This is a genomic window from Alkalibacterium sp. s-m-28 (assembly GCF_054658175.1).
Genome location: NZ_BAAGIQ010000002.1, coordinates 1 through 57,671 on the forward strand (window position 1 = coordinate 1; position 57,671 = coordinate 57,671).

General features: G+C 41.2%; 58 protein-coding genes and 1 pseudogene (1 of these 59 running past the window's edge). 16 read left to right on the top strand and 43 right to left on the bottom strand.

The genetic code is table 11. The features are described 5' to 3' along the window. Positions 1-51: 51 nt before the first annotated feature. From ACYQ4S_RS00565 to ACYQ4S_RS00580, 4 genes are all read right to left on the bottom strand, one after another. A complete protein-coding gene (locus ACYQ4S_RS00565; RefSeq protein WP_459768657.1) occupies positions 52-426 on the bottom strand; it encodes a GNAT family N-acetyltransferase in 375 nt (124 codons plus the stop codon). A 59-nt stretch (positions 427-485) separates the two neighbouring features. After that, positions 486-1,499 carry a tryptophan--tRNA ligase gene (gene trpS / locus ACYQ4S_RS00570; RefSeq protein ID WP_459768659.1) on the bottom strand — a complete coding sequence of 338 codons (1,014 nt, stop codon included), beginning with the start codon at positions 1,497-1,499 and terminating at the stop codon, positions 486-488. Between the two features lie 90 nt (positions 1,500-1,589). Beyond that, positions 1,590-3,269, bottom strand: coding sequence for a hypothetical protein (locus tag ACYQ4S_RS00575; protein ID WP_459768661.1), 1,680 nt, complete (start codon positions 3,267-3,269; stop codon positions 1,590-1,592). Further along, positions 3,259-4,047 carry an ABC transporter ATP-binding protein gene (locus ACYQ4S_RS00580; protein ID WP_459768663.1) on the bottom strand — a complete coding sequence of 263 codons (789 nt, stop codon included), beginning with the start codon at positions 4,045-4,047 and terminating at the stop codon, positions 3,259-3,261. Before ACYQ4S_RS00580 ends, ACYQ4S_RS00575 begins: the two co-directional genes overlap by 11 nt. Positions 4,048-4,174: 127 nt before the next feature. Between ACYQ4S_RS00580 and ACYQ4S_RS00585 the strand changes: the two genes are divergently transcribed. Both ACYQ4S_RS00585 and ACYQ4S_RS00590 read left to right on the top strand, forming a co-directional pair. Then, positions 4,175-5,059 (top strand): CPBP family intramembrane glutamic endopeptidase, encoded by an 885-nt coding sequence (locus tag ACYQ4S_RS00585; protein WP_459768665.1) that lies wholly within the window; start codon positions 4,175-4,177, stop codon positions 5,057-5,059. A gap of 130 nt (positions 5,060-5,189) precedes the next feature. Then, complete coding sequence (locus tag ACYQ4S_RS00590) at positions 5,190-6,563, top strand: M20/M25/M40 family metallo-hydrolase (RefSeq protein ID WP_459768667.1); 1,374 nt, start codon at positions 5,190-5,192, stop codon at positions 6,561-6,563. Between the two features lie 144 nt (positions 6,564-6,707). On the opposite strand, the gene ACYQ4S_RS00595 is transcribed toward ACYQ4S_RS00590, so the two are convergent. The 6 genes from ACYQ4S_RS00595 to ACYQ4S_RS00620 form a co-directional block, all read right to left on the bottom strand. After that, positions 6,708-7,349, bottom strand: a complete 642-nt coding sequence (locus ACYQ4S_RS00595) for an HD domain-containing protein (RefSeq protein WP_459768668.1) — start codon at positions 7,347-7,349, stop codon at positions 6,708-6,710. 119 nt (positions 7,350-7,468) lie between these two features. Beyond that, positions 7,469-8,137 (bottom strand): PepSY domain-containing protein, encoded by a 669-nt coding sequence (locus ACYQ4S_RS00600; RefSeq protein WP_459768670.1) that lies wholly within the window; start codon positions 8,135-8,137, stop codon positions 7,469-7,471. A 133-nt stretch (positions 8,138-8,270) separates the two neighbouring features. Continuing rightward, the gene (locus ACYQ4S_RS00605; RefSeq protein ID WP_091480789.1) at positions 8,271-8,528 is read right to left on the bottom strand and encodes a metal-sensitive transcriptional regulator; all 258 of its coding nucleotides are present in this window, start codon (positions 8,526-8,528) and stop codon (positions 8,271-8,273) included. A 1-nt stretch (position 8,529) separates the two neighbouring features. Continuing rightward, complete coding sequence (locus ACYQ4S_RS00610; protein WP_091480792.1) at positions 8,530-8,826, bottom strand: rhodanese-like domain-containing protein; 297 nt, start codon at positions 8,824-8,826, stop codon at positions 8,530-8,532. After that, a complete protein-coding gene (locus tag ACYQ4S_RS00615; RefSeq protein WP_459768672.1) occupies positions 8,819-10,474 on the bottom strand; it encodes an FAD-dependent oxidoreductase in 1,656 nt (551 codons plus the stop codon). The genes ACYQ4S_RS00610 and ACYQ4S_RS00615 overlap by 8 nt, the downstream gene beginning before the upstream one ends. After that, positions 10,475-10,792 carry a rhodanese-like domain-containing protein gene (locus ACYQ4S_RS00620; protein ID WP_459768674.1) on the bottom strand — a complete coding sequence of 106 codons (318 nt, stop codon included), beginning with the start codon at positions 10,790-10,792 and terminating at the stop codon, positions 10,475-10,477. It lies immediately after the preceding gene. Positions 10,793-10,950: 158 nt separating this feature from the next. On the opposite strand from ACYQ4S_RS00620, the gene ACYQ4S_RS00625 reads away from it, so the two are divergent. Beyond that, positions 10,951-11,913: an alpha/beta hydrolase gene (locus ACYQ4S_RS00625; RefSeq protein ID WP_459768676.1), complete on the top strand. Its 963-nt coding sequence runs from the start codon at positions 10,951-10,953 to the stop codon at positions 11,911-11,913. Positions 11,914-12,082: 169 nt separating this feature from the next. On the opposite strand, the gene ACYQ4S_RS00630 is transcribed toward ACYQ4S_RS00625, so the two are convergent. Then, entirely contained in the window at positions 12,083-13,078 is a 996-nt protein-coding gene (locus ACYQ4S_RS00630) for an ion channel (protein WP_459768678.1), read from the bottom strand. A 478-nt stretch (positions 13,079-13,556) separates the two neighbouring features. On the opposite strand from ACYQ4S_RS00630, the gene ACYQ4S_RS00635 reads away from it, so the two are divergent. Continuing rightward, on the top strand, positions 13,557-15,449 hold the full coding sequence (locus tag ACYQ4S_RS00635) for a diguanylate cyclase domain-containing protein (protein WP_459768680.1): 1,893 nt from the start codon (positions 13,557-13,559) through the stop codon (positions 15,447-15,449). A 15-nt stretch (positions 15,450-15,464) separates the two neighbouring features. On the opposite strand, the gene ACYQ4S_RS00640 is transcribed toward ACYQ4S_RS00635, so the two are convergent. The 5 genes from ACYQ4S_RS00640 to ACYQ4S_RS00660 are packed head-to-tail and all read right to left on the bottom strand — an operon-like array spanning position 15,465 to position 21,700. Next, complete coding sequence (locus ACYQ4S_RS00640; protein ID WP_459768681.1) at positions 15,465-18,329, bottom strand: DUF3427 domain-containing protein; 2,865 nt, start codon at positions 18,327-18,329, stop codon at positions 15,465-15,467. Further along, positions 18,329-18,727, bottom strand: a complete 399-nt coding sequence (locus ACYQ4S_RS00645) for a (deoxy)nucleoside triphosphate pyrophosphohydrolase (RefSeq protein WP_459768683.1) — start codon at positions 18,725-18,727, stop codon at positions 18,329-18,331. The genes ACYQ4S_RS00640 and ACYQ4S_RS00645 overlap by 1 nt, the downstream gene beginning before the upstream one ends. A 31-nt stretch (positions 18,728-18,758) precedes the next feature. Further along, positions 18,759-19,424, bottom strand: a complete 666-nt coding sequence (locus ACYQ4S_RS00650) for a DUF6320 domain-containing protein (protein ID WP_459768685.1) — start codon at positions 19,422-19,424, stop codon at positions 18,759-18,761. Continuing rightward, the gene (locus ACYQ4S_RS00655) at positions 19,424-20,773 is read right to left on the bottom strand and encodes an alcohol acetyltransferase (RefSeq protein WP_459768687.1); all 1,350 of its coding nucleotides are present in this window, start codon (positions 20,771-20,773) and stop codon (positions 19,424-19,426) included. The genes ACYQ4S_RS00650 and ACYQ4S_RS00655 overlap by 1 nt, the downstream gene beginning before the upstream one ends. A 15-nt stretch (positions 20,774-20,788) precedes the next feature. Beyond that, complete coding sequence (locus ACYQ4S_RS00660; protein WP_459768688.1) at positions 20,789-21,700, bottom strand: alpha/beta hydrolase; 912 nt, start codon at positions 21,698-21,700, stop codon at positions 20,789-20,791. A gap of 159 nt (positions 21,701-21,859) precedes the next feature. On the opposite strand from ACYQ4S_RS00660, the gene ACYQ4S_RS00665 reads away from it, so the two are divergent. Both ACYQ4S_RS00665 and ACYQ4S_RS00670 read left to right on the top strand, forming a co-directional pair. Next, entirely contained in the window at positions 21,860-22,054 is a 195-nt protein-coding gene (locus tag ACYQ4S_RS00665; RefSeq protein WP_459768690.1) for a hypothetical protein, read from the top strand. Between the two features lie 72 nt (positions 22,055-22,126). Continuing rightward, on the top strand, positions 22,127-22,279 hold the full coding sequence (locus ACYQ4S_RS00670; protein WP_459768692.1) for a hypothetical protein: 153 nt from the start codon (positions 22,127-22,129) through the stop codon (positions 22,277-22,279). A 348-nt stretch (positions 22,280-22,627) separates the two neighbouring features. Here the strand turns inward: ACYQ4S_RS00670 and ACYQ4S_RS00675 are convergent. The 9 genes and pseudogenes from ACYQ4S_RS00675 to ACYQ4S_RS00715 form a co-directional block, all read right to left on the bottom strand. Further along, positions 22,628-23,185 (bottom strand): annotated as a pseudogene (locus tag ACYQ4S_RS00675) (family 4 glycosyl hydrolase); the annotation flags it as partial. Positions 23,186-23,345: 160 nt separating this feature from the next. Then, positions 23,346-24,431 carry a DUF871 domain-containing protein gene (locus ACYQ4S_RS00680; protein WP_459768694.1) on the bottom strand — a complete coding sequence of 362 codons (1,086 nt, stop codon included), beginning with the start codon at positions 24,429-24,431 and terminating at the stop codon, positions 23,346-23,348. 17 nt (positions 24,432-24,448) lie between these two features. Continuing rightward, on the bottom strand, positions 24,449-26,491 hold the full coding sequence (gene anmK, locus ACYQ4S_RS00685; RefSeq protein WP_459768696.1) for an anhydro-N-acetylmuramic acid kinase AnmK: 2,043 nt from the start codon (positions 26,489-26,491) through the stop codon (positions 24,449-24,451). 26 nt (positions 26,492-26,517) lie between these two features. Continuing rightward, complete coding sequence (locus ACYQ4S_RS00690; protein ID WP_459768698.1) at positions 26,518-26,802, bottom strand: hypothetical protein; 285 nt, start codon at positions 26,800-26,802, stop codon at positions 26,518-26,520. 13 nt (positions 26,803-26,815) lie between these two features. Continuing rightward, positions 26,816-27,124, bottom strand: a complete 309-nt coding sequence (locus tag ACYQ4S_RS00695; protein WP_459768699.1) for a PTS lactose/cellobiose transporter subunit IIA — start codon at positions 27,122-27,124, stop codon at positions 26,816-26,818. Between the two features lie 65 nt (positions 27,125-27,189). Beyond that, a complete protein-coding gene (locus tag ACYQ4S_RS00700) occupies positions 27,190-28,554 on the bottom strand; it encodes a PTS sugar transporter subunit IIC (protein WP_459768786.1) in 1,365 nt (454 codons plus the stop codon). A gap of 21 nt (positions 28,555-28,575) precedes the next feature. Beyond that, positions 28,576-28,881, bottom strand: a complete 306-nt coding sequence (locus ACYQ4S_RS00705) for a PTS sugar transporter subunit IIB (RefSeq protein WP_459768701.1) — start codon at positions 28,879-28,881, stop codon at positions 28,576-28,578. Beyond that, positions 28,882-29,802 (bottom strand): N-acetylmuramic acid 6-phosphate etherase, encoded by a 921-nt coding sequence (murQ, locus tag ACYQ4S_RS00710; RefSeq protein WP_459768703.1) that lies wholly within the window; start codon positions 29,800-29,802, stop codon positions 28,882-28,884. Then, a complete protein-coding gene (locus tag ACYQ4S_RS00715) occupies positions 29,795-30,649 on the bottom strand; it encodes a MurR/RpiR family transcriptional regulator (RefSeq protein ID WP_459768705.1) in 855 nt (284 codons plus the stop codon). Before ACYQ4S_RS00715 ends, murQ begins: the two co-directional genes overlap by 8 nt. 333 nt (positions 30,650-30,982) lie before the next feature. Here ACYQ4S_RS00715 and ACYQ4S_RS00720 point away from each other — a divergent pair, with 333 nt between their 5' ends. Both ACYQ4S_RS00720 and ACYQ4S_RS00725 read left to right on the top strand, forming a co-directional pair. Continuing rightward, positions 30,983-32,143, top strand: coding sequence for an MFS transporter (locus ACYQ4S_RS00720; RefSeq protein ID WP_459768707.1), 1,161 nt, complete (start codon positions 30,983-30,985; stop codon positions 32,141-32,143). A 73-nt stretch (positions 32,144-32,216) separates the two neighbouring features. Beyond that, the gene (locus ACYQ4S_RS00725) at positions 32,217-32,609 is read left to right on the top strand and encodes a cupin domain-containing protein (protein WP_459768709.1); all 393 of its coding nucleotides are present in this window, start codon (positions 32,217-32,219) and stop codon (positions 32,607-32,609) included. Positions 32,610-32,898: 289 nt separating this feature from the next. Here the strand turns inward: ACYQ4S_RS00725 and gloB are convergent, their stop codons facing one another. Beyond that, complete coding sequence (gloB, locus tag ACYQ4S_RS00730; protein ID WP_459768710.1) at positions 32,899-33,600, bottom strand: hydroxyacylglutathione hydrolase; 702 nt, start codon at positions 33,598-33,600, stop codon at positions 32,899-32,901. Positions 33,601-33,759: 159 nt separating this feature from the next. Here gloB and ACYQ4S_RS00735 point away from each other — a divergent pair, with 159 nt between their 5' ends. Then, entirely contained in the window at positions 33,760-34,089 is a 330-nt protein-coding gene (locus ACYQ4S_RS00735; protein WP_459768712.1) for a hypothetical protein, read from the top strand. 70 nt (positions 34,090-34,159) lie between these two features. Here ACYQ4S_RS00735 and ACYQ4S_RS00740 read toward each other — a convergent pair whose 3' ends face one another. From ACYQ4S_RS00740 to ACYQ4S_RS00760, 5 genes are all read right to left on the bottom strand, one after another. Next, positions 34,160-34,717, bottom strand: coding sequence for a GNAT family N-acetyltransferase (locus ACYQ4S_RS00740; protein WP_459768714.1), 558 nt, complete (start codon positions 34,715-34,717; stop codon positions 34,160-34,162). A 370-nt stretch (positions 34,718-35,087) separates the two neighbouring features. After that, positions 35,088-35,867 (bottom strand): sulfite exporter TauE/SafE family protein, encoded by a 780-nt coding sequence (locus tag ACYQ4S_RS00745; RefSeq protein WP_459768716.1) that lies wholly within the window; start codon positions 35,865-35,867, stop codon positions 35,088-35,090. 65 nt (positions 35,868-35,932) lie between these two features. Continuing rightward, a complete protein-coding gene (locus ACYQ4S_RS00750; RefSeq protein ID WP_459768718.1) occupies positions 35,933-36,163 on the bottom strand; it encodes a sulfurtransferase TusA family protein in 231 nt (76 codons plus the stop codon). A gap of 45 nt (positions 36,164-36,208) precedes the next feature. Continuing rightward, on the bottom strand, positions 36,209-37,897 hold the full coding sequence (locus ACYQ4S_RS00755) for a rhodanese-like domain-containing protein (RefSeq protein ID WP_459768720.1): 1,689 nt from the start codon (positions 37,895-37,897) through the stop codon (positions 36,209-36,211). 49 nt (positions 37,898-37,946) lie between these two features. Beyond that, positions 37,947-38,426, bottom strand: a complete 480-nt coding sequence (locus ACYQ4S_RS00760; RefSeq protein ID WP_091266931.1) for a DsrE/DsrF/DrsH-like family protein — start codon at positions 38,424-38,426, stop codon at positions 37,947-37,949. 899 nt (positions 38,427-39,325) lie between these two features. On the opposite strand from ACYQ4S_RS00760, the gene fabV reads away from it, so the two are divergent. After that, positions 39,326-40,519: an enoyl-ACP reductase FabV gene (fabV, locus tag ACYQ4S_RS00765; protein WP_459768722.1), complete on the top strand. Its 1,194-nt coding sequence runs from the start codon at positions 39,326-39,328 to the stop codon at positions 40,517-40,519. Positions 40,520-40,670: 151 nt separating this feature from the next. Here fabV and ACYQ4S_RS00770 read toward each other — a convergent pair whose 3' ends face one another. Beyond that, positions 40,671-40,979 carry an MGMT family protein gene (locus ACYQ4S_RS00770; RefSeq protein WP_459768724.1) on the bottom strand — a complete coding sequence of 103 codons (309 nt, stop codon included), beginning with the start codon at positions 40,977-40,979 and terminating at the stop codon, positions 40,671-40,673. A gap of 152 nt (positions 40,980-41,131) precedes the next feature. Continuing rightward, a complete protein-coding gene (locus ACYQ4S_RS00775) occupies positions 41,132-42,706 on the bottom strand; it encodes a DEAD/DEAH box helicase (RefSeq protein ID WP_459768726.1) in 1,575 nt (524 codons plus the stop codon). 242 nt (positions 42,707-42,948) lie between these two features. On the opposite strand from ACYQ4S_RS00775, the gene ACYQ4S_RS00780 reads away from it, so the two are divergent. The 3 genes from ACYQ4S_RS00780 (at position 42,949) to gloA (ending at position 45,449) form a co-directional block, all read left to right on the top strand. Further along, positions 42,949-43,938, top strand: a complete 990-nt coding sequence (locus tag ACYQ4S_RS00780) for a polyprenyl synthetase family protein (protein WP_459768728.1) — start codon at positions 42,949-42,951, stop codon at positions 43,936-43,938. Between the two features lie 14 nt (positions 43,939-43,952). Then, entirely contained in the window at positions 43,953-44,861 is a 909-nt protein-coding gene (locus ACYQ4S_RS00785; RefSeq protein WP_459768730.1) for a UbiA family prenyltransferase, read from the top strand. Positions 44,862-45,068: 207 nt separating this feature from the next. Further along, positions 45,069-45,449, top strand: coding sequence for a lactoylglutathione lyase (gloA, locus tag ACYQ4S_RS00790; RefSeq protein ID WP_091266922.1), 381 nt, complete (start codon positions 45,069-45,071; stop codon positions 45,447-45,449). A 146-nt stretch (positions 45,450-45,595) separates the two neighbouring features. Here the strand turns inward: gloA and ACYQ4S_RS00795 are convergent, their stop codons facing one another. Continuing rightward, positions 45,596-45,943, bottom strand: a complete 348-nt coding sequence (locus ACYQ4S_RS00795; RefSeq protein ID WP_459768731.1) for a DUF2500 domain-containing protein — start codon at positions 45,941-45,943, stop codon at positions 45,596-45,598. Positions 45,944-46,400: 457 nt separating this feature from the next. On the opposite strand from ACYQ4S_RS00795, the gene ACYQ4S_RS00800 reads away from it, so the two are divergent. Beyond that, positions 46,401-46,814 carry a hypothetical protein gene (locus tag ACYQ4S_RS00800; RefSeq protein ID WP_459768733.1) on the top strand — a complete coding sequence of 138 codons (414 nt, stop codon included), beginning with the start codon at positions 46,401-46,403 and terminating at the stop codon, positions 46,812-46,814. Between the two features lie 255 nt (positions 46,815-47,069). Here ACYQ4S_RS00800 and ACYQ4S_RS00805 read toward each other — a convergent pair whose 3' ends face one another. Continuing rightward, the gene (locus tag ACYQ4S_RS00805; protein ID WP_459768735.1) at positions 47,070-47,666 is read right to left on the bottom strand and encodes a nucleotidyltransferase domain-containing protein; all 597 of its coding nucleotides are present in this window, start codon (positions 47,664-47,666) and stop codon (positions 47,070-47,072) included. A gap of 155 nt (positions 47,667-47,821) precedes the next feature. On the opposite strand from ACYQ4S_RS00805, the gene ACYQ4S_RS00810 reads away from it, so the two are divergent. After that, positions 47,822-48,934 (top strand): IS4 family transposase, encoded by a 1,113-nt coding sequence (locus ACYQ4S_RS00810; RefSeq protein WP_459768736.1) that lies wholly within the window; start codon positions 47,822-47,824, stop codon positions 48,932-48,934. Positions 48,935-49,203: 269 nt separating this feature from the next. Here ACYQ4S_RS00810 and ACYQ4S_RS00815 read toward each other — a convergent pair whose 3' ends face one another. The 4 genes from ACYQ4S_RS00815 to ACYQ4S_RS00830 form a co-directional block, all read right to left on the bottom strand. Next, complete coding sequence (locus ACYQ4S_RS00815) at positions 49,204-49,695, bottom strand: N-acetyltransferase family protein (RefSeq protein WP_459768738.1); 492 nt, start codon at positions 49,693-49,695, stop codon at positions 49,204-49,206. A 472-nt stretch (positions 49,696-50,167) separates the two neighbouring features. After that, positions 50,168-51,592 carry a HEPN domain-containing protein gene (locus tag ACYQ4S_RS00820; RefSeq protein ID WP_459768740.1) on the bottom strand — a complete coding sequence of 475 codons (1,425 nt, stop codon included), beginning with the start codon at positions 51,590-51,592 and terminating at the stop codon, positions 50,168-50,170. Between the two features lie 88 nt (positions 51,593-51,680). Next, entirely contained in the window at positions 51,681-52,160 is a 480-nt protein-coding gene (gene rlmH / locus ACYQ4S_RS00825; protein WP_459768742.1) for a 23S rRNA (pseudouridine(1915)-N(3))-methyltransferase RlmH, read from the bottom strand. Positions 52,161-52,172: 12 nt separating this feature from the next. After that, complete coding sequence (locus tag ACYQ4S_RS00830) at positions 52,173-52,607, bottom strand: MarR family winged helix-turn-helix transcriptional regulator (RefSeq protein WP_459768788.1); 435 nt, start codon at positions 52,605-52,607, stop codon at positions 52,173-52,175. 104 nt (positions 52,608-52,711) lie between these two features. On the opposite strand from ACYQ4S_RS00830, the gene ACYQ4S_RS00835 reads away from it, so the two are divergent. After that, entirely contained in the window at positions 52,712-53,143 is a 432-nt protein-coding gene (locus ACYQ4S_RS00835) for an organic hydroperoxide resistance protein (RefSeq protein WP_459768744.1), read from the top strand. Positions 53,144-53,590: 447 nt separating this feature from the next. Here the strand turns inward: ACYQ4S_RS00835 and ACYQ4S_RS00840 are convergent, their stop codons facing one another. From ACYQ4S_RS00840 to ACYQ4S_RS00855, 4 genes are all read right to left on the bottom strand, one after another. Next, positions 53,591-54,787: a S1C family serine protease gene (locus ACYQ4S_RS00840; RefSeq protein WP_459768746.1), complete on the bottom strand. Its 1,197-nt coding sequence runs from the start codon at positions 54,785-54,787 to the stop codon at positions 53,591-53,593. Positions 54,788-55,577: 790 nt separating this feature from the next. Beyond that, the gene (locus ACYQ4S_RS00845) at positions 55,578-56,387 is read right to left on the bottom strand and encodes an MBL fold metallo-hydrolase (RefSeq protein WP_428830591.1); all 810 of its coding nucleotides are present in this window, start codon (positions 56,385-56,387) and stop codon (positions 55,578-55,580) included. Between the two features lie 101 nt (positions 56,388-56,488). Then, positions 56,489-57,346 carry a two-component system regulatory protein YycI gene (locus ACYQ4S_RS00850; RefSeq protein ID WP_459768748.1) on the bottom strand — a complete coding sequence of 286 codons (858 nt, stop codon included), beginning with the start codon at positions 57,344-57,346 and terminating at the stop codon, positions 56,489-56,491. After that, positions 57,336-57,671 carry the 3' portion of a YycH family regulatory protein gene (locus tag ACYQ4S_RS00855; protein ID WP_459768750.1) on the bottom strand. It continues 981 nt past the right edge of the window, so 336 of the gene's 1,317 nt are visible here — the last part of the coding sequence; the start codon falls outside the window, past its right edge — the gene reads right to left on this strand; the stop codon is at positions 57,336-57,338. The genes ACYQ4S_RS00850 and ACYQ4S_RS00855 overlap by 11 nt, the downstream gene beginning before the upstream one ends.

A 57,671-nucleotide genomic window follows, 5' to 3' on the forward strand; every position in this document is an offset into this window, starting at 1 on the left:
GAATGCTTTTCTCTACCATACGTATAGTGTACCTTTAAATCCCCTCTCTTTTCAAATCAAGTGATAGTGATTAACGTTTGAGGTGATAGGCTTTCTAGCGGGTAAAACTTTATACTTTCCTATTCTAAGAAAAAGAGCCAGCGCTTTTCTCCCGATCCCTTTTCCCTGGTAGTCCCTGTCGATCATAAATCGTTCCAGCCACCAGGAGTCGATCGGATAGGCATCATCAGCTGGATAGTAGCTGCACATCAGAAAGCCGACTACCGTTCCATTCTGATAAATGGCGAACGGATACTTTTCTTCCTCGTAACTCGCTTCCAGAAGAGACAAGTCATTCGGCGCGACAAAATCCTGCTGGTGGGGATGGACTTTCAGATCCACTACGGTCATATAATTATGTTTGTCTACAGGTTTCAGTTCAATCATCGGTCATCACTTCTTCAGTAAAATTTGAATTAACCTGCCTGTGGGTCACTTTCAAGTCTTTACTTGAAATAGTTGATGCCCATAGCATCCTTAACTTCATCCAGAGTCTGGGCTGCGACAGCTTTGGCTTTCAGGCTTCCCGCTTTCAGCATATCCAGAATGGCTCCTTTATCTTCAGCAAATGCTTCTCTGCGTTCACGAATCGGTTGAAGCTTGGCCTGAAGCACATCATTCAGGTAACGCTTGATTTTGACATCACCCAATCCGCCGGCGCGGTACTGGTCTTTCAGTTCCTGTACTTTTTCCTTATCGTCATCAAACACATCCAGATACGTGAACACAACATTTCCTTCGACCTGACCCGGATCTTCCACACGAATGTGGTTCGGGTCGGTATACATACTCATGACTTTTTTCTGGATGGTATCTGCACTATCAGACAGGTAGATACCGTTATTCAAAGACTTGCTCATCTTCCCTTTTCCATCAATTCCGACCAGACGGCCCTGACCTTTTGGAGGCAGGATGATATCCGGTTCAACCAGAACATCTTTTCCATAAGTCCGATTGAAGTCGCGTGCCACTTCACGTGTCTGCTCAAGCATAGGCTTCTGATCTTCTCCTACAGGAACGTGAGTCGCTTTGAACGCCGTAATGTCTGCGGCCTGGCTCACCGGATACATGAAGAACCCTGCAGGAATACTTTCGTTGAAGCCTTTTTCCTGAATTTCAGATTTAACGGTCGGGTTACGATGCAGTCGTGCTACGGTGACCAGATTCAAATAATAAAGCGTCAGTTCCGGCAGTTGAGGGATCTGAGACTGAATGAAAATCGTCGTCTTCTCAGGATCCAGTCCCACAGCCAGGTAGTCCAGAGCCACTTCCATAATGCTCTGCTGGACCTTCTCAGGGTTTTTAGCGTTGTCAGTCAGTGCCTGCTGATCCGCCACCATGACAAAGACATTATTCTGTTCATCTTCTTGAAGCAACACTCGGTTCTGTAACGAGCCGACATAGTGACCTAAATGCAGTTTCCCGGTCGGACGATCGCCAGTTAATATAGTACGTTTCATAATTATTATCTCCTTGGATAGCGTAGTCTAATTGATTTTATTGTATCTTACTTACACCTTAAAAAAAAGGTAAAATGCATCGCCTCCTGATCAGGCTTGCTTCTTCTCGTTGAAGCCTCGAGTCATCCACCAGATGGTCAGGCCTGACATGATAATTAGAATAATCCATTCACCGAAAGGAATAAAGAGCTGGCTCAGGATCATTATTAGAGAAAGAATGAAGACAGGCACGAAAAAGATCAGCGTGCCCATGCATCCCAGATTAGCTTCAGACGCTGAATACTTCCTTGAAAAGGGCAGGCTCTTGACGGATCGACGCGCTTCCAGATAAAAGACAACACTCATCAGAAGAAAGCCGTTGATCATCTGAAGCAGATAGCCCCATCCAGAAAACACAAGGACGACTGCAGCAATGATCAGGTAAAGCGGCAGCAGGATTTTTACCAGCATCGCCTTAAGAGCTGCCCGCATGAACGGGGCTCTCGACTGCTGCGGTGTCAGATTGAACACCCAGCTTCCTTTGTAGTTAGTTGAAAACTGGATCGATACAGTCAGAACTGGAATCAGCAGCAAGGTGAAATAAGGCAGATACAGAAAGGATACTGGATTCTGTTCCAGTCCTGCAGTCTGATCACCAGTCAGTGTCGTGAAGACGAACACGATCGGGAAGACCAGTGCACTGGCAATCGACGGATACAGACGGGTCTTGAATTCCCGCTCCGTCTTTGTCAGCTGCCAGGAGAAATGAAAGTAGGCCTTCTCCAGAGGGTCTTTGCATAATCCAGAAGCTGCGATTCTTTCCAGAACCGACCGTTTGTTTATTTTAAGACTTGAAGCATTCATTTTTTGAAGATTGCTTTCGATTTTATCCGTACTCCAGTTATATAAAATAACAAGTAACACGGATCCTACTATAAGCAGGCCGGTATATATGCCGTAGGTCAGTGTCCAGCCTTCCTGAAGCAATCCAAATGGTGCCACGAACCACATTGGGAAAAGAACGGAATGGCCGAGGGTCAGATTCATTTCAACCAGCAGTGTTTCCGGATCGATGATCTGAAAAATCTGGCCGACTAAATAATATCCGATTACCATAAAAATTGATAGCGAGATCTGACTATAAGCAATGATGTTTTTCAAGCGTTCGCCGTCAAACTGCTTGAGAATCGTAGCGTAAACGACAAGGGTCAGGCCCAGACACCAGAGTGAAGCCAGCAGAGAAAGCACAAGGACCAGCAGTCCGGCCATTATGCCATTGAAGTAAAACGTGAATAGAATCACTGGCGCTCCGATGGCCATCGTAAATGAAATAAGATAAATGCCTACATGAGTAGCCTTGGCTGCCCCGAGCGTTTTCCTTGTTACAGGCTTTGTTCCAATGAGTATAGAATCTTTTGTATCCAGCAGAATAGTTGAAAAATTAGCGAGAAGAGTCGAAAACGTCATCAGAAACAGAAAACTGAAATAAGTCGTGTACTGAAACACCCAGTTATCATACGCAAAAAGGAAGAGCAGAAAGACACTGATCAGTGCGTAGACCCACAAACTGGAGAAAAAATGGTTTTTTTCTTCACCCGACCGGCTGTTTGAACTGACAGCCTGCATAGGTGATTCCCGTCTGCCATCCATCGTCATCTTCATAGAAAGAATGTTGCGCATCTGAAGATAATCGACCCCGATTTTTTCATATACTCCTGAGAGAACATCTATGATCCGCAGATAGACAGGTGTCTTCCCGCCTTTTTTCAGACCAAGAATGTCACGCATCATTGGAACCGTCTCCCTTCATTGCAGTGAGGAACTGTTCGGCGAGAGCCGAATGCTGGTCAAAGCCTGTCAGCGTATTGAAAAGCTGCTCCAGAGTGCCATCCGCCTCTTCTTTGAGCTCCTCAAACGGTCCGTCCGCAACGACTTCTCCATCATTCAGAATCATGATGCGGTCACTCAGTTTTTCAACGGTATCCATCACATGGGATGAATAAAAAATCGTCTTGCCTTCTTTTTTCAGCTGCCATAATAATTCCTTTATGATCTGTACACTATTCGCATCTAACCCATTGAGCGGCTCGTCCCAGAAGAGGATATCCGGATTATGAAGCAGGCTGGAAATAATCAGAACTTTCTGACGCATCCCTTTTGAAAAAGAAGCCAGACGCCCATTCAGTGACTCCTTTATTCCTAAAGCATCCATCATCTCTTCTGATTTAGACAGAACGATGTCTTCTTTCATCCCGTAAAGTTCACCGATGAACAGCAGGTATTCTTTAGCCGTCAGTGTTTCGTAAAGTTCCGCATTCTCCGGCACATAACCGATGCGTGATTTGTAAGTAACCGTCTGACTGTCTATCGGCTGCCCGAAGAGTCGAATCTCTCCCCCGTCTCTTTCCAGCACCCCAAGAATAATTTTGACCGTAGTACTCTTTCCAGCTCCGTTCGGCCCTATGTATCCGATAATTTCTCCAGGATGTACTGTAAAATCAACGCCTTTCAGTACCGGTTTTCCGTCAAAAGATTTAGTCAGCTGACTGATTTCTAATATTGGTTCCATAACTGCCTCCATGTGTCATTTAGTGATAGTTTATCACAAAATAATAGATTGACTCCTTTCTATTACCAATCATCTTTAAAATATGCTACTGTTTACTTATTCATTTTACTGAAAGTGAGCTGATGACATGTTTACATATGAAACAACTTTCGAACGCGCTTCTTTATGGGCAATCATCTGGCGGATCGCTCTGGCAACGCTTGGAGTGATCATTCTCGGTGCTATGCTGCTCGTTGCCTTCATGGGCGAACACGTCACGATGATCGGGCTGCTGACGGATGGGCTGATTTACTTCATTCTTTATAAAATCACGATAAGTCAGATGAAAAAACAGTCCTTGTCCGTGGCAGCACTGTCTTCCCCTTATGAAAAGACTATTTCCCCACTGATTCGAGTGGCCGGCTGGACCATTTTGACAGCGGTCGTGGCTTCTTTATTTGTCTACTTTTTCGTTTCTGTTCTGACATTTATTCCCACACTGTTTGACCGTATCGTGCCTTATGTTCTTGAACTGACTGGCTCAGAAGATCTTCCGGTGTTCTACCTTTTCATTGTTGCTGTAATATTTGCACCAGTTGTAGAGGAAATTGTATTCAGAGGGTATCTGCTGAATAAATGGGTCGACAAATACGGGGTGAACAAAGGGATTATTTTCAGTTCTGTCGTCTTCATGGCGATTCACCTGCAGTCGCTGTTCATCCCTCAACTTCTCGTTGGCCTGGTCTGTGGAGTTATCTATGTAAAGTATAACAATCTTATCTATCCAATTATCGCTCACGCTTTATACAATCTGCTGGTAATCCTCCCACTATTTCTGGCTCCATCCGTTTCAATTGCGGATGCGCAGGCTGAATTTTTAATGTTGAGAGAAGGTCTGCCGAGTGAGTATGTCGTCTACTCTGCATTATTTATTCTTTCTCTTATTTTCCTCATATGGTTACTTCGCAGAGAATGGAAATCTCTTAGAAATTCAGACAGCCCTTACGCTCAGAACATTCATTCCATTGAATAGATGATCCATTCCTTTCCGTCTTTCGGGAAGGATTTTTTTATTTTAGCCTTCCTAAAATGAATAAAAGGTGTATACTATTAAAATATAGCAATCTTTCTAATAAAATTCTAATTCAGGGAGCGCTTCATACATGACCGACTGGAAAACTGTTTACCAAGACATCAGACCATCACTCGATAAGAATAAAGATAACCACCTGGACACCCTTTTCACTCTTCTAAGACAGCCAAGTATCAGCACACTTAACTTAGGCGTAAAAGAATGTGCCGATCTTCTGCTCAATATGATGACAGAGAATGGCATTGAAGCTCAACTCATGGATACCGGTGGACACCCTGTGGTTTACGGGGAACTGCTCGATCCTGAGAATACGACCACCATTCTCTTTTACGGGCACTATGATGTCCAGCCTCCTGAGCCACTGGACTTATGGGAGTCCGATCCGTTCGAGCCAACAATCAGGAACGGAAGAATTTACGGCCGAGGCACAGGCGACAACAAAGGTCAGCTGATCGCCCACATCCTCGCCGTGGGTACTTTGCTTAAAGAACACGGCTCGCTCCCGGTCAACGTCAAGTTCCTTTTCGAGGGAGAAGAAGAAAAAGGCAGCGTCAACCTTGCTTCCTTTGCGGAAAAGCATAAGGACCTGCTCAAAGCAGATATTGCCTATACTGCAGACGGTCCAATGGAAGGAGACGGGCAGCCCTCAGTGACTTTGGGTAACCGCGGACTGCTCTATGTTGAAGTGAAAGCACAGGGTGCCAATAGAGATAACCATTCAGGTAATAAAGGGAACATCGCCCCTGATCCCGGCATGGCTCTATTAAATCTGGTCCGGTCCATGGTCACTGAAGAAGGAGACGTTCTAATAGACGGGTTTTATGACGGTGTGCTGACTCCAACCCCAGAAGAAGCAGAACATCTGAAGACACTGGCCTTCTATCCTGAAAAAACAGCGAAAGTCATCGGTCTTGACAGCCTGGATATGACTGGAGAAGAATATTACACAAACTTATGCTTCAAACCAACGTTTACCATCGCAGGATTTGAAACGGGGTATACAGGAGAAGGAACAAAGACGATCATTCCTGGAAAAGCGAAAGTCAAACTGGATATGCGCCTGGCACCCAATCAGGACCCCCAAGCCATCTATGAAGCTATTGAAAAGCATGTGGCCGCCTTTGATTCCCGCTGCCGCTTGTCAGTTGAAAATCTGAGTGCCGTCAAGCCTTCTAAAACACCTTTGTCTCATCCACTCGTACAGAAAGTGATCGAGTCAGTCGAGGTGGCTTATGATACCCCGCCAGTTGTCCTTCCAGCTCTTGGGGGTACCGGTCCTATGTATGTCTTCACTGATATTTTGGGCATTCCGTCTGTCACGGTTCCTTATGCCAATGTCGATGAAGATAATCATGCACCCAATGAAAACTTGGGACTGAAGGAATTTTACTGGGGCATCCAGGCCAGCTGCAGCACCATCCTTCACTTGGGGCTGACAGACTGAATCGTCACAAAAGTTGGGACATTTTAAAAATCTGCATAATAAAACCAGCTGCCTGCTATAGTGACCAAATAAAGTTAGACCTGAAAAATCTAACTTTCTAGAGTCTGCACAGGCAGCTGGTTTTTTTCTGACTAGCTTTTCAATTTACCTTTCCCATTCGTTAAAGAACTGGATCAGGAAGTCTTCCATAAAGGCGTGGCGCTCTTCGGCGATATGCTTTGCCGTCTCGGTGTTCATCAGATCCTTAAGCTTAAGCAGCTTCTCGTAGAAATGGTGAACTGCACTCGATGGCCCTTCTCTGTATTCTTTTTCAGTCATGCTCTCGCGTACAGACAGTTCCGGATTGAAGATGACGTCTCCCTTGCTTCCTGCATACGTAAAGCAGCGGGCAATTCCGATTGCCCCAATTGCATCCAGTCTATCTGCATCCTGAACGATCTGAGCCTCAAGAGTCGTCAGTTTCCGACCATTTCCACCCTTGAAGGAAATAGTCTGGATGATGTCCATGATCCGTTCTGCGTCTGATGAGGATACTCCGGCTCCCTCAAGCCAGTATTCGACTTCTTGAACAGCCTCGTCTTTGCTGCTGACCAGCTTGTCATCAATCAGATCATGCATCAGAGCAGCTAGTTCCACTATATAACTGTTGGCCTGTTCTTTTGCTGCCAGCTTGGAAGCCATCTTCCAGACTCGCTCAATATGATACCAATCATGTCCGGATCCTTCATTGTTCAGTTTCTCTTTTACCATATCTATTGTGTCTGCTACAATCGTCTGCTTGTTCATATGAGAACTCCTCTGCTCTTTTCTTAACTTTAACACACTTGAGGAGATTTGAACATGTGTTCTAAAAAAGCACCTTTCAACTCGTAGTCGAAAGGTGCCTGATCGTTGTACTTATTGAATTAAAGGACATCTCCGGTCTGAGCATCGACTTGCTGGTCGCTGCCGCCTTCAACGTCGATATCATAAATCGTACGGCCGTCTTCTACTTCGAGATCCCATCCTTCTACATAACCGGAACCTGAAGCATCAAGTGCAGCTTCCATCGCTTCCTGTGGTGAGATGATCCCATCCAAGTCAAGTATATCATCTGAATCATCCTCATCGTCCTGTTCCTGCTGAACGATTTCACCAGTTTCAGCATCAATATCCAGTTCATATTCGTACTGGCCGTCCCAGCCTTCGAATTCATACAGGTAACGTCCATCGTCATAATCGAACTGAATCTCACTGATATTGATGTCTTCACTGCCGAACGTTTCATAGAACTGATCGACCGCATCGTCCAGACTTACAGAGAACGTCATCCCTTGGATCCCCTGAGAATCAGTGGCATCGTCAGCTGCACCATCAGTCTCATCATCGGGTGTATTGTCCGCAGCGGTATCATCAGTATCGTCTTCGCCCGTATTATCTGCAGCAGTATCGTCTCCCGCATCCGTGTCACCAGTCTGTTCCGTATCATCTTCCACAGGCGTTGTATCCTGCGTATCGTTATCGTCACAAGCAGCTAATAGTAGAGAAGCTGATAATGACAGCACCCCTAATCTGATTGCTTTACTCGTTGACATAAAAATCCTCTCCTTACTATCATTCTTTCTTACTGCATATGAATGATAACAGGTTTAAGGAATAAATGCAGACAAGACGCTTGTGAAAATAAGATCATTTCAGGCCTCTATTCAGTGTAGAATGGCGCAAAAGTTATTTCTTCACAACCAGCTGAATGGCTTTCTGGATCATTTCTTCCTGTTCTTCTATGTTGGCTGATGGATTTTCCAGGCATTGCTTCAGGTTCTCAGCAACGATCACACCCATAATCCGGTCCACACTGGAGCGAACTGCAGACAATTGTGTGACGACATCACTGCATTCTTTGCCTTCTTCGAGCATTTTCTGCACGCCTCTCAACTGTCCCTCTGTCCGTTTCAACCGATTATAAATACTTTTATCGCATTTCATATTACTCGATGTCTCCTCTCCAGGCAGACATGCCGCCCATGACGTTTACTACATCATACCCCTGATTTCCCAAAAAGTCACACGCCATTGATGAACGTCCGCCTGATAGACAGATGACATGATACTCCTTGTCTTTTTTAAGGGTTTCAAATTCTTGTGCAAGTCCGCTTAAAGGCATGCTGACTGCTCCTGGAATGTGTCCGGCAGCGAATTCATCTGCTTCTCTCACATCAATTATATTTAGATTTTCACGTTTTTGTTTCTGTCCAAACTCATCCATGCTGACTGATCTATACATATTCCAATTCCTCCGGTCTGACTGCCTGATAAAGTGCATATGCACCATCCAGGTTTTTTACTTTAAATCCTGACTGTTTCAATAATCTTTCACCAATATAGCTTCTCTGTCCGCTTCTACAGCTGATGATATACTCCTGCTCTTTGTCCAGCTCATCCATCCGGTCACGAAGGTCATTCAAAGGAATGTTGAGGGCATTCGGGAATCGGCCCGCTTCCAGCTCTGATTCAGTTCGGACATCCAGAAGAACGGCCCCCTTTTCCAGTTCACGGTTCAGCTCATGCCATTGAATCGAGTCACTTAATCCTTCAATAATATTCAAGGCGGCGTATCCAGCCATGTTTACCGGATCTTTTGCCGAACCGAACGGTGGGGCATACGTAAACTCAAGCTCCGGCAGATCAAAAACAGTGAGGCCTCCCTTGATGGCTGTCGCAATGATATCGATACGCTTGTCTACCCCTTTAATGCCGACTGCCTGAGCCCCATACAGTGTACCACTGACTGGATCAAAAATGACTTTTAATGTGATATCGGTGGCTCCTGGATAATATCCGGCATGGTCTTTGCTCAATGTATGCACGGCTGCAACCTCTTTGCCTGCTTGTCTGAGCTGTCGTTCGTTCAAGCCAGTCGAAGCGGCTGTCATGTCGAAAGCACGCACAATAGCTGTTCCAATGCTTCCTTTATTCTCACGACTGATTCCAGCTATATTGTCTGCAACCTGACGTCCCTGACGGTTTGCAGGAGAAGCAAGGGAAATCAGTGCATCTTCCTGGCTGATCTGATTCTTGACAACAATTGCGTCTCCGACTGCATAGATATCTTCTACGCTGGTCTGATAGGTGTCATCAACCAGGATTCCTCCACGAAGGCCCAGCTTTATTCCTGCTTGTTCAGCCAGACTGCTTTCCGGCTTGACCCCCACTGACATAATAGTCAGATCTGTTTTAAATTCTGTTCCATCTTCCAGTACGATGATGCGGCCTTTTTCTTTAAACGCCACCGCGGACTGAGATGTAATCACCTTGACACCTTTATCTTTCAGCTCATTCTGCACGAAGACTGCCATTTCTTCGTCCAGTGGCGGCAGGACATGCGGAGCTTTCTCAATGATCGTCACGTCGATACCCCTGTATTTCAGGTTTTCTGCCATTTCAATGCCTATAAAGCCTGCGCCTACAACGACCGCTTCTTTTGGATCGACCTGATCGATCCGGTTCATGATTTTATCCAGATCAGGCACATTCCTCAACGTATAGACATTTTCAGCTTCGTCCAGCCCCTCAACAGGAGGAATAAATGCTTTTGCTCCAGGTGACAGGATCAGCTTGTCATATGATTCAGTTATCTGTTTTCCATGATGGACTGCCGTTACAGTCTTCTCTTCAGGATTGATCGACAGGACTTCATGCTCCGGCCTGACATCCAGACGGAACCGGTCATAGAGAGTTTCAGGAGTCTGAACCAGGAGCTTGTCTCTTTCTGATATTTCACCAGAGACATAATACGGCAGGCCGCAGTTGGCAAAAGATACATACGGCCCCTTTTCAAAAATAATGATTTCAGCTTCTTCTTTCAACCGGCGTAGACGTGTAGCGGCAGACATTCCTCCAGCTACCCCGCCTACTATAATAAGTTTTTCCATTTACTGTTTTCCTCCTCTGACAGGTCCATTCCATTGGGTCATGCCCCCGCGGATATTCACGACATCATAGCCCTTCTTTTTTAGAATGGATGCCGCTCGCTTGCTTCTCATTCCAGACTGGCAGATGACGTAGACCTTTTCATCCTTATTCCCCTTGTATCCTTCAATTCTGTTCAATGGAACATTTTTTGCTCCAGGTATATGCCCTACATGGTATTCTCCAGGCATTCGTACATCTATAATCTTGGTCTGATTGTTTCTTTCTGCTTTTAGCTGATCAGCACTTATAGCGGCTGACCGGTTGAATAATCCAAACACTCGTGTTCCTCCTTGATTTAAAGTATAATTAATACCCTAGTGGGTATATTATCATTGTTAAATTACCCTGTCAACTCACTTATCGGAAACAGCCTGCAAACTTTTTGACTATGCTGTACAATATAGAGTAAGAGTACTTAGAGGAAGGATGGAATAAAATGAAGAAGTCTTTGAAGTGGGGATTCTTTGGAGCGCTGGGACTGACGGCTACTGCTCTGGCCTATTCAAGTGCATTTTTTTACAAAAAAGCTGTCGGTATAAACCGTAAAGAATTTATTGATGAGTTCAGTATGAGTGAGATTCATGCTGACGACCCCTGGAAAGAAGAAAAAGAATGGTATAACACAGTAGATAAAGAGATACTGACGATCCGGTCTACAGATGAGTTGACTCTCTCTGGACTGTTCATTCCCCAGCAGGAGTTCACGAAACGAATAGCCATCATCGCTCATGGATATAGTGGAAGCAACAAGGACATGGCGCCTTGGGCTAAACTTTATTTTGATTTAGGTTTCAACCTTCTTCTTCCTGATGCCAGAGGGCATGGGGACAGCCAAGGAGATTACATTGGATTTGGCTGGCATGAACGTAAGGACTACATTACCTGGATAGATAAACTGATCAATGAATTTGGCAATGATATCGAAATCGTTCTTTTTGGATTAAGCATGGGAGCGGCGACTGTTATGAATGTGAGCGGGGAGCAGCTACCAGTCAATGTCAAAGCTGTCATTGAAGACTGCGGCTACAGTTCGGTGACCAAAGAGATGGCTCATCAGCTGAAAACACTGTACAAACTGCCTCGATATCCGTTCATTCCGATGACCAGCCTCATCACAAAAGTCAAAGCCGGCTACTGGTTCGGTGAAGCCAGTCCTGAAGAACAGGTAAAAAAATCCTCTATTCCAACGTTATTCATACATGGAGATGAAGATGACTTTGTGCCCACCTATATGGCCTATGAACTCTATCACTCAGCGAAAAGCCCTAAAGAGCTGTATATAGCTGTTGGTGCAAAGCATGGTTATGCATATGTGACGGATAAAGAGATGTACCGTACCCGTATCAAGCATTTCTTGAATACACATATGAACAGCATCAACTATCCACTGGCAATCTGACCCTGTTGAATCATCTGACTATTATCGGAAGACTGCAAAAGCAGTCAGAGCTACCAGCATAAAGACTATATAGATCGAACGATTCTGCTCCACTAATTTTTCTAAAATGCTCCTGCATACAGAACGACCCCCTACAATTTTTATACCGAAGGGGGTCGTTCTGTATTAATTAAGGCTGGGGCCATTCATGATTATCTGCCTTTACAGCTCCCAGAAGCTTCCGGCGACGATGACTGACCTTCTGAATGCGCTCAGAGAACTCCTCTTCTTCAACCAGCGGCAGCTTCAATTCTTTTAAGTCTGTCCAGTCTGGATAAGGGGGTTCATTTTCTGCTTCCTCGATGAAAGCAGATGTCATCGTTTCAAGGTATGTTTCGATGCTGGATCTCGCTTCACAGATCAGCATCATGTTGACCGTTTCTTTATCAGCCAAACCATGATGAACCACTGTCAGTACATCATCCAGGATGGCGATGCCCACCGCCGATGATTCCTGGGGCTTCTGACTGTGATAGTAATGAAGGAGCGGGTAGGCCTGATGCTGCTGGGTCAGTTCCGTGATCTGTGAAGATGCATTCATTAGAAACAGATCAAGCTGGTAAAAACCTTCCCCACTCCAGGCCTTCCGCATGACTTCTGAGCTGTCCATTCCCAGCCCAGTAACCGTCTGGGCCAGTACACGTTTTTTGACGACTGCACTGACAACTGAAATGACATAAGAAGCACCTAAGGTCAGAAAAAGAATGCCTATTCCTGAATTCAAGGCTGTTATGACCTGCCAGAATCCGGGCTGCGGAGAGTAGTCCCCTACCCCGAGAGTAAATAATGTAAACCCTGTGAAATAGAGACGTTCGTACCACATGACCGGCCCTTCAAACGTCGTCTGGACAATAGACTCCGGATCCCCTGAAAAAAACAGAGTAAGACCGATCCAAAGCAGCAGGACCCAGCTGAGAAGGGTTAGAACGAGAATAAGCGGACCGATGATATTAAACAAGCCCTTCTCATTCTTACTTATTCTCCTGGTAATCCTCCACGTCGATCGAGCTATCCTCTTTGACATGGGTCCCGCTCCACCGTCTACCCACAGGGTGGTCCATATCAAATCTGTGATCGTGAACAGAATTAGAGCCACACCTGATACATATAGTAATATACTAGTCATTTCATCACCTCTCCTCGGTCTTTCTCCCATTATAATTGAGCTCAACGGTCATTTACAATGAATAAGAGTCACTAGTCATCTCCACATACCAAAAATATAAATTGATAGGCCGATTTTTAGGTAATAAAAGAGTGAATTTAAAATATAATTGATAATACCCATTTAACCGCATAAAAATTATTAAAAAATCTTTTTTATACATGTGCAAGTGACATTTATTCATACTAACGTTGCTTAATTTTATGTTTTTGTTCAATTTAGTCTACTTAATTCGTATGATTATATGGAATATTTTATATCACTCTCTTTTTTATTCACTTATTGCTATGTTCTACCCTTACAAACATAGTATAATACTTTTAAACAGGATGAATATTCATAATTATCTAATCAAATATCCAGACATTTTCACAGTCCCTTGCTGATTCAGTTGCCTTAATAAACTGATCATGTGCTTTATTACTTAAGGAGAACTACCATGCCTATTCAGAAAAAGAATGTTTACGGATTAATTTTTATATTTGCATTTACGCTTTTCTACTATCTATGGCTTTTCCTTTTTCAAGACAATGCTTACCTACTTACCTGGGGTGGGAATACCCTGTCTCTGATTGGATCAGCAGTCCCATCCATCTGGCTTTATCAGGCCTATAAAACTGCCGAGAAGCCAGACAAGCCATTCTGGTTCCTGATCACTTTAGGAACATTCAGTTATTTCCTGGCTGAATGTTCCTGGATACTTTACGAGAGTGTCCTGAGAATCGAAGTCCCTTACCCAGGAACCCCTGATCTCTTTTATATACTTAATGTGCTGTTCTACCTTAGTGCCTTCGGATTCAAACTATACAAGGAAAAGACAAAACTTGTTCTGACCCGCTACATTTTCGATATTCTTTTCATTATGATTATTTACGCCACCCTCAGCTGGTATTTTTTATTAAACCCGATCATTTTAGTAGGAGATGTTTCTCTTCTAGCCGTAGTTGTATCGCTTGCCTATCCAATCGGGGATCTGGCGCTGGCTTTCTGCCTGCTTATGGTGATTTTCTCAAGTAAACAACTCTTTTCGAATGACTTGATTCTATTTTTCGGTACCGGTCTATTTACTTATATTGTTGCAGATACTGCTTTCGTCTATCTAGTCAGCACTGAAACTTACGACTCCGGATCCTGGACTGATCCACTCTTTATCTTAGGCGTCCTGCTTGTCGGCTTTACCGGACTGCTTCTGAAAAATCCGTCATCGATCCAGCTGAGGAAGAAAGCTGTCATTCGAACGAAACCTATGCTTTTCGCTATCCTCTTTCCTTTCTTCGGACTGACTTCGCTGTATCTGTTTATGATATATACAAGCATCGGGGCTAATGCCATTACTATCGGTGTAGGGGTGTCCATTCTGCTTGTAATAGTCAGGCAGATTCTCCTCCTTTCAGAGAATCGACGCCTACTTCAAAAATATTTAAAGAACGCTGATGAGCTTCAATCCAGTCAGGAACGGTACCAGTCGTTGTTCGAACATCACCCCGACGCCGCCTATTCGTTCACTCTGGACGGAATTGTTCAGAGTGTTAATGAAAAAGGTGCTCAAATTCTAGGTAAAACGAAGGAAGATCTGATTGGCCACTCATTGATTGACACTATATATGTCGATTATCAGGAAACGGTCAAAGAGCATTTTAATAATGCTAAAAAAGGCATCTTCAAAAATTATGAACTCCCTCTCAGCAATACAGACAACGAATTTTATTACCTCGGTGTGACTCATGTACCGATCAAAGTAGATGGAGAAATTATTGGTGTCTACGCTATTGCGAGAGACATTACGGAAAATAAAATTAATCAGGAACAGATCAAGCATATGGCCTTTCATGACCATCTGACTCACCTGGCCAATCGCATCCGTTTCGAAGAAGTTCTTCAGAAAGCTATAGAGGATGACAGGCTTCATGATAAGAAACTTGCGCTTCTCTTTATGGATCTGAATAATTTCAAAGACGTCAATGATGACTATGGTCATGCATTTGGAGATAAGCTGCTGGCTCAGGTAGCCAGACGCATTGCTTCGATGGTCAAGAAGGATGACTGTGCTGCACGACTAGGCGGGGATGAGTTCACTGTACTGATTGATGATCTCGATAGCTATGATGACGCCATGAGATGGGCCAGTCAGCTCCTGAACAAGCTGAACAAACCTTACCTCATTAATGGAGAAGAAATCGTCTGCACGCCGAGTGTCGGCTTTGCCTACTACCCTAAAGATGGTGACTCTGTAGAGAACCTTCTAAATAAGGCTGACGCAGCCATGTACAAGAATAAACGCCATTCCAAAGCAATGTATCTGTTAAACGAAAGATCCCGCACGCTTGACTAGCGTCGGGATCTTTTTTTAGTTTTCATTTAATGTTAAATAGTTAAACAGAGTTCGTTCAATAGGAGTCTTAAACTTGAGCATCATTTCGACCACAGATTTCAGCCTGCCATCCTGTAATGGTTTTTCTACCTGTCTGATGGTATCTTGAACCGGGATCACTTCCCCCAGATAATAAAAATCCGTTCCTTCATCATCAGATTTCTTTACGAATACTCTAAATGTCCATGAATCTGGATCCTGTAATTTTTTGACTTCCGGAGAAGAGAGTGTTCGAGGGGATTTAGTGAACCAGTGCATCGTTTCATTGTCTACAAGCTCGTCTGCATATGACATCTGTGCTCCAGAAAAATCTTCTCCTTTTTCCAGCGTGACGAAAATAACGAATTCACCTTCTGCCGAAGTATAGCCGCCAATGTTCTGATCTACCATCTGTTCTTTCCAGTTTAACAATCGAAGAACGTCTTTCCGCTTATATTTCTGATAGGTAGTAAGTGGTTTATGGTCATTGAATGATTTAGATCTTAAGCTAGCTGTCTCGATTATGTCCATGAACAACTTAAAGAAATATTTATTGGATAATGCCTGCTTAAACCTTTTGTCTAAAGAAACTGTATGGTCACTAACTGTAATAAAAGGTTGATTTTTAAAAAGGATAGCAGCAGATCCTCTATAAAAACTGAGATCGAGTGTCTGAAGGACCGATCGTATGGTTTCATCGTCATGGAGGAGACCTTGAGATCTGAAAAGATTTTTCACATCGCTGAAGGTTACTACGTCGACCAATTCTTTCATCAGTTCACTTAATAGACTCAGCTCATTTCTCCTCATTCCAGGAAGTAGTTCTCTTGATGCGATCAATAGATACAATTGGTCACGCTCAGACAACACGGCTTCATTTTCTTTCATACTTACTAGAAAATTATAATACGTTTTCTTCTTGTTAGCTAGAAGTACTGGATCAAACGTTTGACAAAGCTGGAAGTCCTTTAAATAAGGAACACGGCCAAGACGGTTATACAGCAGTTCGAACCCCTTCCTCAACTCTTTCATCGAGTCCAGTTTCGCTTGATCGATCGATTGAAAGATCTGTTTTTTCGCTATCTCTTCAAAATTGATTGTCGACACACCTGATAGAAACCCTGTATCATACGTATCTTTACGTAGCCCATTTTTATTCCTGGACACATCACCTGACAGAGCCATTGGAATCATGTAGTTATTTTTGTAATTTCCTATAAAATCTATAACTGTTACATAATCCTTCGATGGGTCTTTACGTAGGCCACGCCCCAGCTGCTGGATAAAAATGATGCTCGATTGTGTGTTTCTCAGCATTACTACCTGATTGATTTTAGGTATATCTATCCCTTCATTGAAGATGTCTACAGTAAAAAGATAATTCAACTGACCTTCTTCAAGCCGTCTGACCTCTTGTTCTCTCTTTTCTAATGTGTCTTCACCCGAAAGATAAGCACTTGGAATATCTCTTTCGTTGAACGACCTTGCCAGCCTTTCAGCTTCTTCCTTTCGGCTACAAAAAACCAGCCCCTTAGGCACATTTTTTGAGCAGCCATAGTAATTCAGCTTCTGAATAAGATAATTCACTCGTTCTTCTTCTACAAGCTGGTTAATGGTCGTTGTATCAGATATGAGCTCTCCATCTTTCTCATAATCTGTCACCCCAAAATAGTGAAATGGAGCGAGCATGTCCGCTTCTAAGGCTTCTTGCAGCCTAATTTCGTATGCAATATTGTAATCAAATAGTTCAAAGATATTAAACCCATCTGTACGCTCAGGAGTAGCAGTCATTCCAAGTAAAAATTCCGGATTGAAATATTCAAGTATATGATGATATGACTGAGCACCTGCTTTATGCACTTCATCAATTAAAATATAATCAAAATGATCTTCAGTGAATTGACTAAAAATCGATTCTTTTGACATTGTCTGAACTGTGGCAAATAGATACTTCGCGTCGCTCTCTTTTTTTGATCCCGACAATATACCGTAATCTTCTTTCTTTCCACCTAAAATTTTCTGATAATTCTCTTTGGCTTTGTTTAAAATCTGTTCTCTATGTACTACAAATAAAACTTTATCTGGCCTGGCTTGTAGAACATCAAAGGCAGACAAATAGGTCTTTCCTGTCCCAGTTGCAGACACAATGATGCCTTTTTTCTCACCTCTTCGGCGAAGGTTAGCCAAGTTCCTCAAGGCATCTTTCTGCATGACGTTTGGCGTAATGTACGTATCTTCCTTGTCATCTATTGGGGGAACATATGCATCGGTCCATCTTACTCTTGTTTTATACGAAGCACTGTAGTCTTCGATCCATGTGACCGTCAGCGGGTCTGCCTGATGCCACTCTTCTTCCATATGATCCTGGATGTCCTGAATCATTTGCCCGTTATCACGTGATGTCAGACGAACATTCCACTCATAGTTGACCTTCAGTGCACTCATAGTCAGATTTGAACTTCCAATGATGAAAGAGTGATGGGTACTCTGCTTGAACAAGTAACCTTTAGAGTGAAACCCATCTTTGTTGGACAATCTGACCTCTAGGTTAGGAATAGACAGTAGATCCTTAAATACTTCTGGCTGATTAAAAGCTAAGTAGACTGATGTAAGCAGACGTCCCCTCACTCCCCGTCTGTCCAAATCCGACAACTGTGCTTTGAGTGAAGCCAGTCCATCCTGGGTTACAAAGGCAACGGAAAAAAAGAATGACTCACACGTATCTAATTCATCGTGCAGGGCATTAAGCATATATGCTTTCTTCTGCTGGTCATTTACGATTAGTTTTGGATCATAATGAGAACTCGTCATTCTCTGATCCACAAATGCTTTCTCCAGTGACTGCATCAAACGATCTACCATTAACTTATTCCTCCAGACATCAGTTTTTCGACCGCCGGGATATCAGCTGGAGCCCAGTCTAGCTTATTTAATTCTGACGGAGCAAGCCATCTCACCTGTCGGTGCTCAGTCAGCTTAGGACGCCCCTTCGTCAGCATGCAGAGAAAAGTAGTCAGATGCACACGTCCAAAATCATACTCATATTTAGTCAATTCAAATTGTTTCTCTGATACCTCGACTTCTATCATCAGTTCCTCGTTGAGTTCCCGCAATAGAGCTGCCTGCGGTGTTTCTCCTTTTTCTATTTTGCCACCAGGAAACTCCCACAAATTAGGAAGAGATTTCTCATTTCCCCTTTGTGCACATAATATCTTCCCATTTTCTACTATGATTGCCCCAACTACATATATATCCTTCATATTAACACCCTTACTTCATTCATTTTTCATTTTAAACGTGCATTCGCTTGCTCAACTCATTCTTTATAGCTTTGCCGTGGCGAAGCAGAACAGACCAGAACATGATGAAGCTGAACAGAACAGACAGCCAGCTGGGCAGATCGATGACGACCCAATCCATTTGTATGAAAAGGAAAGGGATGAAGCCTACTAAGGCTGCCAGCTGAAGGTACAGAATATAGTCGCCTGCCTGTAGCCTGACGACTTGTATCACCACAAACATCGCCAGCAGGGCAGAAATACACAGAATCGGTATCACGAAGGTCAGTGACCAGCCGAGCCAGCCGAGGATATAGTCAAAGTACACGCTTAATAGAGAGAAGAGAAAGAGAATGTAGACGATCCCTTTTACGATATTCCGCCGCTTTCTAATCAGGACCAGTACCATCATCCAGGTGACCATCAGTCCGAATAGCACGAACTCAAGTCCGAAAAAGCGGAAGCGCCAGATCGACTGACTGATGAAGTAAATCAAAATGACCAGTAATGACACTAGCGTCAGTGACTGCTTGACTTTTCTCCTCTGGAACCTCAGACCGACTTCCGGAAAGGATGTAGACGGGCTTCTCTTTCCTGATTCAATCAATGGTGTGTCGCATAACGGACAGGCATTCCAATTATCCAGCACATCGACCTGACATTCAGGACACTTTTTCATCACTCAAACTCCTCTCTTGTTACCTTGTTGACATCCAGCTGGATATCAAGCCCTTCGCCGGACAGGTATCTGATAAATCGTTTCTGAATATCCGTTTCGATGAATGGACTGGTGAACAGAATATTGAGTTTATCCTTATAACTGTTTACGCAGAACTGAGGTCTGACGACTGCCGTGTAAAAATTGATATTCTCCACGTATGGTTCAACCATTTCAGGGAGTGATAATTTCCCAAGGTTGGACATCGCTACCGTTATTTTCCGGTTCGTATAGAGGCTGACCCATTTTAGCACCAGGTCCTTGATCGGCCTAAACACGACACGAATGGCCGGATGAAATTCAAAGCCGATGAACCGTTTCAGACGTTTTTCAATAGCTTCAGGTTTGATTTCCTTCTTCAGCTGCTTATCGATCTCCTGACAGATGTCTTCGATATTATATGGCTGATTCTTTTTAAAGGTATACGCCATCAAAGTCGTACTGAAAAAATTTCTGACTGAAAAAGACGGATAGAATTGTCTCAAATTGACCGGTATCGAAACAGTGACGGTGTCCTCTTCTTTTTTCTCATCAATCGATTCGTAGACGGATATCATAAAGATAGCCGTCAGATATAAGGTCAGTGATACCTTGTGCTTCTTAGACATAGCCAGTACATCTTTGACCTGTGTGGTTATCTCAATAATTCGTGGACGGTGATCGGGTGTGATTGTGCCTTTAACTCTGTGTACATTTGAATAGTCAGTCTGTTCTTCATACGGCTGAAGACTTTTCTCGATGTTGTCCGCTTCCTTATACGCTTCTTCAAACGGTTCCCGAGTAGGTACGTTCTCACGCTTCTTCTTTTTCTTTCTGAAGTAGCGGTTGAAACTGTCTTCCAGATCCTGTTTCTGTCGAGGCGTACGCTCAGAGTCTTTCCCAAAGGCTTCCGGATGTCTTAAGCGGGTGTATTCTGTTATCAGGTCTTCAAAAAACCACATCGCTCCCGTTCCATCAGTCAGTGCATGAAAGACTTCGATATGGATACGGTTTTCATTATAAATCACCCTGAACAGCAGTTCTTTCCGGTCATAATGATAAATGGCCGTACAGGGCGGCATGGTTTCAGGCTGGACATACGGAATCTTTTCAGTGTGTTCCAGATAGTACCAGAAAATCCCCCGTCTCATGACGTTCTGAAAGAGCGGGTAACCTTCATAAACTTTGATCAGTGCTTTCTGAAGGGAGGCCGGATCAACTTTTTCAGACATTTGTGCCGTAAAACGAAAGACTTTAGTATCCACATCCGTACGTGCAGCTAAAAAGATATTCGAGGCATTGTCCAGTCTGACCCAATTTTTCTTTTCCATGCCTCTGCCTCCTCCTTATGATTGATTTAAAAATGAATCGATTGCTGCAAAGGTCTCTTCGACCGGTTCAGTGAATTTAGGATAAGTGATGAACCCGTGTACACTGTTATTGACCCGATGAATTTTAGCGGTGTTGCCTGCTTCTTCCAGGGCTCTGGCGTATGCCTCCCCTTCGTCCCTAAGCGGATCGAATTCTGCGGTTATGACCAGCGTATCAGGCTGATTCGACAGATCCTCAGCCATCAGTGGTGAAATCGTCTGGCTCTTGCGTATATCTTCGTCAGGTGCATATAGTTCCATATACTCCTGAATTTTCTTGATGGTCAGGCCATAATCGTAGCCATTGGTCCGAATCGATTCGAACGGCGATGCTTCGGTGTGATCCCAGTACGTCACTGGATAAATGAGGATTTGCCTTGAAGGCAGACGCTTCTTTTTATCTCTCAACAACAGTGAGACGGCAGCTGCTAAGTTGGCTCCTGCAGAGTCTCCCATTAGGATCCAGTCCGGTTCGTTCTCATCCAGCTTCGTCATCAGCACTTCAGCCACTCTCAGACAGTCATCCAGTCCTGCCGGATACGGGTGTTCCGGTGCGAGCCTGTAATCGACTGAGTAGATGATCCGCCCCATGCTGTCCGCCAGATTCACACATGGACGTGTGTATGTCTCGATATCTCCAATTACCCAGCCCCCACCATGAAAATAGATCACCGGCTCATCATACTTCTTTTCTTTAGGATAGAAAATCCTGACAGGTATCTCGTGATCATCTGCTGTCGCATAAATTCTCTCATCCATAATTCGGTAGGTCGGCTTAGGCTGTTTAGAAAACAATCTCTGCATGCGCCGGATGGTCTGGTAGTCCTCTTGAATATCTATTTTTGGTGAAGAGGCCAGCCTCAATATAAATTTAAACAGTGGATTCATTTTTTCTCCTCATGGAACTGAACTTTTTAACAGTTTACCATATATCGAACCGGTCCTGATAACCCGAGTCGATATAAGTACACCCTCATTTTACCTTAATTACCCTGCTTTAAGAAGAGTTATAGCGAGTAACCGCCCTGTTACGTGCAGACTGAACCGGTGATGGAGCGGACAATTGCAGGTAAGCGAGAAGTGCCGGATAAAGTGATTGTGTCCAAGGTGGACTTACAGAAGGTTGAAAAAACAATTAATCACGCTAGACAAGCACAATGGATCTCAGAGACAGAATTGCAAGATGAGCGACAAGAAAATAAACACTTGAAAAAAGCCTTGAGTGACGAGAGAAAACAGTAAGATTATTGGCGAAATGCATGGAACGAGTTGAATGAGCGAGTGGAAAAATCACTCAAACCACTCACAAGGAGTTTGGAGAAATTCAAAGACTGGTCGTTTGAAGCATTTGAAAGACTTGGATACAAGCGGGAAGAGATTACAGAAACGTTTGAAGGCGAGATGGAAGAAAAACAGCAAAGAAAGAGAGAGCAGCGTCGGAGAAACGATTTTGATATGGAACGCTAGCGGTTTTTGCCATTACACTGAAAAAGCCGAGAGCTACCCAGTGAACTGTTCACTCTGTGTAGCTTTCGGCACGAAAATACGCAATGGCAAAAATCAGGACGTCCAGGTGGAAGGGTGAAGATTTTTTGAGTGACCTTCTCAAAAAATACGACCCGTGCCTTGACTTCCTGAAGCTTTAACAGCTTACTCTACACCAGGTCTTATCACTCTGGTTGCAGAGGTGCTAGGGTTTTAAGGGAATGCAATTCCCTTAAGGTCTTTTTTGTTCTATTGGTTTTGGGGTTTTTTAGGTTTGAAAAGGCTAAAATTCGGCGTTAGTCGAATCATTTCGTTAGTATCAAATCCCATTCAATCAATATTTTTTACAAAACTTGTGTTTTCAGGGTCTGTCAGCTTATTAATAACGTCATTTTTAATAGAAATACCATCTAATCCATAGACCATGTGATTTAGTCCAGCAAAATCTACACGAATCATTGAATGGTCTACATTCATTAATTTAGCGATCCCCATCTCTGTACCTATAGGAACATTGCATAGTCCAATCACTTTTGATAAATTACTATAACGTAATAACGCTTCAGTAATTATTCCTGCCAGATTAATAAAATTGATTAGCCAAGCATTAGAACAATACTTTTCAATATCTTCAGCAATACTAAGCATAGTTGGAATTGTACGGAACGCTTTAAACATTCCGCCCGGACCTTTGGTTTCTTGTCCAATAATATTATATTTTAAAGGAATACGTTCACCTTTAGCTCTTGCTTCAAGCAAGCCTACTCTGAACTGAGTTGTTACAGAATCAGCATCCTTCAACGCTTTTTTTCTATTCAAAGTCAAAAATATCTTTATAGGAAGTCCAACTTTTTCAACCATTCTTTTAGCTAAAACTCCAACAATTTCTAGTTTCTCTTTGCCCTAATTAATATCTACAAGCCAAAGCTCATCAACTGGAAATTATTCATAACGCTTAAAACCTTCTATTAATTCTGGCGTATAACTTGATCCTCCACCAATTGTTACGACTTTTAAATTAGACATATTATCCTCCGGATTGAAATCACTAATTTTCATACAACAGAAACTTCTGCCATGGTTCAATTAAATCAAGCAGAAACAGTTCATCCTCATCTACCCTTCCAATCACGTTAGTTTTTCCAGAATTTTCCATATCTTTTAGAGCTATCTGAAGTTCACCGGCATAATGAGCGTAAAGGCTGCTTTCAATTATAATGTCTCCTCGTTTAATAGGTTTAGGATTAAACACCTTAAAATGATGTCCTTTGTATTTAACGCGACTCTGGGTAGAGCGAATCATAAAGTCTGAAACGTCCCCTCTGTTAAAGTGGAACTCATCTAAAACTATTTTTTTCTCTAAAGCAGGAATACCATCGTCCAAGTGTACTTTTAATTTTAGTAACTCCGGATTTAATTTAGACAACAACTCAAGCTCCTCATCGGAGGCAAATGCATTTGCTATAATTACATCGTCAATAAGACCTGTGGCAAATAAATGTTTAGCCTGCACATCAATTGGTAGAGTTCTATGGTTTTCCAAGGTACACAACCCTTCACTCACCGGCCAAGGACCTATTTCAGCAGCTTGAGAGTTAACAAAAGCTGCTGTCTTAATTCCTAAATCTCTAAATTGCTTAGATGTTTTCATAAAGTGATCATGAGACAAACCAGAATAACGATGGGGATAGAAATTGTGGCTTCCTATAATATTTTTCATATTCGGTTTGTATTTCATAACGTTATCAATATACTTCGCACCTGTACTCATATTGATTTCAATTTTCAAATCATACGGGTTAAATGTCATCATTGATTCTTCATTACCTGAATAACTCATGTCTAAGCGAATACCACTGGCACCCGTATCATTGAAGAATGATAAATCTTTATAAGAAATATCCAATTGGTCAAACACTCGTGGGCTCACATCTAGAATAGTTTCCATGCCTAAAGAGTTTCCATGCTCAATAATATTTTTAAATTCTTTTAAAATTTCTTCTTTGCTTTTTTCAACCGATAATAGACAAGTAAAAATTCTATTGAATCCATATTGACTTGCTTTATTCATATATTCAACGTTATCTTCAAAGCTTGTATGTTCGGGATAAATAGAAATACCTAGTCTTTTCATAAAAATCTCCTTCATAATTAATTTGGATATGTTATGGATCCTAAAACAACTTCTTCTTTCGCGCCAGTTACATTTGGGATATTACCCGGCATCCGATTAATTGTCTGATTCCCTAAGACAACAAACGCAATAGCCTCTTTGGCATCTGAAGAAAACCCTAAATCCTCTTGTCTCTTCACTATTATTGCTGTATCCGATAACAAATCAGCAATAGTCTTTAATAACGTAACGTTATGAGTTCCCCCTCCGCCTATAATCAGATTATCTACTTTATACCCTTCACCTATAATATCCTTAATATGTTTTACAATTGATTCAGCTGTAAAGTATGTCAAAGTATAGATAATGTCTTCCTTTTTACAATCATTATATTTTTCAATAAGTGACAAGGTATATTCTTTACCAAACTCATCTCGACCTGTTGACTTGGGAGTAGTTTTATTAATAAACCAGTGACTCATCAGTTCATCTATTAAATCAGGAATGAGCATGCCTTTACTTGCTATGTCTCCATTATTGTCAAAATTGATAGAGTAAAAGTGGCGGACAGCTTCATTAATCATCATGTTTCCTGGTCCAGTATCAAAGCCGAAAACCGGTTCTTCGCTTCTCCTTGATAAATAGGTTAAATTACTGATGCCCCCAATGTTTAATAAAATATTATCACGGCCATCTTTATATAAAATACTCTCGCTCTTAGGAACCAGAGGGGCCCCTTCACCTTTGGCAGCCATATCTTTGGACCTGAAGTTAGAAACAACTATAGCTCCTGTTTCATAGGCTATTATAGAAGGTTCACCAATCTGCATCGTTGACCGCCGCTTTTCTGGACTTCCTTCCGCCTCGTGGAAAACAGTCTGACCGTGTGATGCAACAAAGTCTAAAGTCTCTGCACTAATACCATTTTTCTTGCAAATATAATTGACTGCATTTGCATACTCATAGCCTAAATCAACATTTAATTCTGATACTTCTGAAAGTAAAACATGTTCTCCTGAAACTATTTTTTCAATTTCCTTCAATACTTCACCACTATAGGCACAAGTCTGAAAATCTATAACGTCTATTTCAGTGTCTTCATTCATACCACTGACTCTACATAAAACTACATCAATCCCGTCTAAAGATGTTCCAGACATCAAACCTACTGCAAGTCTACTACTATTTTTTTGCTGCTTAACTTTCTTATTAAAATACTGAACCGCAGCTGTGTTAGGTTCTTTAGGCTCGACAAAAGTAAAGTGATTGTCCTCTTTAAGTTTTGATTTAAGCAATTTAAAAACGAAAGATTTTGAACTTAAAACACCACCCATAACAGAGACGTTTATATTAAGAGGCGCTTGTAATTTTTCTCTGATTAACTTCACTTTACTATACAGAATGTTGACTATGTCCTCTATAATAACTCTTGAAAACACATCGCCCTTTTCGGCCTTCTGAATAACTATGGGCGCAAACTGAGCGATTTCACTTTTTTTATGTGAATAAATATACTTCTTAATATCGTCCATATTAGTCCCATCGATCTCAGTCAGAATCTCTCCTATGACTTCTACTTGAAGGTTTTCTTCCTCATAGACTTTAATAGCTTTTTTAATCGTTCGGATAACGATATCGTATCCGCTACCTTCATCACCTAGTAGGTGGCCCCAACCCCCAATTTTTACTGTCTGATTATTATTTCTACCATACAGAACGACTCCTGTGCCTACAACTAATAATATGCCATTGCCCATTGTGAAGGTACTATCAAAGGCAAGTTTATAATCAGTATTTACAGAAATTGGAACTCCATAAATTCTTTTTAAATAATCAGCAATCTCTTCTATATTATCAGACCTCATGCCGGCGATCCCTACTGCAATACCTTTCAAATTTTTTTCAGGATGTTTTTTTTCTATCTCAATAATGCTATTTTTGATGTTGCTCAATGCCTCAGACCAGTTAACACTGATATTACCCGGTCCTTTTTTTACTTCGTTCAATTTATTTTCATTTGAATCATATGCTATAGCAGTGGTTTTAGTTCCACCTGCGTCTACACCTATATAATAGTCCACTTAAACCGCCCTCACTTGATAATACGTTACGAAATTCGTCTACCAAACCCCGTTTTAGTTTTTCCGGTCTCAAGCATTTCTCGTGAAACTTCAAAAAAGTAAATGTTTGTCCAGATAAATAATACTATAAGTACCGTCCAGATTACAGGAGGTAAGGAAGGTGCTACTATCAAAGGAACGATAATGATAAAAGGCCCGAGGAAACCAGCAAACCACCTATTGGGCTTATATTTTGTTCTGAACTTTTTCACTACCCAAATGCCACTGATAAAAACGATTAGTAGTCCGAGCGCAAAAATTAAATATGTCATGTTCAGTACTCCTTTACTTCAAAAGTTTTTCAAAAATCGGCAACATTCTTTTAACCATCTGATGTTCCGCGATAGCCGTCATCATATGATCTTGCGCATGAATCATCAGTAGTCCTCCATCAATTTTCTCTCCTTGTACTTCACTCTGGATCAATTTTGTCTGAGCATTATGTGCATCATTCATTGTCTTTTCCGCTTGCTCAATCAGTTCATACGCTAGTTCAATTTTTCCGTCATTCACATTATCTAACGCCTGGTAAGTCAAATCACGAGCATCTCCTGCACTGGCAATTATTTCAAAAATCATCTGTTCAACATTCATAACTGTCATCTCCTGTAACTATAATTAGTAAAAAGAGGCTGATAGAATCAACCTCTCTTATTTTTTTATGCAGTCGCTGTTTTTGTATTTTTTGAAGTTTGTGAGTCATTTGAAACTTCTTCAGTCTCTTCTTCAATCATTTTCTTCTCGTATACTTTGAAGAATGGATAATAAATAGCTAATGCAACTAGAATGTTTAATAGAACTAAGAATACTGCTGCAAAGCTTCCTCCCGTCGCCATCCAGGCTCCAATAGGTGCAGGTAAGGTCCATGGTGCCATTACGGTAAACCCACTGACAAACCCTACTCTTACAGCAAAGTAAGAGATAGTTGTAGTTACAACAGGGGCTAAAATAAATGGTATAGCTAGAATTGGGTTCATTACGATTGGTGCACCGAATATCATTGGTTCATTAATATTGAATATACCTGGAACAATACTGAATTTACCAACTTGTTTTAAATATACAGATTTTGAGAATAAAAACAGTATTGCCAATGCTAAAGTTGCTCCTGCGCCTCCTACCCATACCAACCACTGATAGAATGGTTCCGGAGCAATGTATGGTAAACCACCTTCTCCGAAAGTCATACTTCCTCCTTCAGCGACTGCTTCTATATTAGCATCTAGCATAATTAACCATGCTGGTCGCATAACGGATCCTATAACTGACACGCCGTGTATTCCTGCAGCCCATAAAAGAGTTATTAATAAAACAGGAAGCATTACACCAAAATAATTATTTCCAGAAATTTCAATGAGTGGTGAGAATATTGACATCAACAATTCATTTATATCAAAGTTCAGCATTACGCGGACAATCCAAGCCAAGATAATTACAACTGTAGCTGGAAACAACGCTTCAAAAGAACGTGCAACTGATTCAGGCACCTGTTCAGGCATTGTTAATGTAAAGTTTTTAACCGTCATAAATCTCATAATTTCAACCGCAACAATCATAGACAAAATAGCTGTAAACATACCGGCTCCGCCGAGATTGCCCATCGGCAGTACCCACCCCATAGGAGCAGCTCCTTCTATTCCTGCTTCGACAGCCTCATTAATAACACCGTCAACGTTTAGTGGTACATTCATCATAAGGAACGTGGCGAGTGATAGGACCCCACCGGACACTCCATCAAGCTTATATGATCTAGCTAAACTGTAACCCATACCGTAAGCAGCATAGACACTCATCAGTCCAACTGTCATACGAAAAGGAATCATAATGTCTCCAACATAAGGAGCAACCATTTCTTGCAATGCTTCAACAGGTGGCTGTGCTATGATAATAAAGAACGACCCGACAATAATTAATGGTAATGTCGAGATAACACCATCACGAACAGCTTTTAAGTGTCTTTGCTCTGCAAGTCTAGCCATTGGAGGCATAAACTTTTCTTCTAACCAATTTAAAAACTTTTCCATCATAATGATTCAATCCTTTCTTTAATTTACTCCAGCTTGTATTTGTTTGATTAAACTAGGTGCTCCTAATGGTGTATAACCTCTTGGTGGAATGAGTTCACAAGGAACTCCTGCTGCATCTGCTGATGCTTTGTAATCTTTAAATCTATGTTTAACTTGTGGTGCAACTAGAGCATAATCGTAGTCGTTCTTAACTTCCTCTTCGAATTCTCCCGTACCTACTGCTTTGATATCTAAATCTACACCTTGCTTTTCTGCTTCCTGTTTGAGCGATTTCACTACAATCGCACTGGACATTCCACCTGAGCATACCATTAATACTTTCATTTAAGTTCCTCCTTTTTTATTAGTGAAATTATTTAATGCCTGTTTAACATGATCATCTGCCAATTCCAACTCTCTCATCGCGGTTTCTTTATCTACATTAAGTAAAATACTGACAATTGCTACCTTTACATTATAATTGCTTTTTTCTAAGGCCGTGACTGCTGCTTCTCGAGAGGAACTAGTGCTTGAGCGGACAATTTGAATCGCTCTTTCTTCTAACTTCTTGTTTGTTGGTTGCACATCTACCATAAGATTCTTATAAACTTTTCCTATGCCAACCATCGAGACCGTAGATATCATGTTTAAAATTAGTTTTTGTGCTGTCCCCGCTTTAAGTCTTGTTGACCCAGTTAAGACTTCTGGTCCTACAGAAACATCAATAGGAATATCACTCAACAGGCCAATTTCACTACTTTCGTTACAACTGATAGAAACTGTAGCTGCACCAACTTCATTTGCATAATTCAAACACCCTTTTACGTATGGGGTCCGTCCACTTGCTGCCAAACCGATAACTACATCCTTAGACGTTAAGTTAAGTTTCTGTAAATCATCACTACCCAGATTTTCACTGTCTTCTGCACCTTCAATCGCTTCAGTAAATGTCTCTTTACCACCAGCAATTAACCCTATGACCATTTCATTTGTCGTTCCAAAAGTTGGAGGACATTCAGCAGCATCCAATACTCCTAATCTTCCACTGGTTCCTGCACCAGCATAGATCAGGCGACCACCCTTTTTGAACTGTTCTACTACTGTTACTACCGCTTCTTCAATTTTAGGAATCACCTCCTTAATTACTAGAGGAACTTTTTGATCTTCCTCATTCATTATTGCAAGTGCATCATAATAGCTCATAGAGTCAAAATTCATTGTTCGTTCATTCTGCTTCTCGGTGGTCATTTTTGATAGATTAACCATCTTCGTAATTCTCCTTTCTCAATTGCGTTTTTTCTAGTATCTCGAGAGATTGCTCATATTGTTTGTTTACAAAGGCAGTGAACATAATATCTATCAAATTTAGCTGAGCAATTCGCGAAGACATAGCACCACTCCTGAAATCATATTCATTGGCTGCTACATATAAATTAAGATCAGCTAACTTTACTATAGGAGAATCCGAATACTTTGTAATCGATATAACTTTTGCTCCTGCCAGTTTCGCTTCATTTACACAGCTAATCATCTCTTTTGTTTGCCCAGAATAAGAAAGTACGATAGCCAAGTCCTTTTCGCTTATATTCTTAGCCATTAGTAATTGAGTGTGCCAGTCTTCACTTACATACGCCATCTTATTTATACGTATGAATTTCAGCTGAGCATCTTTCGCGACGATTAATGAAGCCCCTATTCCAAAGAAAATAAGTTTTTCACATTCCAAGATACTATCTACACAACGTTCCAGTAGGTCAGCATCTTGTAAGTCACTTGTTTCTTCTATTGAAAGGATATTCTTATGGCTAACTTTGTAAATAATCTCGCTCATTTTATCGTTACGTGTTATATTACTTATTTCTTTGGACTTGTAATTATCTCTAACAGCCAGCTCATATACTAGCGATTTTAAGAAAGTCTTGTAGCCGTCGAAGCCATTTTTTTTACATAATCTGATTATTGATGAAGGAGAAGTGTATGTTTCTTCAGCCAATTTATATATAGACATTTTAGAAACGCTTTCAGTATGTTTTAAAATAAAATTTATGATTGCTTCCTCGGTTGTTGTCGCCTCATCCAGATATTCTCGAAGCCTAATAGTCACCAATTCCATATATACTCTCCTTTTATATTTTGATAGTATCATTCTAAAACTTAGTGTCAATAAATCTTAATATTTATGAATCATTGTACCATATTGTGAACGTTTCCAATCTGTTCTGAAGAACTTTCTGAAACTCTGTATCTATACTTTTTATTTTTGGCTAAAATGTAGTTGAAACTTAATGAGTCAGGTGATTAAATGAGAAATATTGTTTTATAGTTAATGGATTTTGACAAACATGGCCGAATTATCTATAGTTATCTGGTATGACGGATCCATCACTTTAATTTAAACACCGTCATGTTACTTTACATATCATATAACCGTGTGGAGGACATTTGCGTGAAGAAAATCATCTTTATATTAATCATTTACCTTACTTATATCAGCCTTGGTCTGCCGGATTCACTCTTAGGCGTCACCTGGCCTGAAATGCAGTCCGACTTCCCTGTTCAGCAGAGTGCGGCAGGTATCATCTCCATGACCGTAGCTGCCTGCGGGGTGCTGTCCAGTCTGCAGACCGCTCGTCTGACCAGAAAACTTGGAACGGGCAAGCTTGTGTTCACTAGTGTGCTCCTGACTTCTTTAGGCTTGGCCGGATTCGCACTGTCCCGGCACTTTTACTTCCTGCTCGTTGTTGCGCTTCCGCTGGGATTAGGGGCCGGTGCAATCGACACCTCCTTGAACAACTATGTTTCAGAAAACCTTAAGGCTTACCACATGAACTGGCTTCATGCTTTCTGGGGTGTAGGCGCAACAGCCGGTCCTCTGATCATGGGTTTCACCCTCAGAAGTCAGTTCTCCTGGCGTGTCGGTTATGCTGTCATTGCCGGGATACAACTCCTGATTGCTCTCGTTCTTTTCTTCTCTCTTCCTATGTGGCAGAGCGAATCCACTGTCCGGGCTCAGGAAGATAGCCTGTCCCTTACACCGTCACTATTTAAAAAAAACAAGGCCATCGGTTACTCCCTTCTATCTTTTCTGATTTATGTATCGATTGAAGGAATCGTGTTCCTATGGGGGAGTACCTATCTGATCAATATAAAAGACCTGACACCGGCAACAGCCAGTTTTATCCTGTCCATCTTCTTTACCAGTCTAACGCTTGGACGAGTCGCTTCCGGCTTCGTTACCTTCTGGCTGTCTAATCAGAAAATTCTCTATTTAAGTATGGTCCTGCTGATAGTAGGTATCGGTGCCACTGCATTTGGAACTGATGCCTTGCTATACATCGGGCTGGCTCTAATCGGTCTGGGCTGTGCCGCGATTTTCCCGACAATGATGCATGAAACGCCTCGTCGCTTCGGTGATCAGCTCTCCAGTAGCATCATCGGGCTCCAGGTCGCATCCGGTTCCGTCGGCATCATTGCTGTTCCGCCTCTACTAGGTGTGGTGTTCCAGTCGATCGGCATTGATCTGTTTCCAGTCTTTCTTGCTGTACTGACACTCATGCTGTTCGTACTGACTGTACTGATCGACAGGACACATCAGAAGAACTTATAGGCACTGCTTCTTCAGTAAGCCGACTATGATAAACTGCAAACAAAGGAATACTACACTGAAAGAAGGTCATCCAATGAAAACCGCTCAGCAATGGATCAAGGAGCTCGATCTGAAGCCGCATCCTGAAGGTGGATATTACCGGCAGACGGATCTGTCCGACGCCCAGTACAATAAGCCGGACAGATCCTTGCCCTTATATACTAACATCTATTTTCTACTGACGGAAAACAACCCGTCTCATCTTCATCGGCTGTCTTCTGATGAACTATGGTTCTTTCACGACGGCAATCCACTCACGGTTCATTCTCTGACTCCAGAAGGGACATATACTGAGACGACCCTGGGACTGGAAACTGACCAGCAGCTGCATCATACCGTGCCGGCCGGAACCATTTTCGGATCAACTGTCGAACAAGGCTACGCACTGGTCAGCTGTGCAGTCATCCCAGGCTTTGATTTTTCGTAATTCACACTCTTTACTAAAGACGATCTGTTAAAGACTTATCCTGACCATTCTGATATTATAAACAAACTAGCCTACGACACCTTACCTGAATAGGGGGGTGTCATAGGCTAGTTTTTCAAATCAACTATTCATTTGCGGGGAATCGGGCTCGAGCTGAAAGGATTCAACATTTTCATAATTATAATATACTTCCTCTAACCCCGCATCATAAGTCCGAAAAATATTAGCCCCTTTTTTACCTCTTCAGTTAAAAAATCACACTTTCGTCACCATCTAGGAGTTAATTCCGTTAAAACTCATCACGTGCGTTTCGTAGACTAATAAAGTCTTCAAGTGTCTCCGCCTTGAGAAATAGGTTAATAGCCTTCTCTTTTCCAATGGTAGACGGCAAAGTAGGTTTATCCTGCTCTCTCATCTCCTCAACTTTTTTAAGCGCATCCGTAATCGTCTGATTATCGGGCTGAACCAACTGAGCAAACGTCAGATTCGTCTGAGTGTATTCATGACCCGCATACACTAGAATATCGTCATCGAGCGTGTTAAATTTCTGCAGGGCCTCATACTGCGCTTCATAATCTCCAGTAAAGACTCGTCCGCACCCTCCGGAAAACAGAGCATCTCCACAGAACAGGGCTCCTTCTGTCAGATAACTGATGTGCTCATAGGTATGTCCTGCCGTTTTCATCACCTTGAATGTCTGATTCAACAATGTAAATGTGTCCCCATCTTTGACAATATGATCAGCCAGCTGCTTCGTTTCTACTGGCCCATATACCGGTGTTCCAGGGTACTCTTTAAGAACAGCTTTCACTCCGCCTATATGGTCATTATGCTCATGGGTTAAAATAATCGCATGCAGGACTAAATCCTTATCTTTCAGATGTTTGATGACTCCTTCAGATTCTCCAGGATCTACAACGACTGCCTCTTGACCCTCTTCGATCACCCAAATGTAGTTATCAGAAAATGCTTTGACTGGATAAACATGCATTTGACTCGCTCCTTTTTATATTATTCTATAACCTTACCTTATGATTTTATTTTGCATGACAGTCCTTATGTTTTTAGAAATAATGTCATAATAGAGGTATTCTTTTCTATCTACTTAGATTATACTATAAGCAAATCAGTGATGAGGAGGATATCCCTTATGTCTCAAGAATTTGCATATGAGTGGTTAAATGTCGCCAGTCTGTTTTTCGGGCTGTTAGCCTGGGCCATTCCAGCTTATCAAATTGTCCGACCGATTAGACGAACTTACAATCAGTCGCTACTTGTTCTGAGCAGTTTTGCCTTTTGTACTGCCGCCTTATGGTTACATCTCCTGTACAACAATCACCTAGTCCAGATTCAGGATTGGGGAGCCTTACTTGATACCAGCTCCGTACTGACTTGGGTAGCCGGCATTCTTCTACTTGTCACCATTGTACTCAACATCTTCAGTATCAGATCTTATGCTCAACTGAGAGTAAAGAAGTAAGGTCAGGTCCTCCCTCTTTTAGTGAACAAAATCTCGAAAAAAGTAATCTTAACAGCAGATCCAGATGATTTTAAAATGAAGAATAATCTTGTCGTATAATTTCATATGTCATGATATCGCAGAGGCCAGTATTGTTTATGGCTACTTGTCTTCTAAGCCCTATATATGTAAGACCAGATTTTTCGAGTACTTTCCCAGAGCCCACATTTCTTGGATCTACATGGGCTTCAATACGATTTACATCAGCATCTTTGAATAGAAAGAAGACGATTTCCTTTAGTGTTTCAGTCATGAGTCCTTTATTCCAGTATTCTTTTCCAATACAGTAACCTAACTCAACGGACTCTACCCTTGGGCTTATCGATACTACACTGATACTTCCAATCGGTTCTCCAGTTTCCTTTAATATTATGCACCATCTGTATGTATCCGGATCATCGTAGCTTAAAATCCAGTTTTTCAACAGAGAACGCGTCTCGTCACTGTTTTCATGTGCAGGCCATGTTAAAAATTGCGTCACTTCAGTATCATTGGCCCAGTTTTTATACATCAAATCCGCATCATTTTCTTCAAATTTCCTCAATAGTAACCGTTCTGATTCTATCTCCTGAGTTCCACAATGATTCATGTCACATGCCTCCAGTATATTTTCTAGAATTAATTGATATGCTATTGAGTTTTAGATTTCACCCCAACATCCTATCTGATAAAGTAGAATGTTTAGTTATTTAGTACGAGAAATCTATTTCAAAACGGTAAGCTTCTCCAGTTCCTGAAAAGTTGAGCATGCACAAGAAGCATACTTTATATATCTACTCAATGCGTGTTTTCATTATATCAAAGCTATGTTTATTTTGTATAAACAAATAAGATCCGCTGAAAATCTCAAGTAGACTTTCAGCGGATCCCATTTTTTTTACGGACTTTTTTGCAGCCCTAGATTCCATCTTTTTAGACGGAATCAACAGGAGTCTTATTTGATTAAACTATTCCTGCTCTTACCATATAAGGTTGTACCAGATCTGGATAGAAGTGCCTAAAATGAGCATAGCTAAAATCCATTGCAGCACCTGGGTATTTGTCCGCTGACCAATTTTAGCTCCGATAGGTGAAGCAATCAAGCTCGCAATAATCATAACCGCTGCCGGCATAAAGAGCACTTGATTGGTTGCTACTTTTCCTACTGTAGAACCAATAGACGATAAAAAGGTAACGGCAAGTGAGGTTGCTATAGTGACTCGTGTCGGTAGCTTCAAAACGGTGAGCATAATAGGTATCAACAGAAATGATCCAGCTGCACCAACAATCCCCGAAGCAACTCCAACGACAAAAGAAAGGCCGGAAGCAAGTGGTTTGTTGAAAGAAATTAAATGCGCGGGCTGATCAGGAATTTGCTTTTTAGGCATCAAAATCATGACGACTGCAATTGTTGCCAGTATTGCATAGACCAAATTGACAGCAGTTTCCTCAAAAAATCCCGAAGCAAAAGCTCCGATGAAACTTCCCAGCAAGATACTACTTCCCATATAGATAACTAGCTTCCTGTGTAAATACCCTGTGCCTTTGTATGCCCACACACCTGCGATTGTTGCGAAAAAGACCTGTACGGCACTGATACCAGATACTTCATGAGCTGTTAGCGCACTAAACCCTAACATAGGGGGGATAAACAGAAGCATCGGGTACTTGATAATCGATCCGCCCACTCCTACCATACCGGATATAAACGAACCGATAAATCCAATAAGAAAAATTGTAACTATATATGAGATATCCATAAAATCCTCCTATACAACTGACTAAGGAAAGGAGAGACTATTTTTGTCTCTCCAAATTTAATCAGCTATTCCCCTTTTTTAATATGGAATGTCAAGACATCATTTGTTTCATTGGTATCTAACAATTCATGTCCGGAAGATTTTGCCCATGCTTGGAAATCTTTCAAAGCCCCTTTATCCGTTGCCTGAACTTCTAAAATTTCACCTGTGTTCATCGATTTAATTTCTTTTCTTGTTTTAACAATTGGCATTGGGCAAGCTAATCCTTTTGCATCTAAAACTTTGTGTACGTTCATATTATTGTCTCCTTCAAAATTATACTTAAATTATATATATTTAACTTATCTAACTGCACAACGGTTTGGTCCGATTTCCATTTCACGTTGCTCATCTTTATCTGGATCTAATTTCCCCATATTAGTTTGCCTAATATTCTGATAAGCATTTGGCTGTTTAGGAAGGTTTTTTGTTACAGTAGAACGAAATTCTTCTTCACTCTCAATATTCAAACCATGATTATTTTCAAATAGAACGCCAAGTTTCTCAGCAACACTGCCGTCATCATTCAATTCGTCAACGATCATGAAATGTGCTGGAAGAACAGTTAATTCTTTAGGCAATTTTTTATAAGTATTATAAAGTGAGGATCTCAAGTCGCCGACCCAGTCCTCAGCCTTACCAGCCAAGTCTGGACGTCCGATTGAATCTACAAACAAGATATCACCTGACAGTAAATAAGCCTCATCAATTATAAACGATGTTGAACCAATTGTGTGACCTGGTGTATACAAGGCATTCACATTAATTCTGGACTCGCCGACTTTTATAGAAGTACCTTCTTCGAGCGGGTTGAACTCAAAGGCAGCTTCTTCTATATCCTTAGGAGGCAGCCAGTATGCGGCACCTGTTTTGCGAGCAATTTCGCGTCCGCCTGAAATATGGTCAGCATGAAGATGTGTATCTAGCACATTTGTAATGGTTGCCCCATTATCCTCTGCGAGTTTCAAGTAGGGATCTATCATTCGAGCTGAGTCTATCACTACTGCTTCAGTTCCAGACAAGACCATATAAGACAAGCATCCTTTACCAAGTCGAACAAATTGGTACAATTCGCCTCCCTCTTTCAAGTCGTCTATTTTTACTGGTTCCAAGTATTCACTCCATGCTTTCATTCCACCTGAAAGATAAGAGGCAGATACACCTTCTTCAACGAGCATCTCAGCAACCATCACCGATGAACCCTCTTTTGCACAAACCACCAGTAATTCCTTATCTGAAGGAAGCTGAGTCAGAACATCTTCAACTCCATCCAGTAAGTCGAAATATGGGATATTTAAATACTCAAAGTTAACTCCATCAACTTTCCAGTCTTCAAAAGCATTTTCGTTTCTTACATCCAGTATAAAAAGATCTTCTTTCGAAATGACTTTCTGTGCCAGTTCTTTTGCTGTTAAAGCAGATAGAGTCACGTTTACTTTCTCATTATTCCATTCACTCATGCCCGGTTTGACGTTTACAACGTCTCTGTACCCATTTTCGGCTAAAAGACTTGCAGCCATGTCACTTCTATTGCCCGTCCGGCACACAACATAAATAGGTTTATCGTCAGACAGTTCACTCATTCTGTCTTTTAAATCCCCTAGTGGAATAGAGGTAGCTCCCGGAATATGAAACTCTTCGTATTCTTCCGGTTCTCGGACATCAAGGACCGTCAACTGTTTTTCAGTTTGAAGTAGCTTGTTCAGTTCATCATTGGAGGTCAAATTCGGATAAGGTGACGTGTTTTTCCCTTCACCTGACGATCGGAGGTAATGCTTCAGCACACCTTCACTGTCGACCGTTCCAAGGTAGTCATGTCCGGTCTTTTCTGCCCATGCTTTCAAGTCTGCTGTTGATCCCTTATCAGTCGCTTGAACTTGTACTATTAGTCCAGATTTTATATCTTTCAATGCCTTTTTCGTTCGGACTATCGGCATCGGACAAGCTAAACCTTTCGCATCAACTAATAAGTCATGTGCTATTTCTTTCACTCTTTCCATCTCCTTTAGGTTGAAATTTATTTTTTTTAGTTACGTTGGCTTAAATAAACATATTGACTGCGCCGTCTTCAGCTTCAGCCAAGTATGCTGCAACACCAGCATATTCAGTTGACTCTCTTAATTCGATTTTATCCAGACCAAGCAAATCCATTGTCATCGTACATGCAATCAAATTTATTTCCTGTTCCTCAGCCATTTCAATTAAATCGGACAGTGGCATTGCATTGTGTTTTTTCATAACTTTTTTTATCAGTTTTGGTCCAATTCCCATAAAATTCATGTTAGATAGTCCCATTTTTTCTGGACCTCTCGGCATGATTTTTCCGAATGCTTTTTCAAGCAGGTTCTTTTTAACCTGAATTGGTTCGTCTTTACGTAAGGCATTCAACCCCCAAAACGTATGGAAAATCGTCACTTCATGATCATACGCAGCTGCTCCGTTTGCAATAATATAAGCTGCCATAGCCTTATCATAGTCTCCACTAAATAAGATAATATTGGTTTTTTTCTGTTCGCTCATTAAGCATCCCTCACTTATTTTTCCCAATTGGGTATCTATTATATAGATCAAGCAGATTGTAATCTGTTGTTTGATCTATACGAGTCAATGTCACAAACACATAATATACCCTATACGGTATTATTGTCAAGTTGCTTATTCGTATTTGTCATTGTTTACTCAACCCGATCTCACTATAATCCCTTTATAAAGGCGTTTGTGTCTTTTAAAAAAATCTATTAATCTCTAGTTTGTGAATTTTTACCGTAGTCCAGCTTCTACCATAAAAACAAGAAGATATTATTTATCTATACATATATATGTCTTTTCCCAGCATAACTTCTAATAATAAGCAAAATAATCGAAATTTCATGTGCTTTTTTTATAAAAAGTAAAAGTCTATCAGCCTTGTAGTCTATTTATATTGAGTATACTAATTTTTTATACCCACATAGGGTATTTTATACTCTATCAATTCACTACCACAAAATTTAACCGGCAACTAAAGTCAGTTTTCTATTTTGCAGTCGCTTGGTGAAAACTTCTATATGGACTCCCAATTATTTCACAGTCGTTTCATTAATGAATTAACTAAATTAAAGTTTGGTATTTAACTTATACAGGAGTTTTGTGCTTGAATCTGTCAATCATCAAAACGGTTAGCTGTAAATTGTTTACAATTATGATTAGGTTGTAAACAAGTATACTAATGCGCGAAACATCAGCACTATGATTCTAAGTACTGACAAAACCTGTTAAAAAAATATATCCAGCTACTTATTTTTAAGCCACCTCCTACCTTCCTGTCACTATATAAGCATAGCCTCACAACCATAATCTCCAGGTTCATTAATGTGCGTTTCTCTCAGCCTCTTTTTTCTGCTATTATATCTCTATAATAAGTTTTGGGGGTAAGAACAATGAAATTCAAGCAGAATATCCGGGGGAATGTGGCCTTGGGGGTCAATCCACTGGGGTGCAGGCAAGAAGTATTGAACCAGATCGAGTATGTGAAGAGTAAGGGGCACTACGATGCACCTAAAAAGGTCCTGATCATCGGTGCTTCTTCAAGCTACGGACTGGCTACCCGAATCAGTCTGGCATTTGGAGCAGGGGCAGATACGATCGGTGTCTCATTTGAAAAAGGCCCTAAGAGCGAACGTAATCTGGGAACAGCCGGCTGGTACAACAACATCGCTTTCCGCGAAGCAGCCGAAAAAGAAGGACTGGTAGCTAAGAACTTCGTAACTGACGCTTTCAGCCATGATGCTAAGCAGGAAGTCATCGACTACATCAAAAACAAATTCGGCGGAAAAGTTGATCTTGTGGTCTACAGTCTAGCAAGCGGACGCCGCACTGATCCGGATACTGGTGAAACTTACACCTCTTCAATCAAAGCGATTGGAGATAAAGTAGTCGGACCGAACATCAACATGCAGAAAGAAGAATTCTTCACAGATACTCTGGAGCCTGCAACTGAACAGGAAATCGCAGATACCGTTAAAGTTATGGGTGGCGAAGACTGGGAACTATGGATGAAGGCGCTCAAAGAAGCTGATGTCTTGTCCGATGGTGTACTGACGACCAATTATTCATATTTAGGTACAGAACTGAATCGCCCTTATTACGGCGGAGGTACCCTCGGACAGGCAAAAGCAGACTGTGACGTCAAAGCAGACAACATCAACAAGCTCCTGGCAGATATCAACGGAAAAGCTCAAATCGTTGTTGCAACAGCGGTAACGACTAAAGCCAGCTCAGTCATTCCTTTCTTTATCGTCTACTGTATCGGCCTGTACAAAGTGATGTCTGAAAAAGGCACGCACGAAACACCGATCATGCATCAGGACAGAATTTACCGTGAGATGATCTACGGAGACAAGCCTGAATACGATGACGAAGGACGACTACGACCGGACAGCTGGGAACTAGACAGTGACACTCAGGCTGAAACAGAAGAGCTGATCATGAAACTGAACGAAGATAACTTCAATACCGACATGACTGCTTATGACTTATTCTATAAAGAATTCTCAAACTTAAGTGGCTTCATGGTCGATAATTACGTCGAAGAAGACATTACAATCGATGAACTGAAGTCCTGGGAATACTAATTTAAATGCTGTAAAAAAGGGTACGACATCAGTGTCATACCCTTTTTCTACTGCTTATATCGCTTCTACAGATCCTGTTGGTCTTCCTTACTTTATTTCCTTATTATAAGGCTATGTGCCATCCTCTTCTTCACCCTTATACTCAGTTCATTTAGATCCGCCACTGACAGGCTTTAATATATACGTGGGTCTCGTTTTTTATTGGAACATGTTCTGCCTCAAGCAAGTCTCTCTGCTCGCCCCAGCCAGGTGTCAGCCTTCCCGCATGATTGACTACTCTGTGGCATGGATAGCTCCCGTAGAACTCTGCCATGCTCAAAACCCGTCCCACTAATCGAGCGTTCCGTTCTCTTCCAATCAGTCTGGCAATCTGGCCATATGTCGCCACTTTACCGATTGGTATTTCTTCTACGACAGATAGGATTTCATAAATTAAATCTTCATCTAAGATCTTTGACACGGCTATCCCCCACTATCATATTCCATATTATTGTATGTCTTCTTATGAGCTGGACGATAACTCTTCTATCAACTAGTTATTTTTTATTCTATATATGATCGAAAGATACACTCAAGTCTAGCCCTAACAACGTTTACTAATAAACCTGAACATTACTTACGAGCTTTGCGGACTTTCAGCGTCTTGCCTTTAACGGTCCGGTCCTGCATTTGAGAAATGACGTAAGGTCCTTTGCCGTTCATGATTTCAACGTACGTCACATTTTCCTGAATCGTGATGATGCCGATATCTTCGGCTGATACATCTCTGATACTGGTCAGTGTCCCCACAAAATCAACGGCACGCAGCTTTTTCTTCTTGCCGCCATTGAAGTAGACCTTAGTGATGTCTTTGTTAAGTTCTTTGTTTCGGGCATTTTTCGGCTTGATTCGTGCATTTATTTTCTTGTCAAACGCTGCTTTCGAACGGGCTACCAGACGTTCATTAGGCGCAAAAATTTCTGTCAGTTCCTGGCCATCATTGAAAGCGAAGGCGAGAATATCCTGCCAGCGTCTCTGGTCCTGCTCACTGACCATGGTCAATGCCAGTCCTCTTCTGCCAGCCCGGCCAGTACGACCGGTCCGGTGCGTATAGCTCTCTTTTTCAAATGGCACATCATAATTCACGACATGTGTCAGATTGTCTACGTCGATCCCACGAGCCGCTACATCGGTCGCCACCAGATAACGAAGTCTACCAGATCGGAAGGCATCCATGACAGCCAGACGGTCATCCTGATCCATCCCGCCGTGCAGCTTATCGATCGGCAGGTCCGCTTTATTCAGATACGTTTCCACCGCATCAACGGTGTCTTTCGTGTTACAGAAGATAATGCAGGCATCGGGATTTTCTACAGTCAATAGATCCATGAGCTGTCTCTGCTTACCTGCTTCTTCCACGTTGATATAGGAATGAAGAATCTTTGGCGTGTTCTGTTCAGAAGCCTCGATTTTGACAGATTTCCGGTCGTCACGCATGTAAAAACTGGCCAGCCGGTTGATTTCCTCCGACATGGTTGCGGAAAACAGCATTGTCTGGCGTTCCTGCGGCAAGTGTGCAATAATATCCTCCACCTGATCGATGAAGCCCATGTTGAGCATTTCATCTGCCTCGTCTAGAACGATACTGCTGACTTTGTCGACGACCAGAGTCCCTTCTTTCAAGTGTTCCAATAAGCGCCCCGGCGTACCGACTACGATATGACTTTTCTGCTTCAGTTCGGACTTCTGCGTTTTGAAGGGGGCCTTACCAAATACGGCTGTGACCTTTATCCGCTTCAACCGGCCGACATTCATCAGATCCTCCTTGACCTGCAGAGCCAGCTCACGGGTCGGAACCATGATCAGTGCCTGAGGCTTATTCTCTTCCCACTCTGCCTGTTCACACAGGGGAATGCCGAAAGCGACAGTCTTGCCGCTCCCTGTCTGAGATTCCACGATAATGTCTTTATTCTCTAATGCCAACGGAACGACCGCTTCCTGCACCGCCGTCGGGTTGAAGTAGCGCAGAATTGTCAGTGCTTTTACTATCTCGGGACTGATCCCGAATGATTCGAATGATGTCTTGATTTTAGATTCCTGCTTTCTTTTTCTTTGCTGAATGCAAACAGCATCTTTCAGCTTAATATTTTTTTCCTTAATAAATCCAGATTCTTTTAGTAGAACCGTCTGAAGTCTCCAGTCTACCACTCTAAGGCATATGTATAAACATTTTTATTGCTTAGTTTGATCACTGTACTCCCTACAAATGAAGAGATAACACCTGGATAAAGATTACATGTACTATATCATTCTTCTACCTTCACACAATTTTCAATAAGTTGCCGGATTTTTTTATGCACGATTTCCTGGAATTTCGTATATACTTAATAAGTAACACTTGTTAGCATTAAAATGAACCAACGCCTCATTGGTTAACGAAGGAGAGCGGTATGATTAAAACTCATCCATTGTGGGACACTTATCCTACTATTCAAGCCTCTTTACTGGAGTGTCTTGAACTTATTATAGAAAAAATCACCATTGAAAATAAGGAAATTGAAAAAACGGTCACGGCTCTGATAAAGAGTCAGGGAAAATTACTTAGACCCGCTTACCTTCTGCTTTTTTCACAATTAGGTTCTGTTTCAAAAGATACACATAAAAAAATCATAGCGGCCGCTGCCTCGACAGAAGTTCTGCATTTAGCCACACTCATTCATGACGACATCATAGACGAGTCAGACACGCGCCGCGGAAGTGAGACGGTCCAGTCCAAGCATGGCCAAGACGTGGCTGTTTATACAGGGGATTTGCTGATTTCGGTGTATTTCGAACTGCTGGCAGAGGCAACGGACTCCATCGATCTTATTCAGCTGAATACCCAGTCGATGAAGCGGGTCCTGATGGGTGAGCTTAATCAGATGTCCCATGTCTACAATACAGACATCACCTATACTGACTATCTAGAAAGCATTAAAGGCAAGACCGCTCAGCTATTTGAACTGAGCTGTTATGAAGGAGCCTACCTTGGCCAATCTGATCCCGAGATTATTGAACTCAGCCGGTCGATCGGTCAGGATATCGGCATCGCTTTTCAGATGCTGGATGATATTCTGGATTACACGCAGACTTCAGAAAAGCTCTCAAAACCCGTTTTAAACGACGTGAAACAAGGCATCTACACCCTCCCGCTCATTCTAGGCCTGGAGAGCAACAAAGAAGCCTTTCTTCCTCTTTTAGAAAAAGGCGAGGACTTGTCTGATACGGAACTGGACTCCCTGGTCACTTTGCTGCATGATCATGACTGCATCGAATGGGCCCACCTTACTGTAAAGCATTACATTGATAAAGCTCTGGCATCCATTGACAGCCTTCCAGATCATTCTGGAAAAGATGTCCTGTATTCATTGACCAAGACCCTACTGACAAGAGAAGATTAGAAAAGGAGAGTATTATGACAGTCAAACAATATATATTACTTGCCCAATTGGAAACTACTACAACCAGTATCTTTCCTGCCCTTATCGGTATCCTCTATGCCTGGTACAATTACGACAGCTTCCGTCCGGTCTTTTCACTTCTAGGCATGCTTACGGTCGTCCTTTTCCACATAGCCGTCAACATTCGTGACAGCTACTTAGATTACTATATTGCAGATAACAAGAACTCGGACATTACTCAGGAAATGGTCGTAGGTAAAGAAAACATCCCGCTTAACAATGTCCGGATCGCCTATATTATTTCCGGAGCAGTCGCCTTAGTCATTGGCTTGTGCTTAGCGCTTCAGACCTCGCCTATCCTGTTCTTTATCGGCTTCGGAGGAATGCTGATCGGTGCGCTCTATACCTTCGGGCCTATTCCCATTTCCAGTACACCTACGGGGGAATTCTTCGTCGGCTTATCTATGGGCTTTTGTATCTTTACAGCCATGGTTTACGTCAACGCCTTTGACGTCGTTCAATTCGACCTGGTCACGATCGGCCAGTTCATCGTCGCATCCGTTCCTACATCGATTACAGTCATGGCCATCTTACTGGCCAATAACATCTGCGACCTGGAAGAAGATATTGAAGATAACCGGTTCACCCTGCCTTATCATATCGGCGTAGACAAAGCGCTGACGGTCTACAGATATTTTTACTACGCTGCTTATATTTCGATCATTTTATCCGTCATTTTTGGGACCTTCCCAAGGTTAGTGGCATTGTCCTTATTGACTTTCCCATATGTCCTGAAAAATATTCGTATCTTCATGAAGGAACAAGACAAACAGACCACCTTTATGACATCGATCATCAATTCAGCCGTCATACCCGTTCCAATCATCATCACCTTCTTCATAGGCGCCTGGTTGAATATTTAAGTCTTTAATTACCCAATAAAAAATCAGTGATGCTCTGAGGGTATGTTCCTTCAGTACTCATCACTGATTTTTTGTTTAAAATATGATGGATTCTTAAGCTGACTTGTCCTGGATGAGCGAGTTGTTCATCCAATCAGTTAGTTCAAAAATGCGTAGTGGCCTTATTCATGATAGAATGAAGATAAGACATTATTGGAGGATGATATTATGAACCAAGAACTCGTTGAAATTTGCCTGCGCGTCAGAGACATTGATGCGACGCTGGACTTCTATACCAATCTATTTGATTTTGAAATAGCCAGCCGAAGAGAATTCCCAGAAAACAAATTTGATCTGATTTATCTGAACTCTCCCGGTTCTTCCGTACAAATCGAGCTGACTTACAATTACGATGCCGATCCTTATACAGTCGGAGACGGCTTCAGTCACCTAGGTGTGAGAGTCGATGACCTGGAAAAAATGCACGACATATGTAAAGCTTCAGCATATAAAACAGGTGAGCTAAAAGGCCTCTCAGGTGGCACACCAAGCTACTTCTTCGTAACAGATCCTGATGGTTACCGTATTGAAGTGAAACGCGCTAAGTAAACTTCTAAATATCATAAATGTAAGCATACTGGCTGATGCCAATATGCTTACATTTTTTTCAATCTAAAACAATTTAAAAATATTTAGTCACCTTTTTATTCTTCACGTCACTTTACTCTTGTAAGATTTATTCTTTTACTTAAAATTTATTCTAATTCGAAGCTATTGAATCTCTTTCTTTGGTAGGTCAACTTTCCATGATCTCCAACAACATACAAACGATAATTTTTTCTGGAAACATCTAGCACAATTCGTTCTCCTTCTTCTGTTTGAAAATAAAGAGAATACGTTGTTGAGCTGGACATACTATCTCCTGTGCTGTGTGCATTTGTTACTGTGTCCTTTTCCACCAGCTCAGCCTTAACTGTAACTGGTTCAGCTACAGAATTTAAATAAGCATTAATCAATAGATAACCAAACATAAAAATAAAACCAGCTATAACGATAAAGAATACAATATAAAATGCACCCATTTCCCAAAAGATATTTTCCATGTCTTTTCCTCCCAAACACATCTATATGCCTTTCTTATTAAAGGTTACAGCAACTCTATTTTTTAGTATTACTTTCTACTATCAAATTGATTATATATGAATCACTTATTAATATAAACAACTAATTCATTTATTAAAGCTTATTTTTGATGTCTTGAATTGTCAAATTAAGTGAAACGTTACTCCGAAAAATATTTAATAGGGTGTTTTCCAGTTTAAACATTTCATTAGACGTAAATTGGGTTTACTAAATATATATTGATTAATAGTTTGTCGTTCATTGACTGTATCCTTATTTGCTTTCTATAAACCATTTCATTATAATTATATTTAATATATTCATAAAATTAATTTATTTTTATATTAAATAAATCTACTGATAGTGTATCTAAATTCAGATATTACTTAGAATAGACAATCTAGTGGACGAAGAAAAAGAAAATGTGGGGATGATAATATGAAAAAAAGAGTTTTTGGAATGGCTTGTCTCTCTGTCTTAGTAATGACTGCGTGTGATTCAGAAGAGGAGACTACTTTTGATGACGAGTTCAAGGCTTCAATTGAAGAAGAGCCTGTTCAATTAACCTTTGATAATGGTGGACTTTTACTTAGCTTTTATCCGTCTGAGATGATATATTACGGGATAAATGAATACACAGATAATTACGACCTGCCATTTGAGCAACCAGATGAAAATGAGGACTATACTGAATATCAAGACTACACAGTTAAATTTAGCGAAGAAACTGATATCTTCACCGTGACAACTGAAGACGGTGTTTATGAACTGGAAATGCGAGGACCTAGACTATTTTGGGATGAAGAAAACAGCTTGAATATTTTGTCTACTAGGTCGTTTGCAGAAGAGTAGAACTAGAATTATTCTTGAAATTAAATGATAAGCCTTCAACTATCTGACGAAGTTTTCTTTAATCCTTTGTCTGATAGTTGAAGGCTTTTTTTCCTTATATAGAATAATAGTAGAAGCACAACAATTCATAAAATGACTTCTTATATAAAAAAATCCTTACTTATGATACGGTTCTTCGAAATGTATGTAAATGATTCTTTTGATATTGTTTATAAAAAAATACAGTTAATTTCATTGTTAATGTTGGATTCATCATTATTTCAGCCAAGGATGGCCTAGAGGAAATTGTTTCTTCAACGCTTCTTGAAGCCAACTTTTTTCCTTTAAAGACAATGAAGGGAAAACAACTTGGAAGTCTCTTGAATCCTTTTCTCTTAATTGCGATGAACCACCTTTATATAGCAATTGAATAGTAGGTTTTAAATAAGGAATATTATTTTTATTCTTATAAAATAATTCTGCTTTCGGGAATGTAATCATCTTTTCTCGCTGGTACATCCAATTATCAAGTTCACTATCCATCAACATAATTTGAAATGCCCAGGGAGATTGGCTGTTCTTTTTGACCCATACATCGTTGACGACATCGAGTTCTTCTCCTTCTAACCAAAGAGATAGCTTCCCCTCTTCTGCTTTGTATAGAGTCCACTCATTTTTCAAGAGTTGATAAACGATTTGGTGGTCTTCCCGAAAAATTACAACATCTGTGTCATCATGTTTTCGTGTTTTTCTTCCTAAGTACAAGTCTAGCGCCCAGCCACCAGCAATCCCCCAATTAATATGAGTTTCGGAAAAAATAGCACTCACTTCTTTTACGGTTAGTGGATCCCAATTGCTCAACTCGGCACTCAACGTCATCTCTCCTTTTATGTTGGAAATAACCGTAGTCCTTTTTTGCAACTAATTCACTAGTGTTGCATTAAACTCTTAATCATTTCATGGTATAAAAAAATCCTTTATAATAGAGATGGATGACTTATCCAAGACCAATACAAAGGACTTACAACATGGATAAGTATAATACAAAAACGACCATAAATAAATGGTTTTCATTCATAAAAACAGAAAATTTGAGCCTTACGGCTCGTCAGTCAATCCACCAATTTGATGCCTACACGAAGAAATTGACGTTTGAGCGTGTTCTTAAGCTATTTCTCTTCGCTATTAATAACGAAACGGAAAGTCTACGCCATCTAGACCAACAATTAGTGGACCCTAAGTTAAAGAAGGCCGTCGGTGTTAATCGAATCAGTTATTCCCAGCTTTCTCGAGCTTTAAAAGTTATCGATAATGAGGTCCTACTGGAGATTTTTTATCAGTTATTGTCACTCGTTCGTCAAAAGTCCGCGGGTCATTCGAATAAACGAGTCTATCTAATCGACTCCACAACGTTTTCGTTCAGCCAACCGTCCTATCCATGGGCTCAATTTCGTCAAACGAAATCTGGTGTCAAGCTACATTTGAGTGTGTGTTTTATGGAAAACGGCACTCTTCACCCTGAACAGTTTGAGATCTCTAACGCTGTGGAACATGATCATGATTTTCTAGATGTGCTAGTCAATAAACCCCTAGCGACTTACGTTTTTGACAGAGGCTACTTGGACTTTGAACGGTTCGATCAGCTCCATTGGGATGGTTACTTCTTTGTCACGCGAGTGAAGAAAAATACGATTGTGCATGTTCTTGACGCATTTGATACGTCCGAATCATCCGATGTCATTAGTGACCAGCTGGTTGCACTGGGGAAACAAAACTACCTCACTAGCCGCTTTCGACTGGTGACCATTCGCCGAAAAGGACGGTCTGATCTACGCATTGTCACCAATCACCATGATCTTCCGGCGGAAGAAATAGGAAAAATGTATCAGTCAAGATGGCAGATTGAATTGTTTTTTAAACATATCAAGCAGCACATGACCATCAAAACCTTTTTCTCAAAATCGGAAAATGGTGTGGCCAATCAGCTATGTCTGGCAATGATCGTTTACTTACTGACCTTACTCATAAAGCTCGAACTCAGTTTGAAACACACTTCTTTTCAAATTTTGAGACGGTTGCGGTCGGTTCAATTTGAACCATATGCGTATTTTAAGAAACTATTCGAGCCAGATTTAGTGTAAATCGTCGCAAACCGTTGTGGATAAAACAGAATAACATTAAAATTTTCTGGAAAAAGTCATCCCTTGCGTTAGCAATTGACTTTTTCCAGAAAATTGGCGAAAACGACTTGCGATTAAGTTAACAAGAGATAAATCTACCTTAATTATTTTTTTATGCAACACTAGTGCAACTAATTAAATTATTGCTTTCAATTATGTAAACATAATTACTCATCAAAAATTACATTAAAAAATACATAGGGAAAACAGAATCTTTGTAATTGGAATGCCTAGAGTTGAAACTCATATAGATTTTCATTTAGTTTTTCTCCACCCATTAGCTTTAGACGCTTCTCTACTAGATTACCACCAAGTTTTTTATAGAATTTATTGGCTGGATTATTTTCAAAAACAGATAATCCAACTACTCGATGGTTTCGATTTTTAAGTTCTGTAAAAGCTTTTTCTAATAATTGGGTACCAATTCCGCTTCCTTTTACATCATAATCGACATGAATCGCTTGAATCTCTGCCTCCCAATTTGGACATTCTTTAATTCGGTTCTCTCCTACTCCAACAAAGCCTACAACTTCATTATTCTGTTCAGCTACAAATACGTTTTCATTATCAATAGAACTACTTATAGCTTTCGAAACTTTCATACTATCCATTTCTTGTAATATTTCTTCAGGTACAATATTTTTGAAATTTTTTTGCCAACTAGCCACCATAATTTTAGCGATTTTATTCGCGTCTTCCTGCTCTGCTTTTCGTATAATCATAATTTATCCCCCTATATCAATACATTTCTTTACTTATTCTTAATGAATGTAATCTTCCTTTAGAGTCATGTAAGATGACGGTATCAGACTGTACTGTAATTTTCGTAAAAACCTCATTTACTTATGATACGGTTCTCCGTACCTATCCTAAATGAGGTACTCTTTATGCAACACTTCTATTTGAATACTTTAATAAATTCTTCATATTGAACTTGAAGAATTTTTAGCATCTGATTCAATTTTCATTAATGATATAAGGTTTCCATGAATTATACCATTTCTTTATTTCCTTATTTTACATACTAGTTTGTTTAGCTTGGTTCTACTTATTGAAATTCTATTATTGTTTAACTCCAGGCATTTTTTAATATTTTGAAAACGATGTAATCGAATTATAGACTCAACTTACTCAGTTTTTATTAATCAGTAAAGTAATTCTTAGACGGCTCTATCCTAAGTCTTCTACTATTTTTTAAAAAGTCGGTGTTTCAAAATCATAAGTTGAGTCTAAAAAACTTTGATAAATTTTAGTACCAAAAACACCTTCAACTATTACTTCTTCGCTCAATCCAATTTTATTCATCAAGAGACTTTCAGAAACCATTGATAATATATAAGTGGCACTTAGCATCTCATCAAAAGTAAAAATTTTTCCACTATTCCCATGTGCAAAATTATTCCTTGCTTTTACAGATTTACGAATAAATTCCATCCTATCTTCAGTGTTAAGAAAATCAGTTTTTGAGTGTTTAAATTTACCTTTTAACTTAACTGGGATCTCATCAAACAATCCAATTAATCTTTCTCTAAGTGTGAATTTCTTAACGTTATTAATATAGGTCAAAAGAAGTTCTTTTTCCTTTTCTTCTTTTCCATTTTTATTCTTGTAATCTTTTTTTGTCTTTTCTTTTAACTTTAAAATAATATCTTCGGTAAAAGTAGTTATTTTTTTATCAGCACCATAATACTCAGTGTGAAATGCTTCTAAGCTAGTAATCGAATCTATATAACTCGATTCCAAAAGATTTTTATAAGAATATAGTATCCTTAGATGTTGAACTATAGGTACTAATCCATCATAGTTTTCGAAAAAATTTGATAGGATTATATCAAAGTTCTCTGAAATTTTTTCAAAATTATATGCAGAATGGTGTTTTTGGAAGTTTTTTCGAGAGGGGTTTTCTTGGTTAAAATAAAACTGGCTATTTACTGGAATTTCATTACCCAATACATCATACCCAGTGGAACTATATTTAAAAGTACTTATTACTTGAGGAGCACCACTTAGTACGCAAATCAAGTTAGAAATTCTTCTTACGTCTTCTTTAATATCAATTATATTCTTAGCTTTACTATATTTGATATTAAAATACGGGATTGTTTTAAAAGTATCAACCAATCCTTCAGGTGTTAATTGTGAACTAGTAACATAGGAATAACCTATACTTAAAGTCGCACCTAAGCTCTGAATCTTGTACTCTTTCATTGGAATTTCTGAGTATTCTACACCTTTTCCTTTACTTAAACTTTTCCATACACTTGCATTTAATAATAGTGCTAGCTTATCAGTCGACCAATAAATTGAATTGGTTTCGAAATTTCTAACACTATTAATTGGTTTTTTATCGATGAACATATATTCTGCAAGCAGTTTTGTCTTAGTTAAATATTTATTCGATTCACTAATAACTCGTACGTTAAAAAGACTTATTATATCCTTTTGATTTTCGCCTATTAATTTTGTAAATTTCCTGTCGAAATCTAAATCACTATCTGGTAATTCTACAACTATACTACTTTGCGAATATCTTAGAATGCCGTAGTGTATCTTTTTTGAATCATCTATTAACCACTTTGCTTCAATCTCAAATTCTTCTGTAAGTTTATTTTTATCCATAATACCTCCATCTTCTAATCAATTAAACTTATTTAAGTATTTTAATTTCTTATAACACGGCTTTAAATTTTTAAAATAAAAACCTCATTTACTTATGATAAGGTTCATTCCGCATAATCCGAAAGGCACGATATACTTGCTCTACCAATATAAGTCGCATCAGCTGGTGAGGGTAGGTCATTTTTCCGAATGAAATTGTTGTGTCGCTGCGCTTCATGACGGCTTCGCTTAATCCTAGTGAGCCACCGATGACGAAGGCTATCTTGCTGCTTCCGTGGATCATGAGCTGTTCAATTTCTTTAGCGAATGATTCAGAGGTGCGTTCTTTTGATTCGATCGCCAATGCAAAGACGTAGGCCTGATCCGGGATTTTAGCTAGTATCCGCTCACCTTCTTTATCTTTCACTTGCACCATTTCTGCTTCGCTCAGATTCTCCGGTGCTTTTTCGTCCGGGACTTCGACTATTTTTATTTTTGTATAGGCACCAAGTCGTTTGGTGTATTCCTCGATGCCTTTCTTCAGATATTTCTCTTTCAGTTTTCCTACTGAGACTATAGTGATATCCATAACCGACTCCTTTTAGACCTGATCCAGAATTTTGGCCAGGATTCGTTTCATTTCAAAGTATTCTTCTTTTTCAAGCTTGATTTCTTTTGTAAATGCCAGAGGGACTTCTGCGATTTCAAACTCCAGCGCTTTTCCTTTTTCAGTCAGACTGACTTCGACCACGCGCTCATCCTGAAGCGACCGTGTCCGCTGGATCAGTCCTCTTTCTTCCATACGCTTGAGCATCGGTGTGAGCGTACCTGAATCAAGAAACAGTCTTTCGCCAAGTGCTTTGACGGATAAGGTGTCTGTTTCAAATAAAACCAGCAGCACCAGGTACTGTGGATACGTCACGTTGAATTTTTCCAGCAGAGGACGGTAGATTTTCGTAAATTGTCTTGTTGCTGCGTAAAGCGGAAAGCATAGCTGATTGTCCAGTTTTAATATGTCTAATGTCTTCTCGTTAATTCCTTCCCTACATTATAGCAATTTACTTTTTAAGTTCCTATAGTTTGACACGGATACTTTAATTGTTTGAATTCTAATTTCAGTCAATTAAAAAGAGGAACGATATGACAAATGTGGGGCTCGCATTATATACTGCATCATCTAAAGCGACAGGCGGACGTAAAGGTCATGTCAGATCCTCAGACGGCACACTCGATTTAATTTTGCCTTTACCAAAAGGAGTAGGTGGAAAAGAAGAAGCAGGTATGACCAATCCGGAACAGCTCTTTTCTGAAGGATATGCCGATTGTTTTGACAGTGCGCTTCAGATGGTTGCACGTCAGGCCAAAAAGAAAACAACATCGTCTGTTACAGTTAGCGTCAGCATTGAGAAGAAACTGAAAGGTTTCGGGTTAAGTGTTGAACTTGCTGTTGAAATCGAAGGGGTATCTCAAAAAGAAGCAGAAGAATTGGTTGATCAGGCCCACCAGGTCTGTCCGTATTCACGTGCCATTGAAGGCAATGTCAAAGTCAAGAAAACAGTTAAAGCAATCTAGTCTTTTCTTATCCACAGTTTCTCCTTTTTGATCTCTCAGGCTTCCCCTGGGAGATCTTTTAGTTTTCCACCTGCTTTCCACACTTATCCCCAAAGTTATCCACATATCCACAGGCTCTGTTCCCGTTTTTTCGAGTGATTCATTCATTTTTACCGAAAAAGTAGATTGTTTGCTTTTAAAGTTATGCACAGTTTTACACAGCTCGATTTTTTCCTCTCTGAAATATAAAACCTTACAGTACCAGCGTTTAAAAGATACATTTTGTTATACTAAAAAAAGTTATACACACTCAGTTTGTGCGCTGTGTATAACTTTTTCAGTAAATCTTTGATATACCGGGCTTCTATTTTACACTTTCCACACCCGAACAAGATTATCCCGAAAGTTATACACACATAAAAAATACACAGCCCTTTATCAGCAGCTGTGTATCCCCAGATTTTCAGTTTATATCATTTCTTCTGAACTTCGCATGGTGATCGTTGTGGATTGCAGTTCACCATCCCGGTAGAACTCGACTTCCACTTCCTGACCAATTTCTGTATCGTAGATTTCCTTTCTCAGTTCGATTCCGTTCTGAACGTCTACCCCATTGAACGAAACAATCACGTCATTGGCTTCCATTCCGGCATCCGCGGCTGCGCTACCTGTTGCGACTTCAGCAACTACGACGCCTCCATCGATATCTTCAGGCAGATTCAGGATAGCCTGCTGCTGTTGTGGAGAGACCATGGACAGATCGACCATGCCTACACCTAGGAGCGGTCTGACGACTTCTCCATTTTCTTCAAGCTGATTGATGATATCGACCGCATCATTACTTGGAATGGCAAAGCCCATCCCTTCGATTGTAGACGATGAGATTTTCATTGAGTTGATCCCGATAACTTGTCCGGCTATGTTGACCAGTGGGCCTCCGGAATTCCCTGGATTAATAGCTGCGTCTGTCTGGATCGCCGTCATTTCCCAGTCCATCTCACCATCCATATTGGTATCAACAGGTACAGTACGTTCAACAGCCGAAATAATGCCTGATGTCACAGATGACGCAAAGTTCGTCCCAAGAGGTGACCCGATGGCTATAGCCGGTTCTCCAACGGTCAGATTCTCAGAATCTCCGAATTCAGCTACCGCTGAGACTTCTTCAGCATCGATTGATAGAACGGCCAGATCTGTCCAGACGTCCGCCCCGATGACAGTTGCTTCAATGCGTGTGCCGTCTTTGAACAGGACTTCAATTGCGTCCGATCCTTCGATCACGTGGTTGTTTGTAAAGACATAGGCAGTGTCCCCATCCACTTTATAAACGGCGCCACTTCCTGTTCCTGCCTGAAGAAGATTTTCTTCATCGTCTTCGGTCGCCTCGGTTTCTCCATACCATCCCCATGGGGTGTCTCCTATACGCTGGAGATTGATAATCGATACCACCGCATCGTCAATGACATCGACGGCATCCGTGATACCTGATGAGACGTCTACGCGCATTTCAGAGACGGTTACTCGTCCGTCTTCGTCTACCACACCATTTTGAGTATCTTCTTCCGGTTCAGTTGTTTCGTTATTTACCAAGTCACACCCGACAAGAAAAGAGGATGTAAGCATAAGTGCTAAAAATGATGACCATTTCTTAGTTTTAGTTTCCATCGTTGTTCCTCCTACTATATAAAAGTATGTTTACTATATCACCTATTTTTGTTCAATAAGTGAAGTGTTTATTAAAAAACTATCTGTTATTTTCAGTTTAACATATTTTCTAATTTTACAGTATTCTGACGGCCTTTGATGTATTGTTTCCTCCCTTATTATAATAATTTTTCTTCGATTTGCAAAAGTCTTTTCATGAAAATCAAGTCCTATTCTGTCCTGTTTTCAGTTAGTCAGGCTCATTATCTGTAGGCCCGTCGAATGGAATTGATTCCACTTGTTAACCGCACAGGACATAACTGAAGCTTGTCTAAATTTTGGGGAATGGAACTACTCTTAAACTGTTTCTACTTGTAGCTTATCCTCATTTCCATACTCGCAGCTGCCACTAGACCCGGTCTAGTTATACCTTATTCCCATAAAGGATTCTAAACTGTCACTCCCCGCCCTTCTAGCGGCACCTTATTCTATCTAAGTATCTCAAACTGCAGCTAAACGCGTTCTAATGACAGCTTATTCCTATAATAGATGCTAAACTATCATTAGATTTCCCCTAACGAGACCTTAACAGTACGTCTACCGACTGAACTATAGCTAGACGATCAACTAAAGGCAGCTCAGCCAAGTGACTAAACCGTAAACCACACCTAGCTCGCCCTACATCCACTAAAGTCCTTCAAGATCGGAAGATTTGAGGCACTCAAATCTGACCCCATAAAAAAAACACCGGACGGCAGGAAGAAAGTCTTCCATATTGTCTGGTGCTCCATAAACTCTTATTCAGTTGTTCCTAAAGGGTGAACAGGTCGCACGGTTCCACCGGATCTGTGTCGAAAAGTCTGAACCGGTCATTGACGCCTGTGTCTTTTCTGACCAGGATGTCTTCTACAGTCGAGTGTGCGATTTCCTTGACGTTGTTTTCTTTGCTTAGATGACCTAAGTACACGCGCTTGGTCCGGTCCCCGACAATTTCTGCCAGAGCCAGCGCGCCGTCTTCATTGGACAAGTGGCCTTTGTCCCCGATGATCCGCTGCTTCAGCGACCATGGGTAACGTCCCATTCTCAGCATACTCACATCGTGATTGCTTTCGAACAGGTACGCTTCTGCATCTTTCACGTAGTCGCGCATACGGTCGCTCACGTAACCCGTATCCGTCAGCATCACGAACCGTTTATCGTCTTTCTGAAACGTGTAGAACTGAGGATCAATGGCATCGTGAGAGACGCCGAAACTGGAGACATCGATGTCTCCGAGTGTCAGTGTCTTGTCGATAGAAAAGTGATTTTTCTGTTCAACTTTCAGATTACCCAGTTTGGACTCCATTGCCTTCCAGGTCTTTTCATTGGCATAGACGTCCAGTCCATATTTACGCGCCAGGATACCGACGCCTTTGATATGATCTGAATGTTCATGCGTGACCAGGATCGCATCGAGATCTTCCGGTCGTCTGCCTATTTTACTTAATAATTCAATGGCTTTTTTTCCGCTGAATCCGCAGTCCACCAGAAGTCGGGTGCTGCCTGATTCGACGTAGGTAATATTTCCGGTACTGCCGCTTGCCAGTACACTGATATTCAAGCCGGATTGTGCTGTTTCCATCATGACTACTACCTCTCCCTGCAAATACTCATTGTCCATCTTACACCATCTGTCAGCATCTAGGCAAGGTCACAGGGGCAGTCGTCACATTAACGTCCAACTTATTCTTCCGAATCGTCCAACTCTTCTGGATCGACCGGGATAACCGGTTCAGTCGGCTCACTGATGATTGTACGCTCTATGGCATCCACTCTAAGCACACGCTCACCACCTGCATCTACAACTGGAATATACCATATCGGCCCGTACATGCTTAAATCTTCAAGATGAAGTGTCCGCTGATACGATAGAATCGGCTGTCTGACGGTTGTGTTGGAGCTGATAGCATTGTTCTGGAACAGGACTTCCACGGCCTGACGGTCAGTGATGATTTCTATCGGGCTGCCTTGCGTCGTCATTGGTCCGGCATAGCTCTGCTGGTAGGAAATGATGTTGCCGTCACTCCCGTAAAAGAGAGAGATTTCCGACGTACCGTCAGCTACCGGGATGCCTTCAACTATCTGAGCATACACGAATCGGTTCTCAGAGTTATCGTAACGCAGGAAGGTGTACTCACTCCCGAAAAGGACCGCTCCACTGTTAATGAATTCATCCAGAACGTCGTAATCGGCTGCTGTAAAGCCATCATCTGGATTCCCTTCTATTTCGATCGGATCAGACAGGATACTCGTATAAAGCGAGCCATCCTGAGCAATCGATCCGGCCTGATTTTCAAGCTGATCGCTGTTTTCCTCGAGCAAGTTGTTCCGGTCGGCCTGGACATAGTAGACTTCTCTATCCTCTTCTGTCAAGTTCGGCAGATCGATCCCGATCTGTTCCATTTCTCTCATCAAGTTGACCTGGTCAGGTGCCGTCGATGCGTACTGCAGATCGCTCCGGTTCAGAAAACTGATCAGCAGGTAGATATTCAGAAGCATAAAGGTAATGAGAAAGATGTTTTCGATTTTCTTAAAGTCCATTATGCATCTCCTCCTGCAGCTGAATGTAACGATTCAGCTCATACCAGACATTGTCTGACTGCACGTACCAGTTCGGTTCAAAATGAACGACACGGCTGTCTTCTTCACTCTGGACCCAGGTCAGCCCTTTCCTGATATTCTGTACAGGATCCAGACCGGGGCCAGTATTCTCTAATTGTTCAACGACACTGACTCCGCTTGGAAGAGTTTTAGCAGTTTCTCCACCTAGGGTCAGAGGGGTCTGAACGACTCTCAGCGGCACTCTCAAATTACTCAAGCCACTTTCCACTACAGTAATGAGGACTGATGATTCCAGCTGCTGCGT

Excerpts from the sequence above, each read along its gene's own strand:
- ACYQ4S_RS00800 (WP_459768733.1), top strand. The coding sequence starts at position 46,401 with ATGAAAAAAAGAGTTTTTGGAATGGCTTGTCTCTCTGTCTTAGTAATG.
- ACYQ4S_RS00635 (WP_459768680.1), top strand. The coding sequence starts at position 13,557 with ATGCCTATTCAGAAAAAGAATGTTTACGGATTAATTTTTATATTTGCA.
- ACYQ4S_RS00640 (WP_459768681.1), bottom strand. The coding sequence starts at position 18,329 with ATGGTAGATCGTTTGATGCAGTCACTGGAGAAAGCATTTGTGGATCAG.
- ACYQ4S_RS00595 (WP_459768668.1), bottom strand. The coding sequence starts at position 7,349 with ATGAACAAGCAGACGATTGTAGCAGACACAATAGATATGGTAAAAGAG.
- ACYQ4S_RS00845 (WP_428830591.1), bottom strand. The coding sequence starts at position 56,387 with ATGGAAACAGCACAATCCGGCTTGAATATCAGTGTACTGGCAAGCGGC.
- ACYQ4S_RS00780 (WP_459768728.1), top strand. The coding sequence starts at position 42,949 with ATGATTAAAACTCATCCATTGTGGGACACTTATCCTACTATTCAAGCC.
- ACYQ4S_RS00650 (WP_459768685.1), bottom strand. The coding sequence starts at position 19,424 with ATGAAAAAGTGTCCTGAATGTCAGGTCGATGTGCTGGATAATTGGAAT.
- ACYQ4S_RS00605 (WP_091480789.1), bottom strand. The coding sequence starts at position 8,528 with ATGAAATGCGATAAAAGTATTTATAATCGGTTGAAACGGACAGAGGGA.
- ACYQ4S_RS00645 (WP_459768683.1), bottom strand. The coding sequence starts at position 18,727 with ATGAAGGATATATATGTAGTTGGGGCAATCATAGTAGAAAATGGGAAG.
- ACYQ4S_RS00810 (WP_459768736.1), top strand. The coding sequence starts at position 47,822 with ATGGATAAGTATAATACAAAAACGACCATAAATAAATGGTTTTCATTC.
- ACYQ4S_RS00815 (WP_459768738.1), bottom strand. The coding sequence starts at position 49,695 with ATGATTATACGAAAAGCAGAGCAGGAAGACGCGAATAAAATCGCTAAA.
- ACYQ4S_RS00610 (WP_091480792.1), bottom strand. The coding sequence starts at position 8,826 with ATGTATAGATCAGTCAGCATGGATGAGTTTGGACAGAAACAAAAACGT.
- ACYQ4S_RS00630 (WP_459768678.1), bottom strand. The coding sequence starts at position 13,078 with ATGACTAGTATATTACTATATGTATCAGGTGTGGCTCTAATTCTGTTC.
- fabV (WP_459768722.1), top strand. The coding sequence starts at position 39,326 with ATGAAATTCAAGCAGAATATCCGGGGGAATGTGGCCTTGGGGGTCAAT.
- ACYQ4S_RS00700 (WP_459768786.1), bottom strand. The coding sequence starts at position 28,554 with ATGGAAAAGTTTTTAAATTGGTTAGAAGAAAAGTTTATGCCTCCAATG.
- ACYQ4S_RS00625 (WP_459768676.1), top strand. The coding sequence starts at position 10,951 with ATGAAGAAGTCTTTGAAGTGGGGATTCTTTGGAGCGCTGGGACTGACG.
- ACYQ4S_RS00655 (WP_459768687.1), bottom strand. The coding sequence starts at position 20,773 with ATGGAAAAGAAAAATTGGGTCAGACTGGACAATGCCTCGAATATCTTT.
- ACYQ4S_RS00725 (WP_459768709.1), top strand. The coding sequence starts at position 32,217 with ATGAAAACCGCTCAGCAATGGATCAAGGAGCTCGATCTGAAGCCGCAT.
- ACYQ4S_RS00750 (WP_459768718.1), bottom strand. The coding sequence starts at position 36,163 with ATGAACGTACACAAAGTTTTAGATGCAAAAGGATTAGCTTGCCCAATG.
- ACYQ4S_RS00835 (WP_459768744.1), top strand. The coding sequence starts at position 52,712 with ATGACAAATGTGGGGCTCGCATTATATACTGCATCATCTAAAGCGACA.
- trpS (WP_459768659.1), bottom strand. The coding sequence starts at position 1,499 with ATGAAACGTACTATATTAACTGGCGATCGTCCGACCGGGAAACTGCAT.
- rlmH (WP_459768742.1), bottom strand. The coding sequence starts at position 52,160 with ATGGATATCACTATAGTCTCAGTAGGAAAACTGAAAGAGAAATATCTG.
- ACYQ4S_RS00850 (WP_459768748.1), bottom strand. The coding sequence starts at position 57,346 with ATGGACTTTAAGAAAATCGAAAACATCTTTCTCATTACCTTTATGCTT.
- ACYQ4S_RS00740 (WP_459768714.1), bottom strand. The coding sequence starts at position 34,717 with ATGAATCATTGTGGAACTCAGGAGATAGAATCAGAACGGTTACTATTG.
- gloA (WP_091266922.1), top strand. The coding sequence starts at position 45,069 with ATGAACCAAGAACTCGTTGAAATTTGCCTGCGCGTCAGAGACATTGAT.
- ACYQ4S_RS00820 (WP_459768740.1), bottom strand. The coding sequence starts at position 51,592 with ATGGATAAAAATAAACTTACAGAAGAATTTGAGATTGAAGCAAAGTGG.
- ACYQ4S_RS00585 (WP_459768665.1), top strand. The coding sequence starts at position 4,175 with ATGTTTACATATGAAACAACTTTCGAACGCGCTTCTTTATGGGCAATC.
- ACYQ4S_RS00840 (WP_459768746.1), bottom strand. The coding sequence starts at position 54,787 with ATGGAAACTAAAACTAAGAAATGGTCATCATTTTTAGCACTTATGCTT.
- murQ (WP_459768703.1), bottom strand. The coding sequence starts at position 29,802 with ATGGTTAATCTATCAAAAATGACCACCGAGAAGCAGAATGAACGAACA.
- ACYQ4S_RS00705 (WP_459768701.1), bottom strand. The coding sequence starts at position 28,881 with ATGAAAGTATTAATGGTATGCTCAGGTGGAATGTCCAGTGCGATTGTA.
- ACYQ4S_RS00745 (WP_459768716.1), bottom strand. The coding sequence starts at position 35,867 with ATGGATATCTCATATATAGTTACAATTTTTCTTATTGGATTTATCGGT.
- ACYQ4S_RS00690 (WP_459768698.1), bottom strand. The coding sequence starts at position 26,802 with ATGACATATTTAATTTTTGCGCTCGGACTACTAATCGTTTTTATCAGT.
- ACYQ4S_RS00715 (WP_459768705.1), bottom strand. The coding sequence starts at position 30,649 with ATGGAATTGGTGACTATTAGGCTTCGAGAATATCTGGATGAGGCGACA.
- ACYQ4S_RS00600 (WP_459768670.1), bottom strand. The coding sequence starts at position 8,137 with ATGTCAACGAGTAAAGCAATCAGATTAGGGGTGCTGTCATTATCAGCT.
- ACYQ4S_RS00575 (WP_459768661.1), bottom strand. The coding sequence starts at position 3,269 with ATGATGCGTGACATTCTTGGTCTGAAAAAAGGCGGGAAGACACCTGTC.
- ACYQ4S_RS00760 (WP_091266931.1), bottom strand. The coding sequence starts at position 38,426 with ATGAGCGAACAGAAAAAAACCAATATTATCTTATTTAGTGGAGACTAT.
- ACYQ4S_RS00615 (WP_459768672.1), bottom strand. The coding sequence starts at position 10,474 with ATGGAAAAACTTATTATAGTAGGCGGGGTAGCTGGAGGAATGTCTGCC.
- ACYQ4S_RS00680 (WP_459768694.1), bottom strand. The coding sequence starts at position 24,431 with ATGAAAAGACTAGGTATTTCTATTTATCCCGAACATACAAGCTTTGAA.
- ACYQ4S_RS00695 (WP_459768699.1), bottom strand. The coding sequence starts at position 27,124 with ATGAATGTTGAACAGATGATTTTTGAAATAATTGCCAGTGCAGGAGAT.
- ACYQ4S_RS00565 (WP_459768657.1), bottom strand. The coding sequence starts at position 426 with ATGATTGAACTGAAACCTGTAGACAAACATAATTATATGACCGTAGTG.
- ACYQ4S_RS00735 (WP_459768712.1), top strand. The coding sequence starts at position 33,760 with ATGTCTCAAGAATTTGCATATGAGTGGTTAAATGTCGCCAGTCTGTTT.
- ACYQ4S_RS00660 (WP_459768688.1), bottom strand. The coding sequence starts at position 21,700 with ATGAATCCACTGTTTAAATTTATATTGAGGCTGGCCTCTTCACCAAAA.
- ACYQ4S_RS00590 (WP_459768667.1), top strand. The coding sequence starts at position 5,190 with ATGACCGACTGGAAAACTGTTTACCAAGACATCAGACCATCACTCGAT.
- ACYQ4S_RS00785 (WP_459768730.1), top strand. The coding sequence starts at position 43,953 with ATGACAGTCAAACAATATATATTACTTGCCCAATTGGAAACTACTACA.
- gloB (WP_459768710.1), bottom strand. The coding sequence starts at position 33,600 with ATGCATGTTTATCCAGTCAAAGCATTTTCTGATAACTACATTTGGGTG.
- ACYQ4S_RS00580 (WP_459768663.1), bottom strand. The coding sequence starts at position 4,047 with ATGGAACCAATATTAGAAATCAGTCAGCTGACTAAATCTTTTGACGGA.
- ACYQ4S_RS00795 (WP_459768731.1), bottom strand. The coding sequence starts at position 45,943 with ATGGAAAATATCTTTTGGGAAATGGGTGCATTTTATATTGTATTCTTT.